General features: G+C 64.0%; 43 protein-coding genes and 1 tRNA gene (1 of these 44 running past the window's edge). 25 read left to right on the top strand and 19 right to left on the bottom strand.

Annotated elements, in window-relative coordinates:
- The 3 genes in view from L540_RS16260 to L540_RS16250 are tightly spaced (at most 5 nt apart) and all read left to right on the top strand, a layout consistent with a single transcriptional unit that may run on beyond the window.
- Positions 1-517 carry the 3' portion of an ABC transporter substrate-binding protein gene (locus L540_RS16260; protein ID WP_043210919.1) on the top strand. The gene continues 524 nt to the left of window position 1, outside the view, so 517 of the gene's 1,041 nt are visible here — the last part of the coding sequence; its start codon lies beyond the left edge, outside the window; the stop codon is at positions 515-517.
- Positions 510-1,319 (top strand): ABC transporter ATP-binding protein, encoded by an 810-nt coding sequence (locus L540_RS16255; RefSeq protein ID WP_043210922.1) that lies wholly within the window; start codon positions 510-512, stop codon positions 1,317-1,319. Before L540_RS16260 ends, L540_RS16255 begins: the two co-directional genes overlap by 8 nt.
- Before the next feature lie 5 nt (positions 1,320-1,324).
- Positions 1,325-2,119, top strand: coding sequence for an ABC transporter permease (locus L540_RS16250; RefSeq protein WP_043210924.1), 795 nt, complete (start codon positions 1,325-1,327; stop codon positions 2,117-2,119).
- 39 nt (positions 2,120-2,158) lie between these two features.
- On the opposite strand, the gene tal is transcribed toward L540_RS16250, so the two are convergent.
- Positions 2,159-3,115, bottom strand: a complete 957-nt coding sequence (gene tal / locus L540_RS16245) for a transaldolase (protein WP_043211187.1) — start codon at positions 3,113-3,115, stop codon at positions 2,159-2,161.
- Between the two features lie 229 nt (positions 3,116-3,344).
- Between tal and carA the strand changes: the two genes are divergently transcribed.
- The 4 genes from carA (at position 3,345) to L540_RS16225 (ending at position 9,538) form a co-directional block, all read left to right on the top strand.
- A complete protein-coding gene (gene carA / locus L540_RS16240; RefSeq protein WP_043210927.1) occupies positions 3,345-4,499 on the top strand; it encodes a glutamine-hydrolyzing carbamoyl-phosphate synthase small subunit in 1,155 nt (384 codons plus the stop codon).
- 10 nt (positions 4,500-4,509) lie between these two features.
- Complete coding sequence (carB, locus tag L540_RS16235; protein WP_043210929.1) at positions 4,510-7,749, top strand: carbamoyl-phosphate synthase large subunit; 3,240 nt, start codon at positions 4,510-4,512, stop codon at positions 7,747-7,749.
- 65 nt (positions 7,750-7,814) lie between these two features.
- A complete protein-coding gene (gene lpxO / locus L540_RS16230; protein WP_043210930.1) occupies positions 7,815-8,711 on the top strand; it encodes a lipid A hydroxylase LpxO in 897 nt (298 codons plus the stop codon).
- A gap of 68 nt (positions 8,712-8,779) precedes the next feature.
- Positions 8,780-9,538 carry an SDR family oxidoreductase gene (locus L540_RS16225; protein ID WP_043210933.1) on the top strand — a complete coding sequence of 253 codons (759 nt, stop codon included), beginning with the start codon at positions 8,780-8,782 and terminating at the stop codon, positions 9,536-9,538.
- A 5-nt stretch (positions 9,539-9,543) separates the two neighbouring features.
- On the opposite strand, the gene L540_RS16220 is transcribed toward L540_RS16225, so the two are convergent.
- The 6 genes from L540_RS16220 to L540_RS16195 all read right to left on the bottom strand — a co-directional run bounded on the left by L540_RS16220 (position 9,544) and on the right by L540_RS16195 (position 15,652).
- Positions 9,544-10,182 carry a histidine phosphatase family protein gene (locus L540_RS16220; protein WP_043210936.1) on the bottom strand — a complete coding sequence of 213 codons (639 nt, stop codon included), beginning with the start codon at positions 10,180-10,182 and terminating at the stop codon, positions 9,544-9,546.
- On the bottom strand, positions 10,175-11,083 hold the full coding sequence (locus L540_RS16215; protein ID WP_043210938.1) for a LysR family transcriptional regulator: 909 nt from the start codon (positions 11,081-11,083) through the stop codon (positions 10,175-10,177). The genes L540_RS16220 and L540_RS16215 overlap by 8 nt, the downstream gene beginning before the upstream one ends.
- Positions 11,084-11,096: 13 nt before the next feature.
- Positions 11,097-12,182, bottom strand: coding sequence for an ABC transporter ATP-binding protein (locus L540_RS16210; RefSeq protein ID WP_043210940.1), 1,086 nt, complete (start codon positions 12,180-12,182; stop codon positions 11,097-11,099).
- Positions 12,183-12,185: 3 nt separating this feature from the next.
- Complete coding sequence (locus tag L540_RS16205) at positions 12,186-13,877, bottom strand: ABC transporter permease (RefSeq protein WP_043210942.1); 1,692 nt, start codon at positions 13,875-13,877, stop codon at positions 12,186-12,188.
- A gap of 68 nt (positions 13,878-13,945) precedes the next feature.
- A complete protein-coding gene (locus L540_RS16200) occupies positions 13,946-15,268 on the bottom strand; it encodes an ABC transporter substrate-binding protein (RefSeq protein WP_043210944.1) in 1,323 nt (440 codons plus the stop codon).
- 102 nt (positions 15,269-15,370) lie between these two features.
- Entirely contained in the window at positions 15,371-15,652 is a 282-nt protein-coding gene (locus L540_RS16195; RefSeq protein WP_043210946.1) for a hypothetical protein, read from the bottom strand.
- A 133-nt stretch (positions 15,653-15,785) separates the two neighbouring features.
- Between L540_RS16195 and L540_RS16190 the strand changes: the two genes are divergently transcribed.
- The 3 genes from L540_RS16190 (at position 15,786) to greA (ending at position 18,556) form a co-directional block, all read left to right on the top strand.
- Positions 15,786-17,102, top strand: coding sequence for a solute carrier family 23 protein (locus L540_RS16190; protein WP_043210947.1), 1,317 nt, complete (start codon positions 15,786-15,788; stop codon positions 17,100-17,102).
- 185 nt (positions 17,103-17,287) lie between these two features.
- Positions 17,288-17,773 carry a helix-turn-helix domain-containing protein gene (locus L540_RS16185; protein WP_082149667.1) on the top strand — a complete coding sequence of 162 codons (486 nt, stop codon included), beginning with the start codon at positions 17,288-17,290 and terminating at the stop codon, positions 17,771-17,773.
- Positions 17,774-18,079: 306 nt separating this feature from the next.
- Entirely contained in the window at positions 18,080-18,556 is a 477-nt protein-coding gene (gene greA / locus L540_RS16180) for a transcription elongation factor GreA (RefSeq protein WP_043210949.1), read from the top strand.
- Between the two features lie 241 nt (positions 18,557-18,797).
- Here greA and L540_RS16175 read toward each other — a convergent pair whose 3' ends face one another.
- A complete protein-coding gene (locus tag L540_RS16175; protein WP_043210952.1) occupies positions 18,798-19,403 on the bottom strand; it encodes a YhbY family RNA-binding protein in 606 nt (201 codons plus the stop codon).
- Between the two features lie 18 nt (positions 19,404-19,421).
- On the opposite strand from L540_RS16175, the gene L540_RS16170 reads away from it, so the two are divergent.
- The 5 genes from L540_RS16170 to L540_RS16150 all read left to right on the top strand — a co-directional run bounded on the left by L540_RS16170 (position 19,422) and on the right by L540_RS16150 (position 25,371).
- A complete protein-coding gene (locus L540_RS16170; RefSeq protein WP_043210954.1) occupies positions 19,422-20,093 on the top strand; it encodes an RlmE family RNA methyltransferase in 672 nt (223 codons plus the stop codon).
- A 174-nt stretch (positions 20,094-20,267) separates the two neighbouring features.
- The gene (gene ftsH, locus L540_RS16165) at positions 20,268-22,154 is read left to right on the top strand and encodes an ATP-dependent zinc metalloprotease FtsH (protein WP_043210955.1); all 1,887 of its coding nucleotides are present in this window, start codon (positions 20,268-20,270) and stop codon (positions 22,152-22,154) included.
- Between the two features lie 27 nt (positions 22,155-22,181).
- Positions 22,182-23,024, top strand: a complete 843-nt coding sequence (gene folP, locus L540_RS16160; RefSeq protein WP_043210957.1) for a dihydropteroate synthase — start codon at positions 22,182-22,184, stop codon at positions 23,022-23,024.
- Entirely contained in the window at positions 23,021-24,364 is a 1,344-nt protein-coding gene (glmM, locus tag L540_RS16155; protein WP_043210959.1) for a phosphoglucosamine mutase, read from the top strand. Before folP ends, glmM begins: the two co-directional genes overlap by 4 nt.
- 191 nt (positions 24,365-24,555) lie before the next feature.
- Positions 24,556-25,371: a GNAT family N-acetyltransferase gene (locus L540_RS16150; protein WP_043210961.1), complete on the top strand. Its 816-nt coding sequence runs from the start codon at positions 24,556-24,558 to the stop codon at positions 25,369-25,371.
- A 65-nt stretch (positions 25,372-25,436) separates the two neighbouring features.
- On the opposite strand, the gene ppx is transcribed toward L540_RS16150, so the two are convergent.
- Positions 25,437-26,918: an exopolyphosphatase gene (gene ppx, locus L540_RS16145; protein WP_043210964.1), complete on the bottom strand. Its 1,482-nt coding sequence runs from the start codon at positions 26,916-26,918 to the stop codon at positions 25,437-25,439.
- Positions 26,919-27,116: 198 nt separating this feature from the next.
- Here ppx and ppk1 point away from each other — a divergent pair, with 198 nt between their 5' ends.
- The 5 genes from ppk1 (at position 27,117) to pstB (ending at position 33,277) form a co-directional block, all read left to right on the top strand.
- The gene (gene ppk1, locus L540_RS16140; protein ID WP_043210967.1) at positions 27,117-29,195 is read left to right on the top strand and encodes a polyphosphate kinase 1; all 2,079 of its coding nucleotides are present in this window, start codon (positions 27,117-27,119) and stop codon (positions 29,193-29,195) included.
- Between the two features lie 224 nt (positions 29,196-29,419).
- A complete protein-coding gene (pstS, locus tag L540_RS16135; protein ID WP_043210969.1) occupies positions 29,420-30,457 on the top strand; it encodes a phosphate ABC transporter substrate-binding protein PstS in 1,038 nt (345 codons plus the stop codon).
- Between the two features lie 130 nt (positions 30,458-30,587).
- Positions 30,588-31,601: a phosphate ABC transporter permease subunit PstC gene (gene pstC, locus L540_RS16130; protein WP_043210971.1), complete on the top strand. Its 1,014-nt coding sequence runs from the start codon at positions 30,588-30,590 to the stop codon at positions 31,599-31,601.
- A 14-nt stretch (positions 31,602-31,615) separates the two neighbouring features.
- Entirely contained in the window at positions 31,616-32,473 is an 858-nt protein-coding gene (pstA, locus tag L540_RS21810) for a phosphate ABC transporter permease PstA (RefSeq protein WP_082384655.1), read from the top strand.
- A 27-nt stretch (positions 32,474-32,500) separates the two neighbouring features.
- Positions 32,501-33,277, top strand: a complete 777-nt coding sequence (gene pstB, locus L540_RS21805) for a phosphate ABC transporter ATP-binding protein PstB (protein ID WP_029577452.1) — start codon at positions 32,501-32,503, stop codon at positions 33,275-33,277.
- A 26-nt stretch (positions 33,278-33,303) separates the two neighbouring features.
- Here the strand turns inward: pstB and L540_RS16115 are convergent, their stop codons facing one another.
- The 8 genes from L540_RS16115 to L540_RS16080 all read right to left on the bottom strand — a co-directional run bounded on the left by L540_RS16115 (position 33,304) and on the right by L540_RS16080 (position 42,807).
- Positions 33,304-34,254: a tripartite tricarboxylate transporter substrate binding protein gene (locus tag L540_RS16115; protein WP_053073232.1), complete on the bottom strand. Its 951-nt coding sequence runs from the start codon at positions 34,252-34,254 to the stop codon at positions 33,304-33,306.
- On the bottom strand, positions 34,251-35,711 hold the full coding sequence (locus L540_RS16110; protein WP_053073231.1) for an MmgE/PrpD family protein: 1,461 nt from the start codon (positions 35,709-35,711) through the stop codon (positions 34,251-34,253). Before L540_RS16110 ends, L540_RS16115 begins: the two co-directional genes overlap by 4 nt.
- Positions 35,708-37,441 (bottom strand): 3-isopropylmalate dehydratase small subunit, encoded by a 1,734-nt coding sequence (leuD, locus tag L540_RS16105; protein ID WP_082149665.1) that lies wholly within the window; start codon positions 37,439-37,441, stop codon positions 35,708-35,710. The genes L540_RS16110 and leuD overlap by 4 nt, the downstream gene beginning before the upstream one ends.
- Entirely contained in the window at positions 37,442-38,842 is a 1,401-nt protein-coding gene (locus L540_RS16100; RefSeq protein WP_043210973.1) for a 3-isopropylmalate dehydratase large subunit, read from the bottom strand. It lies immediately after the preceding gene.
- Positions 38,817-39,740, bottom strand: coding sequence for an isocitrate lyase/PEP mutase family protein (locus L540_RS16095; RefSeq protein ID WP_068945290.1), 924 nt, complete (start codon positions 39,738-39,740; stop codon positions 38,817-38,819). The genes L540_RS16100 and L540_RS16095 overlap by 26 nt, the downstream gene beginning before the upstream one ends.
- Positions 39,741-39,772: 32 nt before the next feature.
- The gene (locus L540_RS16090) at positions 39,773-40,777 is read right to left on the bottom strand and encodes a Bug family tripartite tricarboxylate transporter substrate binding protein (protein WP_043210975.1); all 1,005 of its coding nucleotides are present in this window, start codon (positions 40,775-40,777) and stop codon (positions 39,773-39,775) included.
- Between the two features lie 273 nt (positions 40,778-41,050).
- Positions 41,051-41,719 (bottom strand): GntR family transcriptional regulator, encoded by a 669-nt coding sequence (locus tag L540_RS16085; protein WP_048026522.1) that lies wholly within the window; start codon positions 41,717-41,719, stop codon positions 41,051-41,053.
- A gap of 2 nt (positions 41,720-41,721) precedes the next feature.
- Positions 41,722-42,807, bottom strand: coding sequence for a permease (locus L540_RS16080; RefSeq protein ID WP_043210978.1), 1,086 nt, complete (start codon positions 42,805-42,807; stop codon positions 41,722-41,724).
- Positions 42,808-43,072: 265 nt separating this feature from the next.
- Between L540_RS16080 and L540_RS16075 the strand changes: the two genes are divergently transcribed.
- Together L540_RS16075 and L540_RS16070 are read left to right on the top strand one after the other, a co-directional pair.
- Positions 43,073-43,149 (top strand) — tRNA-Pro (locus tag L540_RS16075).
- Positions 43,150-45,557: 2,408 nt separating this feature from the next.
- Positions 45,558-48,488 (top strand): DEAD/DEAH box helicase, encoded by a 2,931-nt coding sequence (locus tag L540_RS16070; protein ID WP_043210981.1) that lies wholly within the window; start codon positions 45,558-45,560, stop codon positions 48,486-48,488.
- 223 nt (positions 48,489-48,711) lie between these two features.
- Here L540_RS16070 and dsr1 read toward each other — a convergent pair whose 3' ends face one another.
- Positions 48,712-52,545: an anti-phage defense-associated sirtuin Dsr1 gene (gene dsr1, locus L540_RS16065; RefSeq protein WP_043210984.1), complete on the bottom strand. Its 3,834-nt coding sequence runs from the start codon at positions 52,543-52,545 to the stop codon at positions 48,712-48,714.
- 688 nt (positions 52,546-53,233) lie between these two features.
- Here dsr1 and L540_RS16060 point away from each other — a divergent pair.
- From L540_RS16060 to L540_RS16050, 3 genes are all read left to right on the top strand, one after another.
- Entirely contained in the window at positions 53,234-54,655 is a 1,422-nt protein-coding gene (locus L540_RS16060; RefSeq protein WP_131726051.1) for a hypothetical protein, read from the top strand.
- Between the two features lie 431 nt (positions 54,656-55,086).
- Positions 55,087-55,497, top strand: a complete 411-nt coding sequence (locus L540_RS16055) for a RidA family protein (RefSeq protein ID WP_043210988.1) — start codon at positions 55,087-55,089, stop codon at positions 55,495-55,497.
- Between the two features lie 20 nt (positions 55,498-55,517).
- Positions 55,518-56,207, top strand: a complete 690-nt coding sequence (locus L540_RS16050; RefSeq protein ID WP_043210990.1) for a Crp/Fnr family transcriptional regulator — start codon at positions 55,518-55,520, stop codon at positions 56,205-56,207.
- 133 nt (positions 56,208-56,340) lie between these two features.
- On the opposite strand, the gene L540_RS16045 is transcribed toward L540_RS16050, so the two are convergent.
- Positions 56,341-57,570: an MFS transporter gene (locus tag L540_RS16045; RefSeq protein ID WP_043211205.1), complete on the bottom strand. Its 1,230-nt coding sequence runs from the start codon at positions 57,568-57,570 to the stop codon at positions 56,341-56,343.
- Positions 57,571-57,671 lie beyond the last annotated feature (101 nt).

Genomic DNA, 57,671 nt, shown 5'->3' with positions numbered 1-57,671 from the left:
CGGCGCCGGCGCCGTGACGGCCCTGCGCAGCGGCCAGATCGACGCCATGTCCAATACCGATCCGGTGGTGTCCATGCTCACGTCGGGCGGCGATATGCAGATCATCGTCGACACCCGCACCCTGAAGGACACCCAGGAAATCTTCGGCGGCAATATGCCGGCCGGCAGCCTCTACGCGCCGCAGGCCTTCATCGACGCCAACCCGAACACGGTGCAGGCCTTGACCAACGCCATCGTGCGCGCCGACAAGTGGATACAGAAGGCCGGCGCCGAAGAAATCGCCAAGGCCGTGCCGGCCAGCTATCTGCTGGGCGATCCGGCGGTCTACAAGGCGGCCATCGCGGCCAGCCTGGAAGGCCTGTCGCCCGACGGCGTCATCCCCGAGGATGGCGCGGCCACCGCGGCCAAGGCGCTGGCCGCCTACGCCGGCGAAATCGACCTGGCCAAGATCGACACCGCCAAGGTCTGGACCAACGACTTCACCCGCCGGGCCAACGAGAAGTATCCCAATGGCTGAAGCTGCACTCTCGCTTGAAAGCATCACTTGCACCTTCGTCTCGCGCGATGACCGCAAGCAGCGCTATACCGCGGTGGCCGATACCACGCTGGCGGTCGCCCCTGGCGAATTCGTCTCCGTGGTCGGCCCCACGGGCTGCGGCAAGTCCACCCTGCTCAACGTCGGCGCGGGCTTGCTCGCGCCCTCGTCGGGGCAGGTGAAGGTATTCGGGCAGCCCCTGGCCGGCATCAATGCCCGCGCCGGCTATATGTTCCAGGGCGAGGCGCTCCTGCCCTGGCGCAATGCGCTGGACAACGTCATGGCCGGCCTGGAGTTCGCCGGCATGCCGCGCGGCCAGGCCGAAGCCCAGGCGCGCGAGTGGCTGCGCCGCGTCGGCCTGGGAGGATTCGAACACCGTTATCCGCACCAGATGTCCGGCGGCATGCGCAAGCGCGTCATGCTGGCCCAGACCCTGATCCGCGATCCGGACATCATCCTGATGGACGAGCCTTTCTCCGCCCTGGACATCCAGACCCGGCAGCTCATGGAAAACGAGGTGCTGGATCTCTGGATGGCGCGGCGCAAGGCGGTGCTGTTCATCACGCACGATCTGGACGAGGCCATCGCCATGAGCGACCGCGTGGTGGTGCTGTCGGCCGGGCCGGGCACGCACCCCATCGGCGAGTTCGTCATCGACCTGCCCCGTCCGCGCGACGTGGCCGAAGTGCGCATGCATCCCCGCTTCGTGGAACTGCACGCGGCCATCTGGGGCGTGTTGCGCGAAGAAGTCCTGAAAGGCTATGCCCAGCAGAAGCGGGCCTGAAAACCATGTCCAAGTTGATCAAACCCGGTTCGGCCAGCCTGCGTTTCTGGCAGTTGCTGCTGCTGGTCATTATCCTGCTCGTCTGGCATCTGGCCTCGCGCGACAGCAAGGCGGCCTTCTTTTTCGGCGAACCCCTTAAGGTCGCCGAACGCATCTGGTCCTGGTTCGTGACGGACGGCGATATCTACAAGCATCTCTGGGTCACGCTGTCCGAGACCGTGCTGGCTTTCGTGATCGGCACCGTCGCCGGCCTGGGCTGCGGCCTGTGGCTGGGCTTGTCGCCCGCGGCCAGCGCCATCCTCGATCCTTATATCAAGGCGGCCAACTCCATGCCGCGCGTCATCCTGGCGCCCATCTTCGGCATGTGGTTCGGCCTGGGCATCTGGTCCAAGGTGGCGCTGGCCGTGACGCTGGTGTTCTTCATCGTGTTCTTCAACGTCTACCAGGGCGTGCGCGAGGTCAGCCCGACCTTGCTGGACAATGCCCGCATGCTGGGCGCGCGGCGCCGCCAGCTGCTGCGCCATGTCTATCTGCCCTCGGCCACCAGCTGGGTCTTCTCCAGCCTGCACACCTCGGTGGGCCTGGCCTTCGTGGGCGCGGTGGTGGGCGAATACCTGGGGTCGGCCAGCGGCGTGGGTTATCTCATCCTGCAAGCCGAGGGCACGTTCGACGTCAACACGGTGTTCGCCGGCATCGTCGTGCTGACGGCCTTCGCCCTGGTGCTCGATTACCTGGTGGGCCTGGGCGAAAAACGCCTCATGAAATGGCAGCCGCGCTCGGGCGAGACCGAAAAGCTCTAAGCGGCCGCGGTCCGGGGCCGCGGGCCCCGGACGCCGCCGTCAGGCGGCAGCCTGGCTGATCAACACATCCAGCTTGCGCGCGTCGGCCACGAACAGCCGTATCCCTTCCGACAGCTTCTCGCTCGCCATGGCGTCCTCGTTGAGCAGGGTGCGGAAGGCGATCTCGCCGCCCGGCACCCGTTCGGGCGCGGGGCGGTCTTCGGCGGGCAAGACCAGCCGCGCCGGCACATCCCCCTCGGTGGCGTCGAGCTGGGCCAGCAGCTCCGGGCTGATGGTCAGCAGGTCGCAGCCGGCCAGCGCCAGGATCTGGCCGACATTGCGAAAGCTCGCGCCCATGACTTCCGTGGTGATGCCGTAGGCCTTGTAGTAATCGAAAATCCGGGCCACGGATTGCACGCCCGGGTCGTTGGCGCCGGATTGCGCCGCCTCGTCCCACTGGGCGCCGGCCGCTTTCTTGTGCCAGTCATAGATGCGGCCGACAAAGGGCGAGATCAGCTGCACGCCGGCCTCGGCGCAGGCCGCGGCCTGCACCAGCGAAAAAAGCAAGGTCAGATTGCAGTGGATGCCTTCTTCCTGCAGCAGGCGGGCCGCCTGTATGCCTTCCCAGGTCGAGGCGATCTTGATCAGCACGCGCTCGCGCGGCACGCCGGCCGCTTCGTACAGGGCGATGATGCCGCGCGCCCGCTCCACGGTGGCGCGGGTGTCGAAGGACAGGCGGGCGTCGACCTCGGTGGAGACGCGGCCGGGCACGATCTCCAGGATCTGGCGGCCGAAAGCCACCAGCAGGCGGTCGGTGATCTCGCTGGGCGCGGCGCCGCGATGCTCGCGGGCCGTGCGGTCGAGCAAGGGGCGGTAGGCGTCTTTCTGCACCGCCTTTAGAATCAGGGACGGATTTGTGGTGGCGTCGGTCGGGCGCAGCGCGCGCATGGTCTCGAAGTCGCCGGTGTCGGCGACAACAATGGTGTGGCGGCGCAGGGCTTCAAGCTGAGAGGACATGGACATCGCGGGTCAGGGGTTGATCTTGCCCCTAGGGTAGCATCCGCCGCTTGCCGGGTGTCCGTTGCAGGAAAAGGGGGCCTGATGTCGGGCGGGCGCCCGGGGCAGCAAGGCCGGAACGATGGTTTTCGCCATGATTGGCGCGGTTTTTCACCGAAAAGAGCCGGAAATCAGCCGTTCGAGGTATAATCTGAAAGTTTGATTATCGATTCTGAAACCGGGGTTTACTGTGCTGCCGCAACTTTTTCCCGAGGGGATCAACCGCTTCCCTCCTGCAATTCTGGCTTTGGCGGACGGTACCATTTTTCGGGGCGTATCGATAGGCGCTCCGGGTCATACGGTAGCCGAGCTGGTGTTCAACACCGCCATGACGGGCTACCAGGAAATCCTCACCGACCCGAGCTACAGTGGTCAGACCGTGACCCTGACCTATCCTCATATTGGCAATACCGGCGTCAATGCTGAAGACGTCGAGGCCAATCGTGTCTACGCCTCTGGTCTTGTGGTGCGCGACTGTCCCGCGCGAGTGTCCAATTTCCGTGCCACCCAATCCCTGCCCGATTACCTGACGGCGCAAGGCGTGGTCGCCATCGCGGGTGTCGATACCCGCAAGCTGACCCGCATCCTGCGCGAAAAGGGCGCGCAAGGCAGCTGCATCCTCGTGGGCGAGGATGCCGAACGCGCCGTCGAGCTGGCGCGCTCCTTCCCCGGCATGTCCGGGCAGGACCTGGCCAAGGTCGTCTCCCAGAAAGAAACCACCTCCTGGACCCAGGGCACCTGGCAACTGGGCGAGGGCTACACCCAGCCGGCGCAAGACCGCTTCCACGTCGTGGCCTATGACTTCGGCGTCAAGCACAACATCCTGCGCCTGATCGCCGACCGCGGCTGCCGCATCACGCTGGTGCCGGCGCAGACGCCCGCCGAAGACGTCCTCAAGCTCAATCCGGACGGCGTCTTCCTGGCCAACGGCCCGGGGGATCCCGAGCCCTGCGACTACGCCATCGCCGCCACGCGCACCTTCCTGGAGCGCAAGCTGCCGGTGTTCGGCATCTGCCTGGGCCACCAGATCATGGGCCTGGCCGTCGGCGGCAAGACCGTCAAGATGAAGACCGGCCACCATGGCGCCAACCATCCGGTGCAGGACCTGCAATCCAAGCGCGTCTTCATCACCAGCCAGAACCACGGCTTCGCGGTCGACGCCGCCAGCCTGCCGGCCAATGCCCGCGTCACGCACGTGTCGCTGTTCGACGGCACGCTGCAAGGCTTCGAGCTGACCGACCGCCCGGCTTTTTGCTTCCAGGGCCACCCCGAAGCCAGCCCGGGCCCGCACGACATCATCGTGCTGTTCGACAAGTTCATCAGCCTGATGGCCGGCCAGAAATAAAGATTCCACCATGCCCAAGCGTACAGACATAAAAAGCATCCTCATCATTGGCGCCGGCCCGATCATCATCGGACAGGCTTGCGAGTTCGATTATTCGGGCGCGCAGGCTTGCAAGGCGCTCAAGGCCGAGGGCTACCGCACCATCCTGGTCAACAGCAACCCTGCGACCATCATGACCGACCCGGAAACGGCCGATGTGACCTACATCGAGCCCATCACCTGGCAGGCGGTCGAAAAGATCATCGAGCGCGAGCGTCCCGACGCCCTGCTGCCCACCATGGGCGGCCAGACCGCCCTGAACTGCGCGCTGGACCTGGCGCACAACGGCGTGCTGGCCAAGTACGGCGTCGAGCTGATCGGCGCCAACGAGCACGCGATCGAAAAGGCCGAAGACCGCCAGAAGTTCAAGCAGGCCATGACGGACATCGGCCTGGCCTCGGCCAAGTCGGGCGTGGCGCACAGCATGGACGAGGCCTGGGAAGTCCAGCGCCGCATCGCCACCGAAATCGGCACCTCGGGTTTCCCGGTCGTCATCCGCCCCAGCTTCACGCTGGGCGGCACCGGCGGGGGCATCGCCTACAACGCCGAAGAGTTCGAGACCATCTGCCGCCGCGGCCTGGAAGCCTCGCCCACCAATGAGCTGCTGATCGAAGAGTCGCTGCTGGGCTGGAAGGAATTCGAAATGGAAGTGGTCCGCGACAAGGCGGACAACTGCATCATCGTCTGCTCGATCGAGAACCTCGATCCCATGGGCGTGCACACCGGCGACTCGATCACGGTCGCGCCGGCGCAGACGCTGACGGACAAGGAATACCAGATCATGCGCGACGCCTCCATCGCGGTGCTGCGCGAGATCGGCGTGGACACGGGCGGCTCGAACGTGCAGTTCGCGGTCAATCCCAAGAACGGCCGCATGATCGTCATCGAAATGAACCCGCGCGTCTCGCGCTCCTCGGCGCTGGCCTCCAAGGCCACGGGTTTCCCCATCGCCAAGGTCGCGGCCCGCCTGGCCGTGGGCTATACGCTGGACGAGCTGCGCAACGAGATCACCGGCGGCGCCACCCCGGCGTCCTTCGAGCCGACCATCGACTACGTCGTCACCAAGGTGCCGCGTTTCGCCTTCGAAAAATTCCCGCAGGCCGATGCCCGCCTGACCACGCAGATGAAATCCGTCGGCGAAGTCATGGCCATGGGTCGCACCTTCCAGGAGTCGTTCCAGAAAGCCCTGCGCGGCCTGGAAGTCGGCGTGGACGGCCTGAACCAGAAAACCACCGACCGCGAAAAACTGCAGGTCGAGCTGGGCGAGCCCGGCCCCGAGCGCATCTGGTATGTGGGCGACGCCTTCGCCCAGGGCTTCACGCTCGACGAGGTGCACAGCCTCACCCACATCGATCCCTGGTTCCTGGCCCAGATCAAGGAAATCGTCGATATCGAGCTGGCGCTCGAGCAAAAGACGCTGTCCGACCTGGACTACGCCACGCTGTTTGAACTCAAGCGCCGCGGTTTCTCCGACCGCCGCCTGGCCTTCCTGCTGGATTCTTCCGAGTCCGAGGTCCGCAAGCTGCGTCACCAGCTCAACGTCCGTCCGGTCTACAAGCGCGTGGACACCTGCGCGGCCGAGTTCGCCTCCCGCACCGCCTATATGTACTCCACCTACGAGGAAGAGTGCGAGGCGCAGCCCACCGACCGCAAGAAGATCATCGTGCTGGGCGGCGGCCCCAACCGCATCGGCCAGGGCATCGAGTTCGACTATTGCTGCGTGCATGCCTCGCTGGCCCTGCGCGAAGACGGTTTCGAGACCATCATGGTCAACTGCAATCCGGAAACCGTCTCCACCGACTACGACACCTCCGACCGCCTGTATTTCGAGCCGCTGACGCTCGAAGACGTGCTGGAGATCGTGCACAAGGAAAACCCGGTCGGCATGATCGTGCAGTATGGCGGCCAGACGCCGCTGAAGCTGGCGCGCGCCCTGGAAGCCAATGGCGTGCCCATCATCGGCACCAGCCCCGAGTCCATCGACGTGGCCGAAGACCGCGAGCGCTTCCAGAAGCTGCTGAACAAGCTGGGCCTGCGCCAGCCGCCCAACCGCACCGCCCGCACCGAAGCCGAGGCCCTGGCGCACGCCGCCGAGATCGGCTATCCGCTGGTCGTGCGTCCCAGTTATGTGCTGGGCGGCCGCGCCATGGAAATCGTCCACGAACAGCAAGACCTCGAGCGCTATATGCGCGAGGCGGTCAAGGTGAGCAATGACTCGCCCGTGCTGCTGGACCGCTTCCTGAACAACGCGACCGAAGTCGACGTGGACTGCCTGGCCGACGGCGAGACGGTCTTCATCGGCGGCGTGATGGAACACATCGAGCAGGCCGGCGTGCATTCGGGCGATTCGGCCTGCAGCCTGCCGCCTTACTCGCTGTCGGCCGACATCGTGGCCGAGATCAAGCGCCAGACCAGCACCATGGCCCGCGCCCTGAACGTCAGCGGCCTGATGAACGTGCAGTTCGCCGTCCAGGGCGGCGACGTCTACGTGCTCGAAGTCAACCCGCGCGCCTCGCGCACGGTGCCCTATGTGTCCAAGGCCACCGGCCTGCAGCTGGCCAAGATCGCCGCGCGCGCCATGGCCGGCCGCAAACTGGCCGAGCAGGGCGTCACCACGGAAGTCGTGCCGTCCTACTTCGCCGTCAAGGAAGCCGTCTTCCCCTTCGTGAAGTTCCCGGGCGTGGACACCATCCTGGGCCCCGAGATGAAGTCCACCGGCGAAGTCATGGGCGTCGGCCGCAGCTTCGGCGAAGCCTTCGTGAAGTCGCAGCTGGCCGCCGGCGTGCGCCTGCCCGAATCGGGCACGGTGTTCATCAGCGTGAAGAACCAGGACAAGCCGCGCGCCGTCGAGGTGGCCCGCGGTCTGCATAACCTGGGCTTCAAGCTGGTCGCCACGCGCGGCACGGCGGCCGAGATCGAGGCGGCGGGCATCCCGGTCCAGGTGGTCAACAAGGTCACCGAAGGCCGCCCGCACATCGTGGACATGGTCAAGAACGGCGAGGTCTCGCTGGTGATCAACACCGTCGAAGAGCGCCGCAACGCCATCGCCGACTCGCGCACCATCCGCACGCAGGCGCTGGCCAACCGCATCACCTTCTACACCACCATCGCGGGCGCCCGCGCGGCGGTCGAAGGCATGCAATTCCTGCGCCAAGGCCTGGGCTTCCAGGTCTATCCGTTGCAGGAGCTGCACGCTTCTTTGCATCAATAAGTCCCTGTCGGGACAGTGTCCAAACAGGATCCGGAGCCATTCTCCGGATCCTGGGGGGATCCAGCATGAAATGGTTTATTCTTGCCCTGTTCATCGTCACCGCCATGGTCGTGCATTACCGCGGCCGTGTGCGGCACCGGTTCTCGCGCCAGGTCCTGGATCATTCCACCTTCACGGCGCCGATCAATGTCTTCATGTATGCCTTTTCGGGCGTGCCCAACCAGCCCTACCTTGACCTGAAGCATTTTCCCCAGGTCAAGGCGCTGATGGACCGCTGGGAGGACATCCGGGCCGAGGCCGAGCAGCTGTTCGGCGAGGGCCATATCAAGGCCTCCGACAAGTACAACGATGCCGGCTTCAACTCTTTCTTCAAGAGCGGCTGGAAACGTTTCTACCTCAAGTGGTATGACACCGACCATCCCTCGGCCCGGGCCCTGTGCCCGGTGACGACGGAGCTGGTCCGCAATATCCCTGGCATGAAGGCCGCCATGTTCACGGCGCTGCCCCCGGGCAGCCGCCTGCCGCGCCATCGCGATCCCTATGCCGGCTCGCTGCGTTTCCACATGGGTTTGATCACGCCCAACAGCCCGGACTGTTATATCAACGTCGATGGCCAGGACTACTACTGGCGCGACGGCGAGGCCGTGGTGTTCGACGAGACCTTTATCCATTACGCCGAAAACAAGACCGAGCAGAACCGCATCATCCTGTTCTGTGATCTCGAGCGCCCCATGAAGTACCGGTGGGCGCGCGCGGTCAACAATTTCTTCGGCGCCATCCTGCTGCGCGCGGCCGCCTCGCCCAACCAGGAAGGCGACCGCACCGGCGGCATCAACCGGATTTTCGGCGGGGTGTATGCCGTCCGCCGTTTCGGCAAGCGCATCAAGAAAAAGAACAAGACGCTTTACTATGTCTTGAAGTGGCTGCTTGTTCTCGGTATCTTCGCGCTGATCTTTCTTTGATCGGCCGAACCGGCGAACCACATCCAGCGCCCGCTTTGCCGCGGGCGTTGTCATATCTGGAGTCAGCGATGCATGTTTTTATCACCGGCGCGAGTTCCGGCCTGGGCCTGGCCCTGGCCGAGCAATATGCCCGGCATGGCGCGCGCCTGGGGCTGGTGGGGCGCCGCAAGCAGGCCCTGGATGCGCTGGCCGCCCGCCTGCCTGGTGAACACCATGTCTACGCGCTCGACGTCCGCGACCGCGCCGCACTGCATGCCGCCGCGCGGGATTTCCTGGCGCATTGCGGCGGCGTGGACGTCGTCATCGCCAGCGCCGGCATCAGCGCCGGGACGCTCACCGAAGCGGACGAGGATTTCGCGGTCTTCAAGGCCATTTTCGACACCAATGTGATGGCGACCGTGGCCACTTTCGAGCCCTTTATCGAGGGCATGAAGCGGCAGGGCGGCGGGCGCCTGGTCGGTATCGCCAGCGTGGCCGGCATCCGCGGCCTGCCCGGGGCGGGCGCCTACAGCGCCTCCAAGTCGGCCGTCATCACCTATTGCGAAAGCCTGCGCCTGGAGCTGGCCGCCAGCGGCATCAAGGTGGTGACGATCGCGCCGGGCTATATCGATACGCCCATGACGCGGCACAACCCCTATGGCATGCCTTTCCTGATGCCGGCGGGAGCGTTCGCCCGCCAGGCCAGGCGGGCGATCGAGCGCGGTGTGTCCTATCGGGTCATCCCCTGGCAGATGGGCGTGGTGAGCCGCCTGATGCGGCTGATCCCCAATGCCCTTTATGACCGTCTGGCGCGCAATGCGCCGCGCAAACCCCGCGCCGGCGCCTGAAGCGCTCAGGGCTGGATGTCGTTGCCGACCTCGTCGGCCACATGGGCGACATCGCCCCAGTCCAGGATGCGCCAGGCGCGGTCTTCGACGGCGATGCGGTTGATGCTCACATTGAGCAGGCTGGCATAGCGCGGGGCGTTCAGGGGCACGCCGCTGGCCTGGCGCCAGATGATATCCAGCGCCCCGCCATGGGTGAAGGCCAGCAGGCGCTGGCCTTCATGGCGCTGCGCGATGTCTTCGACGGCGGCCACGACGCGGGCATGGAACTGCCCCAGGGTTTCGCCGCCATCGAGCGCGCGCCCGGGTTCGCGGCTTTTCCAGGCGGCCGCGGCCGCCGGCGCCAGTTCGTCGATGCGCTCCAGGTCCAGGCCTTCGAGCACGCCGAAGCCGCGTTCGCGGATGCCGGGTTCGGGCCGCACGCGCAGGCCCAGGGCCTGGCCGACCGGCTCGGCCGTGGCCAGGGCGCGCTGCAGATCGCTGCTATAGAGCGCGTCGAAGGCCAGGGTCTCGCCGCGCAGCCGGTCGGCCAGGGCGCGGGCTTGCGCCAGGCCGGCGGCATTGAGCGGGATGTCTTGCCAGCCCTGCAGGCGGCGTTGGCGGTTCCAGTCGGTTTCGCCGTGTCGGATGAACCAGATTTCAGTCATGTGTTGCGATGGCGGGAGCGCCGGGTTTCCAGATTTTCTGCACCAGCGAGCTTAACGCGACCAGCAAGGCTTCGCCAGCGCGCTCCGGCGATTGGATAAAGCCCAGCGTGGCGTCGGCGCGGGCCTGCCCCCAGACGATGAAATCGTCCGCCGCCGCGCCGGCCAGCGCGGTCTCTTCGCGCAGCAGGGCGCAGCCGGCGCCAGCGCGCACCATGGCGTCCAGGTTGGCCTGGTCATCGTTCTGCATGACCACGCGCGGCGCCAGGCCGTGGCGCTCGAACATATCGCGCAGCAGCAGATGGGTATGGCTGCCGGCCGGCCCGTCCAGCCAGGGCAGCTGGGCAATGTCGCGCCAGCCGGCCCGGGTCAGGGCGTCGCGCATGGGTTTGGGCACCGCGATGCGGTAGCGCACGCTGCGCAGCGGCCGCCACTGCACCGCCCGCGGCGGATTGGCCACGATGAGCAGGGCGGCGGCCAGCCGTCCGCCCTGCACCTGTTCCACCAGGGCGTCGGCGGCCAGCACATGGGTCTTGAGCTCGACCAGGGGCAGGCTTTGCATCAGGGTCGACGCCAGGTCGCCCAGGCGCAGAAAGTCCGGGCGTTCGCTGGGCACGCCCAGGTCGAGCGCGCCTTGCAGGGCGCCTTGCAGCTGCTGCGCTTCGGACTTGAGCTGGGCGCCCAGGACCAAGAGCGCCTCGGCCGTGGGCAGCAGCGCCTCGCCCGAGCGGGCCAGCACCATGCGGCCGGCGCTGCGCTCGAACAGCGCCACGCCCAAGCTTTGCTCCAGCGCCTTGATCTGGGCGCTGACGGCCGGCTGGGTGAGGGACAAGGCTTCGGCCGCGCGCGTCAGGTGGCCCAGCCGGGCCACCGTGACAAAGGCGCGGATCTGATAGATTTCCATGACCGCCGGGCGCTCAGGCGGCCAGCAGGCGGATCTGGCTGGGTTCCAGGCCCACCGATACCGGCGCGCCGATGGGGAAGGCAGACAGGCCTGCCATATGCGTCTGGTCGGCGGTCAGGCGCTGTTCGCCCACCGAGAGCTGATAGCGCGTGAATTCTCCGAGGAATTCGCTGGCCTCGACCACGGCGGGCAGCCAGACATAGCGCGCATCGCCCATGCCGTCGGCCATTTCGATCTGCACGGTATGCGGCCGGAAGCTGGCGGCCAGCCTGGCCGACTCGGGCACCTCGCCGGTGACCGGCAGCTGCAGCTCGCCCACGCCGTCGACGGCCAGCAGCACGCTATCGCTTCGGCGTTCGCGCACCTCGCCCTCTAGGACATTCATGGTTCCCACGAAATCGGCCACGAAACGGTTGACGGGATAGTCGAACAAGGTGGTCGGCGTGCCGATCTGCTGCACCACGCCGCGCTCCAGCACGGCCATGCGGTCGGCCGTGGTCATGGCCTCCTCTTGGTCATGGGTGACGAAGATGGTGGTGATGCCCAGCCGGCGCTGCAGGGCCAGCAGGTCCTGGCGCATCTGCACGCGCAGCTTCTTGTCCAGGTTGGACAGCGGCTCGTCCAGCAGCAGCACCTGCGGCTCGATGACGATGGTGCGGGCCAGGGCCACGCGCTGCTGCTGGCCGCCGGAGAGCTGGTTGGGGCGGCGCTTGGCGAACTGCGACAGCCCCACCAGCTCCAGCGCGTCCTGCACGCGCTCCTGGATCTGCGCGCGCGGCAGCTTGCGCTCGACCAGGCCGAAGGCCACGTTGTCCCAGACGGTCATGTGCGGCCAGAGCGCGTAGTTCTGGAACACCATGCCGATATTGCGCTTCCAGGGCGGGGTGCCGCTGATGTCCTTGCCGTCGATGAGCAGCTGGCCGTGGCTATGCTGGTTGAAGCCGGCGATCAGGCGCAACAGGGTGGACTTGCCCGATCCCGAGGGCCCCAGCAGGGCGAAGAACTCGCCAGGCTCGATGTGGATGTTGATGTCTTTCAGGACTTCGTTCTTGCCATAGGAGAGCCGGATATTGCGGCACTCGACGCTGATTTTCTTCATGGTTCATTCCTGCGCCGGACGCTGGCGGGCCGACGCCCGCTCGACCAGCAGATGAGAAACATAAGTGCCTATGCCCACGGCCACGACGGCCAGCACGCCCAGCGCGGCGCCGGGGCCGCGGCCGGCAGCGCTCTGCATATAGAGATAGATGCCGTAGCTCATGGGCGCCTGGCTGTCGCGCGTGACCAGCATGATGGTGGCCGACAGCTCGACGGCGGCGGTCACGAAGCTGGTGACGAAGCCGGCCAGCATGCCGCCCGCCATCAGCGGCACGACGACGCGGCGCAGGGTGCGCAGCCGGCTGGCGCCCAGCGACTCGGCGGCCTCTTCGAGCGAGACATTGATCTGCTGCAGCGAGGCCACGCAGGCGCGCAGCGCATAGGGCAGGCGCCGCACCGAATAGGCGATCATGATGAGCACCCAGGACGAGGTGAGCAGCACGCCGCCGACTTCCACGCCCCGGAAGGTGCGCAGATAGCCGATGGCCAGGACGATGCCCGGAATGGCCAGCGCGGCCGAGGCCAGGAAGTCCAGCCATTGGCGCGCCGGCAGCCGGGTGCGCAGCATGAGGTAGGCGATGGCCGTGCCCAGGATGACGTCCACGCCGGCGGCCAGCCCGCAGTACAGCAAGGTGTTGGCGATCATGCCCTGCGACTCGGAGAACACGGCGCTATAGTGCGCCAGCGTATAGCCGTCAGGCAAGGGGGCATAGCTCCACACGCTGGCCAGCGACAGCAGCAGCACGCCCAGATGCGGCGAGAGCACCAGGGCCAGCACCAGGATGATCCAGCCATAGGCCAGCACCGATTCGGCGGGACGCAGCTTGCGCTTCTGTATCGAGCTGCCGCCCTTTTGCAGCGTGGAGTAATCCTTGCCGCCCAGCATGCGGGCCGACAGCCAGAGCGCCAGGATGGAGAAGGCGATCATGATGACGCTGATCACATAGCCCAGCGGATCCTCCAGGCCGACCTGGGTGATGCGCAGATAGGCCTGCGGCGCCAGCATATTGGTGGTGCCCAGCACCAGCGGCGTGCCCAGATCGTCGAACACCTTGACGAAGACCAGCGAGGCGCCGGCGACATAGCCGGGCAGGGCGAGCGGGAAGATCACGCGGCGAAACAGCCGGAAGCCGCGCGAGCCCAGGTTGAAGGCCGCCTCCTCCATCGAGCCGTCGATATTGCGCAGCGCCACCACCAGATTCATCAGGATGAAGGGAAAGTAATGCAGCGACTCGACGAAGATGACGCCGTTGAGCCCTTCCATGAAGGGGATGGTGAAGCCGAACCAATCGTCCAGCAGCAGGTTCACCGAACCGGAGCGGCCGAACAGCAGCTGCATGGCGACCGCGCCGACAAAAGGCGGCATGATCAGGGGCAGCACGCCCAGCGTCTGGATGAGCAGCGCGCCGCGGAAATCGAAGCGCACGGTGAAATAGGCCAGCGGTACGGCGATCAGCGAGGCCAGCAGCGCCGACCAGCCCGCGACATAGAGGCTGTTGAAAAAAGCCTCCTGCATCAGCGGCTGCGCGAAGAACGCGCCGAAATGGCCGAGCGTGAAGCTGCCGTCCGCGTTCACGAAGGCAGTATAGAAAACCGTGCCGACCGGAAAAATCAGGAAGAGCACCAGAAAGGCCAGCACCAGCAACGCGGCCAGCAGCGGCCCCGCGGGCAAGCGGGATCGACCCGTGAGCATCATGAGGGTTCCTGCACAATGAAGAAAAAGGCGCCGGCTCGTCCGAGCCGGCGCATGCCCCTGCGGGGCGATTACAGCGCGGCGGCTTCGCGGGCCAGTTTCACGGCCTGCTCGTAGTTGGCGCGCGCCTTGCCATTCCATTCACCTTCGAGCTGGGTGATCTTCTGGTTGACGGCCGCATCTTTCTTGTTGCCGGCAAAGACCTTGAGGAACTCGGGGTCGGACGCGGCCTTGCCGTCGACCACGGGCGACCAGGTCAGCTTGCGCGCCTGGGCCAGCAGTTCGGCGGCCTTGCCTTCGCCGGCGCGCTTGCCCAGCTTGGCTTCGGCGTCGTAGATGGCCTTGGTCGCGGCCTGCAGCTCCTTCAGGCGGAAGGTGATGGTCTGGTCATACACGCTTTGCACCACGTAGTAGCGCGTCTGCGAGAGGTCGGCGTCGAAGTGCACCTTGCTGCGCCGGGCGATGTCGGCCGGATCGGGATAGCCTTCGGGGATCTTGCCCTTCATGGCGGCGTAAGGCAGCACCGGCAGGCGCGAGATCTTGGGTTCGAGCAGCAGTTCCTGGCCAGCCTGGCTCAGGGTGAAGGCGATGAACTTCTTGCCTTCATCGGTGTTCTTGGCCCCTTCGATCAGCGCGATATTGGCCGGCACGATGGCCGTCTCGGTCGGATAGACAAACTCCACCGGGAACTTGGAATACTTGCTCGACAGGCCGAAGAAGTCGATGACCGGGCCGGCGCCGAATTGGCCGTTGTTCACGCCATCGGGCACGCCGAAGGAGCGCTCGGTGACCGCGCTGCTGTTGCCCGACATGCGCAGGATGGTCTGCCAGCCCTGGTCCCAGCCCTCGCCCTGCAGAATCGTCTCGACGGTCAGGTGCATGGTGCCCGAGCGCGACGGGGCGGTGATGCCCACGTGGCCGAACCATTGCGGGGCCAGCAGGTCTTTCCATTCCACCGGGGCGGGCAGCTTGTTGGCCTTGATGTAGCGGGTGTTGTACATGATGCCGTAGCCGGCCAGGGCCTGCCCCATGTAGCGCCCGGAAGGGTCGTTGATCGGGTAGCTGCCGATCTTGTCCGGCACGGCCTTGTTCAGCACATCGGGCGCCTGCGCCAGCAGCTTGTCGCGCGCCAGGACCTCGAAGGCGTCGGGCGCGCTGGCCCAGAACACTTCGGGACGCTGGCCCGCCGGCGTCTCGCGCACGAAGGCGATGCCCGAGACGGTGTTTTTGTTGAGGATCTCGAGCGTGATGCCGGGATGGGCTTTCTCGAAGGCGGTCTTGTAGACCTGGGTCAGATCCTTGGGGAAGGACGTGATCACGGTCACGGTGCCGGCAAGGGCAGGGGTGGCGGCGGCCAGCAGGGCGGCCGCCAGTGCGGTGCGCACGGCGTTCATGGTCTGTCTCCTCTGTGTTTTTCTGTGCCACAGACCATAGACGCGCATGGCGCGCGCGTCCAATCAGAAATTTTGATGTGCCCGATCAGCAGGCGCCGCGGGTCAGGCTTGCAGCGACTTGAGCTGCTCCTGCAGGATCTTCTGGATCTGGCCCTGCAAGGCGGCCGCCTGGGTGTTCAGGGCCTGCAGTTGCTGGGCCTTCTGGTCGGCCGCGGCAGGGCTCTTGCGCACGCGCTCCATCTGTTGCAGCACCAGGCGCAGCTGCTGCTGCAGCTCGCGCAGCGTCTGCTGCACGGCGCTTGCGCTCTTGCGGCTGGAGGCCGAGGGCGCGCCGCGCGACAGGATGGCGGCATGGGCGCTGGCGCCGACTGAAGAAATCGCCACGGGTCGTCCTTGGGCTGAAGGTGAGGGTTACTCCTAGTACGGCCGTCGGAGAAGAAAACTTAAACCTGGTTGCCCCTGGCCTGACCGTGCCCTTACACTTCGCCCCGGATCCCTACACCCTGTCCCGATTCCCATGCCCAATTCCTATTTTCCGCGCTGGCGCCTGGCCGACGATACCCAGCCCGGCGCCCTGATCGCGCCCGATGAGCGGCTGTCCTGGCCCAAGAACATCGCCATGGGCGCGCAGCACGTGGTGGCCATGTTCGGTTCGACCGTGCTGGCGCCGCTGCTCATGGGCTTCGATCCCAACGTCGCCATCCTGATGTCGGGCGTCGGCACGCTGATCTTCTTCCTCTTCGTCGGCGGGCGGGTGCCCAGCTACCTGGGATCGAGCTTCGCCTTCATCGGCGGCGTGATCGCCGTGACCGGCTATGCCGGATCGGGGCCCAATCCCAATATCGGCGTGGCGCTGGGCGCCATCATCGCCTGCGGCCTGGCCTATACCCTGATCGGCCTGCTGGTCTGGGCGGCCAATGCCCGCGGCGGGGCCGGCGCCAACTGGGTGGAGGCCCTGATGCCGCCGGTGGTCACCGGCGCGGTGGTGGCCGTCATCGGCCTGAACCTGGCGCCCATCGCCGCCAAGGGGGCCATGGGCGCTTCCGGCTTCGATGCGTCCATGGCCATCGTCACCATACTGTGCGTGGGAGGCATTGCCGTGTTCACGCGCGGCATGGTCCAGCGCCTCCTGATCCTGGTGGGGCTGATCCTGTCTTGCCTTATCTACGCCGTGCTGGCCAACGGCCTGGGCCTGGGCAAGCCCATGGACTTTTCCGGCGTGGCCGCGGCCCCGTGGTTCGGCCTGCCGCGGTTCGCCGCGCCGGTCTTCAAGGCGCAGGCCATGGGGCTGATCGTGCCGGTGGCCATCATCCTGGTGGCCGAGAACCTGGGCCACCTCAAGGCCGTGAGCGCCATGACCGGCCGCGACATGGACCGCTACCTGGGCCGCGCCTTCGTGGGCGATGGCGTGGCGACCATGGTGTCGGGCGCGGTCGGCGGCACCGGCGTGACCACCTATGCCGAGAATATCGGCGTCATGGCCGTCACCCGCATCTATTCCACCCTGGTGTTCGTGCTGGCCGCGCTGATCGCCATCGTGCTGGGCTTTTCGCCCAAGTTCGGGGCCTTGATCCAGACCATCCCGGGCCCGGTCCTGGGCGGCATGTCGGTGGTCGTGTTCGGCCTGATCGCCATCGCGGGCGCGCGTATCTGGGTGGTCAACCAGGTCGATTTCAGCGAGAACCGCAACCTCATCGTGGCCGCGGTCACCCTGGTGCTGGGCGCGGGCGACTTCACCGTCAAGCTGGGCGACTTCACGCTGGGCGGGATAGGCACAGCCACCTTCGGCGCCATCATTCTGTACGCCATCCTGGGCCGCAAGCGGCGCGCTTGAGCGCCGCTGTGTCCTGCAAGCCGCGGTCCCGTCAGGGCCGCGTTTTTTTTTGCGCGATTCCCCCTGGGACGACTGGAATTCCGGACGACTTTTTGTTACTTAAGTGGAAGGCCTCGCCTATCGAGACCTCTGGCGCCCACGCGCCATCTCTATCGTGGGATCACCAAACGAGGTGTGGTGTCAACATGAACAACCACGAAGAATTCAGCAAGAGATTGGGCCGCTCGATTGCCGATCATCGGCGTCTTCGAGGGTTGACCCAGGAGCAGGTGGCCGAACGCCTCGGCGTGGAGCAGGAAACCATCTCCCGGTTCGAGCGCGGCGCGACCCTGCCGCCCTTGAACCGGCTGCTGGATCTGACCGAGGTGCTGGGCGTATCGCTGGACGCGGTGCTGGCCGGCGGGCCGGCGCGGCAGACCGATCAGGCCAGCGATATCGCCGCCCGGCTGTCGCAGCTCTGCGAGGAGGACAGGGAATGGGTGCGGCGCTGGGTGGTGGATCTCTGCCAGCGTCTGGCCCGGCACCGGGCCGGTCTGCCCGCCCTGGAGGGTCAGCCGCCGGCGACGGCGGCCGCGGCGTCCGCCTGTATCCCCCCGCATGCGGCGGTTCATGTCGATAACGTCGGTTTTTTCTCCGAAACTGGCACCCAACTGGCGCCAAACAGCCGATAAATCCGGGTCGTTCCCAGGGGGCTTGCTTTTCCCTGGGAGTTTGACCACAATGACAACTTGACTGCCCCGGTTCCGACCCGAGCCGGGGTTTTGTTTTGGCTTTGAGCCACGCTTTCCGTCTGGAGCGTGCCGCGGTCCGGTTTGCTGTTTTTTGGCCGGCCGCCAACATTCTGGAAGATCACACGCCAAACTGCCCCGGGGCGACCCCGCCAGGGCGGCGATGGCGTACGGTCTTTTGGCAGCGTGGCTTGGGCTTTCACCGAAACGCCTCTTTGGGGCGTTTTCTACTTTTGCTGGGATAACGACATGTCTGCCATTCCTTTGACAGTGCGCGGGGCCGAGCGCTTGCAACAAGAGCTGCACCGGCTGAAAACCATCGAACGTCCGGCGGTGATCAATGCGATCGCCGAGGCCCGGGCCCAGGGTGATCTGTCGGAAAATGCCGAATATGATGCCGCCCGCGAGCGCCAGGGTTTTATTGAGGGACGTATTGCTGAACTCGAAGCGACGCTGTCCAACGCGCATTTGATCGATCCGACCGCCCTGGATGCGGAAGGCCGCGCCGTGTTTGGCGCAACCGTCGAAATCGAAGACCTGGATTCGGGCGACCGCCTGACGTACCAGATCGTCGGCGACGTGGAGGCTGATATCAAGTCCAACCTGATTTCGGTGTCCAGCCCGGTGGCCCGTGCCTTGATCGGCCGGTCCGAGGGCGACGTAGTGGAAGTGAAAGCGCCCTCGGGCGTGCGCGAGTACGAAGTCATTGGCGTGCGCTACCTCTAAGCGCCAAACCGCCCCCCTTCGTGGACTTCACCGGTCTATGCATCGCCCGCGACCGGTTTATCGTCCCGAGTCCAGGGGGGCGCGGTTTTATCCGGATTTTGCGCGCCGCGCGGCCGGCATGGCCGGCGAGGCGCAAGCCCCTCGACGGGGCGATGCTTGTCCTGGGGCGCCTGGGACAAACAAAAAAGGAGCCTGGCGGCTCCTTTGAAATCGGAAGCCGGAAGGCTCCCGGCAAGACAGATTATTTGCTTTTGATCACGCGCGCGCGCTGCAGGCCGCCCCGGGCGCTGCCGCTGCGGGCGCCGGCGCGCAGCGACAGGGCGCTGCCGGCGCGGCGCGGGATCCCGTGGCCGGCGGCGTCCTTGGGCTTGCGCGTGGAGGGACGCATCGGGCGGCCTTTTTCGTTCAGGGGCGCCGAGCGCGGCGCGGCCGTCTTGGGCGTCTCGCCCTCGGCGGGCTTGCGCGGGCGGCCCTTGGCCAAGGTCTTGCCTTCGGCGGCGAGCTTCTTGGGCGTGTGCGGCTCGCTGGCGCGGCGCTTGCCCGAGGCCTCGGCGGCTTGCGCCGGCGTCGTGGCCGAGGGACGGAACAGGATCAGGATCTTGCCCAGGTGGTGCACCGGGGCGCAGGAAAGCGTGTCGCAGATGCTGGCCAGCATGGCCTCGCGCGTATCGCGGTCCTCGCCGCCGGCCCGCACCTTGATCAGCTCGTGCGAGGTGAGGGCGCGGTCGATTTCCTTCAGGACGGCGTCGGTCAGGCCCGCGTCGCCGATAAGGACGACAGGCTTCAGGGGGTGGGCGGCGGAACGAAGATCGCTACGCTCGCGTGAGGTGAGTTCTAATATAGGCATGCGTGGAATTGTACGGTAATGGCCAAAAAGAAATTCTCCAAAGATTGGATTCATCAGCACATCAACGACCCTTATGTGAAGCTGGCGCAACAGAAGGGCTACCGGGCGCGCGCCGCCTTCAAGCTGATCGAAATCCTCGAAACTGAAAAACTGCTCAAAAAGGGCGATGTGGTGGTCGACCTGGGTTCGGCGCCCGGCAGCTGGTCGCAGGTCGCGCGCGAGCGCCTGGCCGGCGCCGGCGGGGTGATCGACGGGCGCATCATCGCCCTGGACCTGCTGCCCATGGAGCCCATCGCCGGGGTGGAATTCTTCCAGGGCGACTTCCGGGACGACGAGGTGCTGCGCGAACTCGAAGAACGGGTGGGAAATCACGCCGTGGACCTTGTAATTTCGGATATGGCCCCCAACCTGTCCGGGGTGGGGGTGGCCGATTCGGCCCGGATCCAGCATGTCTGTGACCTGGCCCTGGAATTTGCCTGCGCGCATCTCAAGCCCAACGGCGTCCTGATCGTCAAGGCGTTTCACGGCAGCGGGTTCTCGCAGATCGTCCAGTCCTTCAAGCAGCGTTTCAAGCGGGTGGTCGAGCGCAAGCCCAAGGCTTCGCGCGACAAATCCTCTGAAACTTTCCTCGTGGCGCGTGATCTCAAGGACCCCGTGGTGAGGGATTCGAAAAACAATACAACCGAATAACACAAAGGGGGTAACACCCCTGAACAGCCCGGGCGTAACAGGCCGCGGGGCGCCAACCGGCGCAATCTGCCTTGTCAGGGTAGAATGGGCTATTGACTTTATATTGCAGGCCGGGCGCTGTTGCGCGCGGGAGCGCCGGGTCTGCCGGTCGGAATCGAGAGCAGGAGATCGACCTTGAACAATTCGTTTTCTAAAGTTGCGGTCTGGATGGTGATCGCGCTGGTGCTGTTCACGGTATTCAAGCAGTTCGACGGACGTGCACAGAGCCAGGACGGCGTCACCTACACCCAGTTCATGGATGATGCCAAGGCAGGCCGCATCCGCAAGGTCGACGTCCAGGGCGATGTGCTCTATGTCACGCCGGATACCGGGCGTTCGTATACGCTCACCTCGCCGGGCGACCTCTGGATGGTTTCGGACCTGCTGAAGTACGGCGTGCAGGTTTCCGGCAAGGCGCGCGAAGAGCCGTCGCTGCTGATGAGCATTTTCGTGTCCTGGTTCCCGATGCTGCTGCTGATCGGCGTCTGGGTGTTTTTCATGCGCCAGATGCAGGGCGGCGGACGGGGCGGCGCGTTCAGCTTCGGCAAATCGCGCGCCCGCATGCTCGACGAAAACACCAACCAGATCACCTTCGCCGATGTCGCCGGCTGCGACGAAGCCAAGGAGGACGTCCAGGAGCTGGTCGACTTCCTGCGCGACCCCAGCAAGTTCCAGAAGCTGGGCGGCCGCATCCCGCGCGGCGTGCTGATGGTCGGCTCGCCCGGCACCGGCAAGACGCTGCTGGCCAAGGCCATCGCCGGCGAGGCCAAGGTGCCCTTCTTCAGCATTTCCGGCTCGGATTTCGTTGAAATGTTCGTCGGCGTGGGCGCGGCCCGTGTCCGCGACATGTTCGAAAACGCCAAGAAGCACGCGCCCTGCATCATCTTCATCGACGAAATCGACGCGGTCGGCCGCCAGCGCGGCGCCGGCCTGGGCGGCGGCAACGACGAACGCGAACAGACCCTGAACCAGATGCTGGTCGAAATGGACGGCTTCGAGTCGGGCCAGGGCGTCATCGTCATCGCCGCGACCAACCGTCCCGATGTGCTGGATCCCGCGCTGCTGCGTCCGGGCCGCTTCGACCGCCAGGTCGTGGTGCCGCTGCCCGATATCCGCGGCCGCGAGCAGATCCTCAAGGTCCATATGCGCAAGGTGCCGCTGTCGCCCAATGTGGACGCCACCATCCTGGCGCGCGGCACCCCCGGTTTCTCGGGCGCCGACCTGGCCAACCTGGTCAATGAAGCCGCGCTGTTCGCCGCCCGCCGCAATGGCCGCACGGTGGATATGTCGGACTTCGAAAAGGCCAAGGACAAGATCATCATGGGCGCCGAGCGCCGCTCCATCGTCATGCCCGAGGAAGAGCGCCGCAACACCGCCTACCATGAGTCCGGCCACGCCATCGTGGCGCGCATGCTGCCCAAGACCGACCCGGTCCACAAGGTCACCATCATCCCGCGCGGCCGCGCGCTGGGCGTGACCATGCAGCTGCCGGAAAGCGATCGCTACAGCATGGACAAGGACCGCCTGCTGAACACCATCGCGGTGCTGTTCGGCGGCCGTATCGCCGAGGAGGTCTTCATGAACCAGATGACCACCGGCGCTTCCAACGACTTCGAGCGCGCCACCGCCATCGCCCGCGACATCGTCACCCGCTACGGCATGACCGACGAGCTGGGCCCCATGGTCTATGCCGAAAACGAAGGCGAGGTCTTCCTGGGCCGCAGCGTCACCAAGACCACCCACGTCTCCGAGGCGACCATGCAAAAGGTCGACAACGAGATCCGCCGCATCATCGATGAGCAATACGGCGTGGCCCGCAAGATCCTGGAAGACAACCGCGACAAGGTCGAGGCCATGACGCGCGCGCTGCTCGAATGGGAAACCATCGACGCCGACCAGATCAACGACATCGTTGAAGGCCGTCCGCCGCGTCCGCCCAAGACCCCCCAGGGTCCGTCGGATTCGCCGGACACGCCGGCCAGCGGCGTGGCCGCCGGGGGCAACACGGCCGCCGCGGTGTAAGCCACGGCCGTTCCCTGAAGTTTCTACATGGCCAATTCTTTTCTGTGCGGGCGCTTCGAGCTGGATCTCGAGCGCCCGCTTGTCATGGGCATCGTTAATGTCACGCCGGACTCGTTTTCGGACGGCGGCGAGCACGATGATCCCGACGCCGCGGTCGCGCACGCGCGCAAGCTGATCGCCGAAGGCGCTCATATCCTCGACCTGGGCGGCGAGTCCACGCGCCCGGGAGCGCCTCCCGTGCCGGCCGAAGAAGAGATGAGGCGGCTGCTGCCGGTCATCGAGGCCTTGCGCGATTGCGGCGTGCCGCTGTCCATCGACACCTTCAAACCCGAGGTCATGCGCGCCGTGCTCGACGCCGGCGCCGACATGATCAACGACATCTATGGTTTTCGGCAGCCTGGCGCCATCGAGGCGGTGGCGCCGTCGCGCTGCGGCCTGTGCGTCATGCACATGAAGGGCGATCCGGGCAATATGCAGGAAGCGCCCGAGTACACCGATCTCATGGGCGAGATCGGCGTGTTCCTGGGCGCGCGCGCGCAACGCCTGCGCGCGGCCTGGGTCGATCCGCGCCGCATCGTGCTGGACCCGGGCTTCGGCTTCGGCAAGACCATGGACCAGAATTTCCAGTTGCTGCGCAGGCTGGCCAGCCTGCGCGTCTCCAGTTATCCGCTGCTGATCGGCGTGTCTCGCAAATCCATGATAGGGGCCGCCACCGGGCGCCCTGTGGGCGAGCGCCTGCCTGGCAGCATTGCCGCCGCCCTGGCCTGCGTGGCCCGTGGTGCGTCCATCGTGCGCGTGCACGATGTGGCGGCCACGGTCGATGCCCTGAAGGTCTGGCAGGCGGCCGAACAAGGAGCCATCCTCACATGAGTCAACGCAAGTATTTCGGCACCGATGGGGTGCGTGGTGAAGTCGGCGGTCCGGTGATCAACGCGGCCTTCGCGTTGCGCCTGGGCTATGCCGCCGGCCGGGTGCTGGTGCGCCGCAATGCCAGCCGCCTCGGGGGACGCCCCCAGGTGCTGATCGGCAAGGACACCCGCATCTCGGGCTATATGCTCGAATCGGCGCTGGAAGCCGGCCTGTCGGCCGCGGGCATCGATGTGCTGCTGGCCGGCCCCATTCCCACGCCGGGCGTGGCCTATCTCACGCGCACCCTGCGCCTGGTGGCCGGCATCGTCATCAGCGCCTCGCACAATCCCTATCAGGACAATGGCATCAAGTTCTTCTCGGCCGAGGGCACCAAGCTGCCCGACGAGGTCGAGGCCGAGATCGAGGCCGCCCTGGACGAGGAGCTGGGCTGCGTCCGTTCCGAAGAGCTGGGCCGCGCGCGGCGCATGGCGGATTCGCAGGGCCGCTACATCGAATTCTGCAAAAGCACGGTGCCGCACACGCTGGACCTGCATGGCATGAAGCTGGTGATCGACGCCGCCCACGGCGCGGCCTACAACATCGCCCCGCATGTGTTCCGCGAAGTGGGCGCCGAGGTGCATGCCATCGGCGTGTCGCCGGATGGCTTCAACATCAACAAGGGCGTGGGCGCCTTGCATCCCGAGTCGCTGGCCGCCGAGGTCAAGGCGCGCGGCGCGCACTATGGCATCGCCCTCGATGGCGATGCCGACCGCCTGCAGATGGTCGATGCCAGCGGCCGTATCTACAACGGCGACGAACTGCTCTACGCCATCGTGCGCGACCGCATGAAGCGCGGCAAGGTCGAAGGGGTGGTGGGCACGCTGATGACCAACTACGGCTTCGAGCTCGCCATGCAGCGCCTGGGCGTGGCCTTCGAGCGCGCCAACGTGGGCGACCGCTATGTGCTCGAACAGCTGCTGGCCCGTGGCTGGCAGTATGGCGGTGAAAGCTCGGGCCATCTCCTGTGCCTGGACTGCCACACCACGGGCGATGGCACCATTGCCGCGCTGCAGGTGCTGGCCGCGCTGCAGGGCAACAAGACCAGCCTGGCCGAGTGGGTGTCGGATCTGCGCATGTATCCGCAGGTCATGATCAATGTGCCGCTCAAGCCCGGCATGGACTGGAAGACCCACGCCGGGCTGGCGTCGGCGCGCAAGGCGGTCGAGGCCGAATTGGCGGGACGAGGCCGGGTGCTGATCCGGGCGTCGGGCACGGAACCCAAGCTGCGCCTGATGGTCGAAGCCGAAGATGAAGCGCTGGCCCGGGCCAGCGCCGAGAAACTGGCCGCCAGCCTGGTCTGAGCCCGCGGCAACGCTCCCGACAAACGGCCCGCCCCGCGCGGGCCGTTGTTCATTGTTGTAACCATATGAGAACAGGCCGTTTTCTGCGCAGTTTTCCCGGGCGGCGTAAACTTCACAGTCAAGTAACATTTTCGTCAGACTACTGACATGACGCGCGTCCACACTTGCAGCAAATTTAGGAGCCCCGCGCAATGCTTGAACTAGCCCGCTTGGATAAAGTGACCGATGGCAGCGGCACTTGGGCCGGCAGCGGCCACCGCACCTTGGCCGTGGGCCTGGCTCGCACGCCCGAGGAGGTCGAGCAGATCCAGCGTCTGCGCTACCGGGTCTTCACGCAGGACATGGGGGCGGTCTTTCCCGATGCCCATGACGGCATAGAGCAGGACAGGTTCGATCCCTGGTGCGAGCACCTCATGGTGACGGAGCTGGACACCGGCCGCGTGGTGGGCACCTACCGCATCCTCACCCCTGAGAAAGCCCGCGAGGCCGGCGGCTATTATTCCGAGTCGGAATTCGATCTCAGCGGCCTGGGCGCCCTGCGCAACGAGGTGGTGGAGCTGGGGCGCTCCTGCACCGACGCCGACTACCGCAGCGGCGCGGTCATCATGCTGCTGTGGTCGGGGCTGGCTGAATTTTTGCGCCGCGGAGGTTACCGTTACGCGCTGGGCTGCGCCAGCGTCAGCCTGCGCGACGACGGGGTGACCGCCGCCGAAGTGTGGCGCACGGTGTCCAAGAACCTGCCGCGCGAAGGCGAGCCGCGCGTCACGCCGCTGCACCGCTATCCGATGGAGCGCCTGGACAGCACGCTGCCGGCGCGCGTGCCGCCGCTCATCAAGGGCTATCTGAAGCTGGGCGCCCGGGTTTGCGGCGAACCCGCCTGGGACCCGGATTTCAATGCCGCCGATTTCCCGGTCCTCATGGACATCGAAATGATGGATGAGCGCTACAAGCGCCACTTCGGGCTGGCCGAACCGCCGGCCGAACTGCGCCCCACGGGGACGCGCTGAACATGCGCCGGGTATTGCGCCGCTGGAAAATCCGCTTTGTGCGGTGCGCGACCCGGCCAGTCAGACTAGCGCTCAAGCAGCTCGAACGCGAAACCTACCTTGCGCCATTCTGAGACTTCGCCCTGAAGCGTGAAGTCCGTCAGCGGGTGGCTGTCGAGCCATTCGCGGGGGATGTCGACCTGGATATGGCTGCCCTCGATCTTCAGCTTGAAGGGCAGGGGAGTGTCCTCGCGCCGGCGCAGCAGCAGCACCGCCATGCGCAGGCACAGGATGGCGATCCACTGGCCGCGGCTGCGCACCAGGGACTCGGCCTTGCTCAGCTTGCCCTGGCTGGCCAGGGCAAGCATGGCCATGAGCTGTTGGTCGGCGCGCGAAAAACCCGGCATATCAGCATTCTCGAGCACATAGGCGCTGTGCTTGTGATACGCATTGTGCGCGATGGACAGGCCGACCTCGTGCAGGTCGGCCGTCCAGCCGACCGCGTTGCGCAGCTCGGCGCGCTCGCCGCCTTGCGGCATGAGCTCGTCGAACAAGGCCAGCGCCGTCTGGCGCACGCGGCGGGCCTGGTTGAGGTCGACGTGATAGCGCCGCATGAATTGGCGCACGGACTCGTCGCGCTTGTCGTGCTGGTCGTCGCGGCCGATCAGGTCGTACAGCACGCCCAGGCGCAGCGCGCCGTCGCCGGTGTACATGGTCTCGATGCCCAGCTCGTCGAACAGGGCGCTCATGATGGCCAGGCCGCCCGGCAGCACGTCGGCGCGCTCCAGCTTGATGCCGGGCAGCTCCGAGGGGATGACCTTGCCCGAGCGGACGATGCGATCTTTGAGCTTGGCCATGCCGGCGGCCGTGATGGCCTTGGCGAAGCCGCATTCGGTCAGGATGGCGAACAAGGCCTTGGCCGTGCCCGAGGAGCCGTAGGCTTCCTTCCAGCCCATCTTGCGGTATTGCTTGGCGATGACTTCGATTTCGCGGCGCGCGGCGATCTCGGCCTGCTTCATGGCGCTGCCGTCGACCCGGCCGTCGGGGAAGAACTGGCGGCTGTAGCTGACGCAGCCCATGTAGAGCGAAGACATCAGGTTGGGGTCCAGGCCCTTGCCGATGATGACTTCGGTGGAGCCGCCGCCGATGTCGATGATCAGGCGCTTGTTGGGCGAGGGCGGCAGGCTGTGGGCCACGCCGGTGAAGATCAGGCGGGCTTCTTCGCGCCCGGCGATGACCTCGATGGGAAAGCCCAGCGCCGCCTCGGCGCGCGGCAGGAAGTCAGGGGTGTTGCGCGCGACCCGGAAGGTGTTGGTCGCCACCGCCCGCACCCGGTTGGGGTGGAAGCTGCGCAGGCGCTCGCCGAAGCGCTCGAGCACGCCGACGGCGCGATCTATGGCCTCGCGGCCCAGGATCTTGTCCTGGCCCAGGCCCGCGGCCAGGCGCACGGTCTCTTTCAGGCGGTCGATCTGGTAGATCTGCGCCACGCCATCCTGCTGGACAACGCGGCCGATGGATAGGCGGAAACTATTGGACCCCAGGTCCACGGCGGCCAGAAGATGATCCATGTGCTCGCAGCTATGACGGTAATCGCCTCGATTATAGAGACCCGATATGACAATGCTGGCAGAGCGGTCGTTTTCTTCCACGCAACACGGGCTGTCATGTGTCCCGATTTTGACGTGCCCTATGGTATTGCCCTGCGTCATGGAACCGTCACGATTTTGCAGTAAAACCAAAGGCTGTTGAATTGCATGGAAACCGGTATGTCCATCCGTTCGGTCGGCGAACCCCTGCTGCTTAACCGCGAGCTGTCCCTGCTCAAGTTCAATGAGCGGGTGCTGGCGATGGCCGAGAATCCCAATACGCCCTTGCTGGAGCGCCTGCGCTATGTGTGCATCGTGAGCTCCAACCTGGATGAGTTCTTTGAAATCCGCATCTCCAGCCTGAAAGAGCAGCAGCGCCAGAGTCCTGGCGTGGTGGGGCCGGACGGCCGCACGCCGGACCAGGCCTTCGAAGAAGTGCAGCGGGCCGTGCACGCCCTGGTGGCGCGCCAATACGATCTGCTCAATGAGCAGATCCTGCCCCGACTGGACCAGGAGGGCATCGCCCTGCACCATGCCTCGGAATGGAACGCGGCGCAGCAGGCCTGGGCCCATGATGTCTTCACCCGCGACGTGATGCCGCTGCTCACGCCCATCGGCCTGGATCCGGCGCATCCCTTTCCGCGTGTCTACAACAAAAGCCTGAATTTCATCGTCGCCCTCTCGGGCGCCGACGCCTTCGGCCGCCAGGCCTCGATCGCCGTCGTGCAGGCGCCGCGCGCCCTGCCGCGCCTGATCAAGATGCCGTCCGAGCTATCCGGCCAGCCCGAAGGCTATATCCTGCTGACCTCGCTGCTGCGCGCCTTCGTGGGCGAGCTCTTTCCCGGCCTGCAGATGCTGGGCTGTTACCAGTGGCGCGTCACGCGCAACAGCGATCTCTTCGTGGACGAGGAAGAAGTCACCAATCTGCGCCACGCCCTGCAGGGCGAGCTGTCGCAACGCAATTTCGGCGCCGCCGTGCGCCTGGAAATCGACAAGCTCACGCCGCCCGAGCTGGAGATCTTTCTGCAGCGCGAGTTCTCGCTCACGGCCGCCGACACCTATCGCGTCAGCGGCCCGGTCAACCTCTCGCGGCTGATGCAGCTGTGCAATGCGGCCACCCGCCCCGGGCAGCTGTTTCCGCCCTACCAGGCGCCGGTGCCCGCGCCCTTTGACCGGGTGGGCGACAAGCCGGCGGAACTCTTCGCCGCCGTGGCCGAGCGCGACCGCCTGCTGCATCACCCCTATCAGTCCTTCCAGCCGGTGATCGACTTCCTGACCGCCGCCGCCCTGGATCCGGACGTCATGGCCATCAAGCAGACCATTTACCGGACCGGCGAGGACTCCGAACTGATGAAAATCCTGCTGGCGGCCGCCCGCGCCGGCAAGGAAGTCACGGTGGTGGTGGAGCTGATGGCCCGCTTCGACGAGCAGACCAATATCAACTGGGCCGCGCGCCTGGAAGAGGTGGGCGCGCATGTCGTCTACGGCGTGGTGGCGCACAAGACCCACGCCAAGATGGCGCTGGTGCTGCGCCGTGAGCGCGGCCGCCTGCGCCGCTACGCCCACCTGGGGACGGGCAACTATCATCCGCGCACGGCCCGCCTCTATACCGACTTCGGCCTGCTGACCGCCGACCCGCGCCTGTGCGAAGACATGGACAAGGTCTTCGGCCAGCTGACCGGCCTGGGCGCGCGGCGCGAACTCAAGGCGCTGCTGCAATCGCCCTTCACGCTGCACCAGGGCATGGTGGACCTGATCCGCGCCGAAGCCCGCGCCGCCAAGGCCGGACGCCGCGCCCGCATTATGGCCAAGATGAACTCGCTGCTCGAAGAACAGGTGATCGAGGAGCTCTACAAGGCCAGCCAGGCCGGCGTGAAGATCGACCTCATCGTGCGCGGCGTGTGCGCCTTGCGCGCCGGCGTGCCCGGCCTGTCCGAGAACATCCGCGTGCGCTCGGTGGTGGGGCGCTTCCTGGAGCATTCCCGGGTGTTCTATTTTTATGCCGACGGCGACGAGACCACCTATCTGTCCTCGGCCGACTGGATGGACCGAAATTTCTTCCGCCGCGTCGAGGTGGCCTTCCCGGTCTACGACAAGGCCCTGAAAAAGCGCGTCATCGCCGAAGCCTTCACCTATGCCTTGCGTGACAACCAACTGGCCTGGCAGCAGCGCGCCGATGGCGATTACGCGCGCGTGCAGAACCGGCGCCCGGCGTTCAATGTGCATCAATACCTGATGGCCAAGCTGGGCCATCCCTGAGCGCCCGGGGCAACAGCGGCGAGGAGACAGGGCAGGGGCGCGCAAGCGCCCCTTTGCCATTCCGGGTCGGGGCCGGCGTATTTGGGGCGTGACCCCAAAAGTGACGGCCGGGGGATTATGACTGTCACGGTCCTGTCATTTTGGGTGCTTAAGATTCGCCCTGTCAGCCAAGAACGGGCAGCGAGCCCGCAGGTCTTTCCCCAAGAGCACAGAAGGAACCCGCAATGTTCAAACGTGTCTTCAAGCAAGTTTCCGTCGGCGTGGCCCTGAGCGCCGCCGTCTTTGCCGCGCAGGCCGCCGACATCACCGGCGCCGGCGCCTCCTTCCCCTATCCGATCTACGCCAAGTGGGCCTCCGACTACAAGGCCGCCACGGGCAATATCGTCAACTATCAATCCATCGGCTCGGGCGGCGGCCAGCAGCAGATCAAGGCCAAGACCGTCGATTTCGGCGCTTCGGATGATCCCCTGAAGGCCGAAGACCTGGAGAAGAACGGTCTGCTGCAGTTCCCGGCCGTGATCGGCGGCACCGTGGCCGTGGTGAACATCGACGGCGTGGCCCCGGGCCAGCTCAAGCTGTCGGGCAAGGTCCTGGCCGACATCTACCAGGGCAAGATCAAGAAGTGGGACGACGCCGCCATCACGGCGCTGAATCCCGATGTCAAGCTGCCCTCGGCCGACATCGTCGTCGTGCACCGCTCGGACGGCTCGGGCACCACCTTCGGCTGGACCAACTATCTGTCCAAGGTCTCGGCCGACTGGAAGAGCAGCGTGGGCGAAGGCAAGGCCGTCAAGTGGCCCACCGGCCAGGGCGGCAAGGGCAACGAAGGCGTCGCCGCCTACGTCGGCCAGCTGAAGAACGCCATCGGCTATGTCGAATACGCCTATGCCAAGCAGAACAAACTGGCCTGGACCCAGCTGCAGAACAAGGACGGCAAGTTCGTCCAGCCCGAGCAGAAGGCCTTCGCCGCCGCGGCCGCCAACGCCGACTGGAAGAGCGCGCCCGGCATGGGCGTGGTGCTGACCGACGAGCCGGGCGCCGATTCCTGGCCCGTGACCGCCGCCACCTTCATCCTGGTCCACCAGACCCAGGACAAGCCGGCCCAGGGCAAGGCCGTCCTGGCGTTCTTCGACTGGGCCTTCAAGAATGGCGCCAAGTCGGCCGAGGCCCTGGACTATGTGCCCCTGCCCGACGCCGTGACCCAGGAAATCCGCAGCGCCTGGAAGTCGGTCAAGGGCGCCGACGGCAAGGCGGTCTACTGATCCTGCAGGCCCCCGGGCGCGGGGGCGCTCGCCCGCCGGGCGGGCCCCGCCGGGGCCTTCCCGCGCCGCGCCCGGCCTTGCCGTTTCTGTCCTCTCTTCCCCGTTGTGGCGTCACAAGGAAAGTCCCTCCATGAGCGCGGTAATGGATAATAGTGTGCCGCTGCCGACCGGCAAGGCGGACATCACCACCGGCACGCCTTCGCCTATGAAGCAAAACAACAACGCGCTGATGGATGCGCTTTTCAAGAACCTGACCCGCCTGTTCGCCTTCCTGGTCTTCATCCTGTTGGCGGCGATCATGGTGTCGCTTATCTACGGCAGCCGCGAGTCGCTCGCCAAGTACGGCCTGTCCTTCCTGTGGCTCAATGACTGGGATCCGGTCCAGCAGAACTACGGCGCCGTCGTGCCCATCATCGGCACGCTGCTGACCTCCTTCATCGCGCTGGCCATCGCCATCCCGGTGTCCTTCGGGATCGCCATCTTCCTGACCGAACTGTCGCCGACCTGGCTGCGCCGCCCGCTGGGCACCGCCATCGAAATGCTGGCCGCGATTCCGTCCATCATCTACGGCATGTGGGGCTTGTTCGTCTTCGTGCCGGTGTTCCAGCAGTATGTGCAGCCGCTGCTGATCGCCACGCTGGGCAATGTGCCCGTGATCGGCGGCCTGTTCGCCGGCCCGCCCTTTGGTATCGGCATCTTCACCGCGGGCCTGATCCTGTCCATCATGATCATCCCCTTCATCGCGGCGGTCATGCGCGACGTCTTCGAGCTCGTGCCCGCCATGCTCAAGGAGTCCGCCTACGGGCTGGGCAGCACCACCTGGGAAGTCATGTGGAAAGTCGTGCTGCCCTACACCAAGTCGGGCGTCATCGGCGGCATCATGCTGGGCCTGGGGCGCGCCCTGGGCGAGACGATGGCCGTGACCTTCGTCATCGGCAATGCCTTCCGCTGGTCGGGATCGCTGTTTTCGCCGGGCAACTCGATCGCCTCGGCCCTGGCCAATGAGTTCAACGAAGCGGGCGGCATCCAGAAATCGGCGCTGCTGGAACTGGGCCTGATCCTGTTCCTCATCACCACCGTCGTCCTGGCGCTGTCCAAGATGCTGCTGGTCCGCCTGTCGGCCGCCGAAGGCGCCAAGACCTGACCGCGGGAATCCTCATGCCTCAATCCTTGCTCAACATGAACAACGGCGTCTACCGGCGCCGCCGCGTGATCAACCGCTGCATGCTCGCCGTGTCGCTGGGGGCGCTGCTGTTCGGCCTGTTCTGGCTGTTCTGGATCATCCTGACCTTGCTGGCCAAGGGCGCGCCCGCGCTGTCCTATACGCTGTTCACGGAAATCACGCCGCCTCCGGGCCAGGGCGGCGGCCTGATCAACGCCATCGTCGGCAGCCTGCTGATGGCCGGCGTGGGCACCCTGATCGGCACCCCCGTGGGCATCCTGGCCGGCACCTACCTGGCCGAATATGGCCAGCGCGGCTGGCTGGCCCCGGCCACCCGCTTCCTGAACGACGTGCTGCTGTCGGCGCCGTCCATCATCATCGGCCTGTTCATATACGCCGTCTATGTGGCCCAGGTCGGCCACTACTCCGGCTGGGCCGGCGCCCTGGCCCTGTCCATCCTGGTGATCCCGGTCGTGGTGCGCACCACCGACAACATGCTGCTGCTGGTGCCCAACAGCCTGCGCGAAGCCACCGCCGCCCTGGGCTGCCCCAAGTGGCGCATGATCACCATGGTCTGCTATCGCGCCGCCCGCAGCGGCATCATCACCGGCGTGCTGCTGGCCGTCGCCCGCATCGCCGGCGAAACCGCGCCGCTGCTCTTTACCGCGCTGTCCAATCAATTCATGTCCTGGAACATGAATGCGCCGATGGCCAACCTGCCCGTGGTCATCTACCAATATGCCGCCAGCCCCTTCCGGGACTGGAACAACCTTGCCTGGGCCGGCGCGACGCTGATCACCTTGCTGGTGCTGGGGATCAACATCCTCGCCCGCAATATGTTCCGCAAGTCGTAGATCCGCGCATCGGCACAAGGAAAAAACATGGAAAACACCGCACAAGCCGCGAAGGCCAAGATCGAGGTCAAGAACCTCAACTTCTACTACGGCAAGTTCCACGCGATCCGCAACGTCAACATGTCGATACGCGAGAACAAGGTCACGGCCTTCATCGGCCCTTCGGGCTGCGGCAAGTCCACGCTGCTGCGCACCTTCAACCGCATGTTCGAACTCTATCCCGGCCAGCGCGCCGAGGGCGAGATCATGCTCGACGGCGAAAACCTGCTGACCTCCAAGACCGATATCTCGCTGATCCGCGCCAAGGTCGGCATGGTCTTCCAGAAGCCCACGCCTTTTCCCATGAGCATCTACGACAACATCGCCTTCGGCGTGCGTCTGTTCGAGCGGCTGTCCAAGGGAGAGATGGACGAGCGCGTCGAATGGGCCCTATCCAAGGCGGCGCTCTGGAACGAGGTCAAGGACAAGCTGCACCAGAGCGGCAACAGCCTGTCGGGTGGCCAGCAACAGCGCCTGTGCATCGCGCGCGGCGTGGCCATCAAGCCCGAAGTGCTGCTGCTGGACGAGCCCTGCTCGGCCCTGGACCCCATCTCCACGGCCAAGATAGAAGAGCTCATCGCCGAACTCAAGCACGAGTACACCGTCGTCATCGTGACTCACAACATGCAGCAGGCGGCCCGCTGCTCCGACTACACGGCCTATATGTACCTGGGCGAACTGATGGAATTCGGCGCCACCGACCAGATCTTCGTCAAGCCGGCGCGCAAGGAAACCGAGGATTACATCACCGGCCGTTTCGGCTGATCCCGCCGCCCCGGCCAAACCGGGACTCAGGGCGCCGTCCAGTACTTCTCCAGCAAGGATTCGAGCCGTTGGCTTTCCTGGGTCACGTCGCGCGCGAAGTCCTCAGGCGTGCTGAAGACCGGCTCGCCGCCATCGTGCCGGATCTGCGCCAGCAGGTCGGCGTCCTGGGAGGCCACGCGCACCGCGGCGGAGAGTTCGTCCACGACCGGCTGCGGCGTTTGCTTCGCGACCAGCAGTCCGTACCAGGTTTCGCCATGAACGTCGTAGCCGGCCTCGGCCAGGGTGGGCGTGTCCGGAACCTGGCTGGAGCGGCGGTCGGAGCCTACCGCCAGCAACTGGAACAGGCCGCCCTGGATCTGCCCCAGGCTGGAGGTCACGGCCGGCACGGCCATGGCGATGTGGCCGCCGGCAACGTCGGTCATCATGGGCGCGGTGCCCTTGTAGGGAATGTTGATCGCGTTCGGTATGCCCGCCACGTCCATCAACTGCTTGCCGATCAACTGCGCATAGGCGCTGCCGGAGCCCCAGGAGCAGTCGGCGCGGCCTGCCTTGCACAGCGCCACATAGTCGGCCAGTGTCTTGACCCCTAGCTTGGGGGAGACGCCGAACGCCAACGGGGAGGTCTGGATCTTGGAGATGTAGCGGAAGTCCTCGACGGCATTGACCCGGGCCCGCGGCATGGTTTTCTTCCAGAGCATCATCTGGCTGATCTGGAACAGCAGGGTGTAGCCGTCGGCGGGCGCGCGCAACACCCGCTCCGATCCCAACAGGCCTTCGGCGCCCGGAACGTTCTCGACAATGACGGGGGTCTTCCAGCGCTGCGAGAAGTTGCGCGCCAGTTTGCGCGCGACGGTATCGGTGCCGCCGCCCGCCGGATAGGGGACGATGATGGTGACCGGCTTGTCGGGATAGGCGGCGCTGGCGGGGGCGGCGGTCAACGCGAGCAGGCTCAGCGCGATCGGGGCGAGGATTTTCAAGGCAGTCTCCGGTGTGTGAATTGTTGGTGTGTATCGTTGGCATCGATCGTTGGCATCGATGGCCTGCGCGGCGGCTCCCGCAGGCGCGCATCGAGCGCCCGCATGAAGCCGCGGCAGTCTTGCTCAGGCAGGTCGCGGCAGAGTCCCAGCAAGGCCGCGCCCCCGACATCGAAGCCGCCCCACACGAGGCAATCGTCCAGCTTGGCGCACAGGGCTTGTTCGCTCAACGGCTGTTCGTGCGAGCCATTGAGGACCCGCACTTGCCGCGTCAGCCGGCGGCCGTCGCGCAGGCCCAGCGTGACGCGGGCCCAGCGAGGGTTGATCGGACCCGCTGCTTCCTCGGATGTGACCAAGGCCTGCAGGCGCTGGATGGCGGGGCGTTGCACGGCCTCGTCGGTGAAGCTGGATAGCCGTACGTGCCCATCCAGGATCGCCGCCGCCATGGCATAAGGCAGGCTGAACTTGCCTTGCAAGCCGGTGGCGGGGCGGGGATGGATCAAGGGCAGCAGGGCGGCATGGCTGGTTTCGACATGAATGGCCACGACGTCCTCGGCGGCCACGCCATGTGCTTGGCGCAGCGCCAGCACGGCGTCCAGCGCCCGGTGCGTGGCGTAGCACATCGGATACTGCTTGACGTCCAGCCCGCTGCGCTCGAGTTCCAGCGCCCCGTCTGTCCAGGGGGCGAGCGCGGCGTCCGGCGCGCCGGCATAGAGCGCCAAATAGCCTTGCGGATGCTCCAGGGCCTGCGTGCCGGCTTGCAGTCCCGCCGCCGCCAGGCAGGCGGCACGCAAACCGGCGGCGCCTGCCTGCCCCGCCTGGAACGCCTTGGCCTGGCTGCCGACATTGGCGCGCGCGCCGGCGGCCTGGGCCAGGGCCAGGCCCAGGGCATGGCGAGTGCGCGGCTGATCCAGTCCCAGCAGGTGCGCGCAGGCGATGGCCGCCCCGAGGATGCCTATGCTGGCGGTGGTGTGCCAGCCATGCTCGTATTGACGGGATGCGAAAGCCCGCGAGAGCTGGCCGAGGGCCTGCATGCCGACGGCAAAGGCCGAGCAGGCGTGCCGGCCGCTCAGGCCGCGCGCCTCGCCCAGGGCCAGGATGGCGGGCCACAGGACGACGCTGGGATGACCGCGCATGGGCACGGTCACGTCGTCATAGTCGAGGACATGGCCGGCCAGGCCATTGGCCCAGGCGGCGATCTCCGGCGCGGCGCGATAGGGCGCGCCCCATAGCGTGGACGAGGCCGTTGCGCCGCCTGGCGCGAGCAGGCCGGCCTCCTCCAGGTAACGGTGGGCCGCGATCGTGGCCGCCTCGGCGCGGGCCGCCAGGCCCACGGCCACGGTGTCGGCCAGCGAACGGGCGCAGCATTCGGCCTGGGCCGGCGTGAGCGCCAGCGGCGGGCGGGCCGCGTAGCTGGCCAGGATGGCCGTGGCGCTGGCGGCGCGGTCCGGCGCGCTCATAGGGCCTCCCGGCGCACGTAGGCGGTGCCGGCGATCAGGCGGCGCGCGGTCCGGCCGAAACCGAGGCGTTCGTAGCGCGGCTGTTCCGCGTCGGCTCCCTGGCCGTCTTGCGCCAGGCGCACGGCCACCTCCATGACGCCCAGCGGATGGCCGATGCGCAGGCGGTGTCTGTCGCCGCCGCCCGCCGCTTCGTGCGCCAGCGTGCCGGCGATCGCGGACATGGCGGCCGTGCACATGGAGCCGGTGCCGGCCATGCTCTCATGGCACTTGTTATAGAAAATCAGGCGCGCCCGCAGGTCCATGGCGTCGAGCGGAACATGGCGGCCCTCGCTGTCCGCATAAGCCGAGGGCGGCGCGACGATGACGACAAGCGGCAAGGCGGGCGACTCCGATTCCGCCTTGCTCCAGTCCGCGCAGAGCCCGATGCGTTGCGCCGCCTTGCCGCGCAGTTCGCGCAGCGTCTCGAGCAGGACGTCATTGGCGTTGATGGCGTCGGGCAGTTCGCTGCCGTCCAGGCCAAGATCGGCCGCGCGCAGGAAGACACAGGGATTGGCGACGTCTCCCAGGGTCGCCGTCAGGCGGCGTCCATCCTCCAGCTGGAAGGTATCGACCGGACTGCCGGTGGGCAACACGCGGCCTGTCTTGGCGCCGGTGGTGACGCGATAGTCCATGAAGATCTCCGCGCCCTGGCCCGGGACCCCCGGAATGGCGAAATCGCCTTCCACGCGGACGCGCCCGTTGCGCGTGGGTACATGGGCGATCAGGAGCTTGCGGGTATTGGTGTTGTGGATGCGGACCTCCGTGATGCCGTCGCGCGCCGGCACCAGGCCCGCCGCGATGGCGTAAGGGCCGACGGCCGCGGAGATATTGCCGCAGTTGCTGGTGTAGACGACGATGCCGCGGCCCGGCGGCACGATGCCATAGGTGTAGTCGACATCGGCGTCGGGCCGGCTGCTCCTGCCGACGATGGCCAGCTTGGCCGTCACCAGGCGCGAGCCGCCCAGGCCGTCGATCTGCAGCAGGTCGTCGCTGCCCATGACGGCCTTGAGCAGCGCGTCCCGCCGGGGACCGGGCGGCGGCAGGTCCTCTGCATTGAAGAAGGCCCCCTTGCTGGTGCCGCCTCGCATCAGCGTGCACGGCACGCCGATTTCCTCGTCCGGCCAGCGCCAGGGATGCTGGGCCTGGTCCCGCGCCTGCCATTGCCGGATATCCGCCGCGCTGAGCAAGGTCTGCTGGATGTCGTCCAGTCCTTCGAGCAGCGCCGCCCGCCGCAGCGGATCGACGGTGAAGGCCACCGAGGACCCGTCGGGCGCGGTAATGCGCTGCGCGCGCAGGTCGACCCGGAAGCCGGGCCCGGCCTGCGCGGCCAGGCGGTGGACCTGCTCCTCCGGCAGCACGATGGGCAGCAGGCCGTTCTGGAAGCAGTTGTTGAAGAAAATGTCGCCAAACCCGGCAGCGATGACACAGCGCACACCCCGCGCGGACAAAGCCCAGACCGCGCCCTCGCGCGATGAGCCGCAGCCGAAATTGCGGCCCGCCAACAGGATGGGGCTGGGCTCGCCGGCCATGAACGGGTAGTCGGGCGTGCCTTGCAGGGATTCGAAGACCACTTCGCCCAGGGCGTCCCGGGACAAGGTGCTCAGGCGCTCGATGCGGATGATGACGTCGGTGTCGACGTTGTCGCGCATGAGCGCGGCGGCGCGTCCTTCGACGGTGGAGTAGGGCTGCATTCAGAGGCTCCCGGCGGCGGTGATGACGCCCGCCAGCGCCGAGGCGGCGACCGTGGCGGGGCTGGCAAGATGGGTGCGCACCCGCGGACCCTGGCGGCCGACGAAATTGCGGTTGGTGGTGGAGACGACCCGCTCCTGCGGCGCGGCGACTTCGCCGTTGGCGGCGACGCACATGCTGCAGCCCGGCTCGCGCCATTCGAAGCCGGCGGCGCGGAAGACCTGGTCCAGTCCCTGCGCCTCGGCGGCGCGCTTGACCGCTTCGGAGCCCGGCACGACCCAGGCCTGCACATGGGCCGCCACATGCTTGCCCCGCAGCACGCGCGCGGCGGCTTCGAGGTCGGAGAGGCGGCCGTTGGCGCAGGATCCTATGAAGGCCCGGTCGATCCGCTGGCCGGCGATGGGCGTGCCCGCGGCCAGGCCCATGTAGTCCAGGGCGTGTTGCCGGGCGAGCCGGTCGTCGGCATCGGCGCAGGCGGCGGGGTCGGGAATCCGCCCGTCGATGGGCATGACGTGTTCCGGGCTGGTGCCCCAGGTAATGGTAGGCGAGAGCGCCGTGATATCCAGGGTCTCGTCGCGGTCGAAGACCGCGCCGGCATCGCCGCGCAGCGCCAGCCAGGCCTCGGCGGCGGCGGGCCATTGCAGGGGCGAAGGGGCATGGGGCCGGCCGCGCAGGAAATCCAGGCAGCGATTGTCCGGCGCGATCATGCCGATGCGCGCGCCCATTTCGATGGAAAGATTGCACATCGTCATGCGCTCGTCCATCTCCATTGCCTCGATGACCGGGCCGGCATACTCGATGGCGTGTCCCGTGCCAGCGCCGGTGCCGAGCTCGCCGATGGCGTGCAGGATGATGTCTTTGGCCGTCACGCCTTCGGCGCGCGTGCCGACCAGGCGCAGCCGCATGGTCTTCGGCTTGCGCAGGCGCAGCGTCTGCGTGGCGAGCGCGTGCGCGAGCTCGGAGGTGCCCACGCCGAAGGCCAGCGCGCCCAGTGCGCCGTTGGTGCAGGTATGGCTGTCGCCGCATATCGCCGTCAGGCCGGGCTGGATGAGCCCCAGTTCCGGCCCCATGACATGGACGATCCCGTGGCCGGCATGTCCGATGTCGAAGAAGCGGATGCCGGCCTCGTCGCAGCGGGCGCGCAGGTCCTGCCACAGGCGCCCGCCGGGCGGATAGCTGTGCGGGCCGCGTCCCGGCGCCGACGACACCGCGTGGTCCGGCGTGGCATAGGCAAGTGCGGGCTGGGCCACGGGCAGCCCGCGTCCGCGCAGCGCATTCAGGCTGGCGGTGCCGGACAGGTCGTGCAGCAGGACCCGGTCGATGTGCAGCAGCGCCCAGCCGCCGTCCAGGACCTTGACGACATGCTGCTCCCAGACCTTATCGAACAATGTTTTCGCGTGCATTTCCGGCGTGCTCCGTATCGAGATGCGCGGCGGCCTCCGGCGGCTCGCGAAAGCGTGTGCGCAGGGCATTCCATTCGTCCGCGCCGAAGCGCCGCGCGCGTTCCTGCAGCTTCGGGCCGGACTCGGCGTCAGGCGCCACGCCAGTGCGCTGGAGGTCGCCCAGCGCCTGGTCGCATGCCTGCACCACCGCCACCAGCAGCAGGCTGGGAAGAATAGTCAGCTTGTAGCCGAAGCCGCGCAGCTGTTCGAGGGTGACGTCCGGCGACTTGCCGCCCTTGACCAGGTTGAACAGGCAGGGCCCCCGCACCGCCTGGGGCACCAAGGCGATTTCCTCCAGGGTCTGCGCGGCTTCCACGAACACCATGTCGGCGCCGGCGGCGAGGGCCGCGTTGGCGCGCCACAAGGCTTCGTCCAGGCTGGCCACGGCGCGCGCGTCGGTGCGGGCAATGATGGTGAAGTCCGGGTTGCGCCGCGCGGCGACCGCCGCGCGTATCTTGGCCAGATAGTCCTCGCGCGACACAAGTTCCTTGCCGTCCAGGTGCCCGCAGCGCTTGGGCGACACCTGGTCTTCGATGTGCAGGGCGGCGACCCCGCGCATTTCGTACTCCTGGACGGTGCGCGTGACATTCAGCTCGTTGCCGTAGCCGGTATCGGCATCGGCGATGACGGGGATGCGCGCGGCGCGCGCGATGAGGCCGGCGTTGTCGGCCATCTCGCTCATGGTCAGCAGGCCGAAATCGGGATAGCCCTTGGACGCCGACGTGCCGGCGCCGGTCATGTAGACGGCCTCGAAGCCCGCCTGTTCGGTCAGGCGCGCGGTGATGCCGTCGAAAGCCCCGGGCGCGACGATCATGCCGTTCGCGTGGATCATGGCGCGTAGGCGGCTGGCTTGGTTCATGCGGGATACTCCTGCGGTGGTCAATCGGGAATTCATTGCTCGCTGATCCCCGCGTCCCGGACCGCCCGCGCCCAGCGCTGCGTTTCGGCTTGCAGGAAGCGCGCGAAATCCTCGGACGTCATGGGCGTGGGCTCGCTGCCGGCGGCGCGCACGATGCGGATGACGTCGGGGTCTTCCGCGGCCAGGGCCAGGGCGCCGTTGATCTTGCGGACGATCTCCGGCGGCATGCCTGGCGGCCCCATGACGGCGCTCCAGGAGCCGACCTCGAAGCCCGGCGCGGCGGTTTCGGCCAGCGTAGGCGCCTCGGGCAGTTCCGCATAGCGCTTGCCGCTGGACACCGCCAGCGCGCGCAGCTTGCCGTTGCGGATCTGGGGCAGCAGCAGATTGCCGGCGTCCATCATGACCTGGATGCGTCCGCCCAGCAGGTCGTTGAGCGCGGCGGGCGATCCCTTATAAGGCACGTGGACGATGTCCAGCGCGGCTTCGTGCTTGAGCATTTCCATGGCCAGATGCGCCGTGATGCCGATGCCGCCGGAACCGTAGCTGAGTTTGCCGGGGTGCGCCCGGATGTCGTCGAACAGCTGGTCCAGCGTCCGGTAGGGCGAATCGACAGGCACGACCAGGTAGAGGCGGCCCAGGGCGCCCAGGCCCAGCGGCGTCATGCCGTGGACGGGGTCGTAGCTGAGCTTGCGGTAGACGGCGGGATTGATGGCCAGCTGGCCCGAGGTGCCGAAAAGAACCGTATAGCCGTCGGGCGCGGCCTGGGCGACGGTCTGCGCGCCCAGGATGCCATTGGCGCCGGGTTTGTTGTCGACGTAGACGGATTGCTTCAGCGTCTTCGCCATGGCGGCGGCATAGGCGCGCGCCGTCACGTCCACGGTCTGGCCGGGGGGATAGCCCACCACGATGCGTATGGAATGGTTGGGATAGGCGTCCTCCTGCGCCTGAACGGCGGCGCCGAAGTACAGCGCGGCGAGGCAGAGGAGGGCGCCCGCGTAGCGGCTGCGCGCCGTTCGCCGGCAGGGGGGCATGCTCATGGCTTGTCTCGTCCTTGGAATTGTACTTAAAAGTGTAGGACAAAAATGTAGGACAAACAAGGCCGGTTTTCTTGATGGCTTTGACTTTTACCGTGGGATAGGCAGGGATTTTCTTTTGTTTACCGAAGAACAATCCGAGTCCAATGAGGGCTAATGAGGATTTCTACCGTAGCCATGGGGGCAGCCGCCATCGCGCCGGCCGCGAGCAGGTAGGGACGCGCGCGGGCCGCCGGCCAGGCGCCGGGCAGCGTCATGCCAACGGGGACGGTGGAATCAGCCGTCGGGAAAGAGGTCGGCGAAGCCCATCAGACGGTCCGCGGCGTGGCCCAGGTGGGTGTGCATGTGCTTGCCGGCGGCCTTGGGATCATTGGCCAGGATGGCCTTGGCGATGGCCATGTGCTCGCGGCGCGAGCGCTTGAGATAAGCCGCGTCCAGCGAACCACGAATCTGATAACGCACCAGCGGCAGCAAGAGCTGCTGGATCAGGGCTTCGAGTTGCGGGTTGTCGCTGAGCCTGAGGATCGCGTTGTGGAACTCGCGGTTCTCTTCGGAGAAGGGGCGTTGGGTATCGTGCTTGCCCGCCGCGATCCGCCGCAGGGTGGCCGCTTCGTCGAGATGCGCGTCGGCGCGGAAGTGCTCCGCCGCCAGGCTGGCCGCCAGCCCTTCCAGCGACTGCCGGATACGGAAGACATTGAGGATTTCGCGCGAGGTGAATCGTTTCACGAGCGCGCCCCGATTCGGCACGAAATCGACCACGCCTTCGGTGGCCAATCGCCGCAAGGCCTCGCGGACGGGGCCGCGGCTGACGCCATATTCGCGCGTGAGATCGGCCTCGATGAGACGCTGGCCCGGCGCGTAACGTCCTTCCTGGACGGCTTGGCGCAGCCGGTCGAACAACTGGTCGACGGTCGTGCCGCTGCGGCGCTGGACGGTGGCCGTCATCGTCAGAATCCCAAGGCGATGGCCAGTCCCGCGGCGGCCAGGGCCACGACCAGCACGCCCGCGACCAGGGTGGCCAGTTCGGCGGGCCGGAAGGAGCGGGCGACCATGGCCAGGGAGGGCAGGCTGACCGGCGGCAGCGTCATCAGCAGGGCGGCGGCGGGCCCGGCGGCGATGCCCAGCGACAGCATGGCTTGCACGATGGGCACCTCGCCGGCAGTGGGAATGACGAATAACAGCCCCGCCACCGCCAGGCCGACGATCCACAGCAGCTCATTGCCGATGCCGGCGTCGACGTGGGGGAAGAGCCAGGCGCGGGCCGCGCCCAGCAGCAGCACCAGGACGATGTATTCCGGAATCAGGCGCAGCGCCATGCGCGCGAACAGGCGCAGCCAGCGCGCGAAGGGATGCGCATCGTCTTCGCCGTCCTTGCCGTTCAAGGCGCCCGCCTGCATGGCCCGGGCCTGTGCTTCATCGAAGCCGCGGGTCTCGCCGCGGCTCATGCGGTTGATCAGCCAGCCCAGGCCGAACACCATGACGATGCCCAGCGCCAGGCGCAGCCCGGTCCAATTCCAGCCTAGGACGAAGCCCATGAAAACCAGCGTGGCGGGATTGAGCATGGTATTGCCCAGCCAGAAGGCGACGGCGCTGCCGGGCGCGGCCTGGCAGCGCCGCAAGCCGGCCACCACCGGCGCGGCGCAACACGTGCACATCATGCCGGGCACGGACAGCAGGCCGCCGGCGACGACGCTGCCCAGCCCCGTGCCGCCCAGGGCCCGCACGATCCAGCGGCGCGGCAGCAGCGCCTGCACGGCCGAACCCAGCAAGAGGCCCAGCACCATGGCCTGCCAGATGGCCTTGCCGTAGGCCAGGGCATAGTTCAGGGCGGCCGCCAGCGAAGGCGCCGGCGGCGCGGCCTCGGCGCCCATCAGGATGGACGCGCCGATGGAGTGGTTCTCGGCCGCAACGAAGGCGCGCTCGTAATAGGGCGACCATTTCACATAGAACAGGCCCGCGACGGCCAACAGGACGAAGACGGCAATACCCAGTCCGGGATGGACGGTGCGGCGTTGGTCGGAGGTAGTGGTCATGGTGGAAAATCGGGGGGGCAGTAGGGTTAATCCGCCCGAAGCATGAGCCGGCCGGATGTCCGCTGGCATTGTAAACATGTCGCCATCTCGCGGCGGCGAGATGGCGGCTTTGCAGGGGCGGGCGCTCCGCCCCTTGGCCCTGTGCCTCCATCCGGCCCTTGCGCGCCAAAGTCCCCACAGGTCTGGCCCTCCGGAAGTTGGGCGGGCAGAAACCGGGCCGATTCCGGCCGGCGGGCCGCCGGCTTCTGTTATAGTCCTGATCCTTCGGGGCGTAGCGCAGCCTGGTAGCGCATCTGCTTTGGGAGCAGAGGGTCGTGAGTTCGAATCCCACCGCCCCGACCAATAAAATCAAAGGGTTAGCTCAATGTCGTTGAGCTAACCCTTTTTCTTTGCTCGGCATATGGGACAACATATGGGACAACGAACTTGCAGTTGGCGGTGAGCAAGTTCAGGCGGCATCAAGGCAAGGATGTGCACTCGGTGGCAATAGCCCATCTCGGGACTTGCCGGGTCTCTGCTTGATTGGGGGGGGGCGGGCAGCTCGCCGCACTTTAGGCTCATCAGGCCAATTGGGTGGGTTCTGGGGACTGTTGCGCTTGGGGCAGGCCAAACCCCTTCATCTGAGGCTGTGTGTGCTGGGGCAGCAAAGCGACAGTTCCGAGCTCAGGTCGCAGAGCATCGGCGGCACCACGCGACAGTTGAATCGTTACGACCCCTCGGCCCTTCCATCCTCGCGGCGTTATTCGTTAGCGGAGCAAATGCCGAGCTGTGCTGTGGACCGGTCTTCCGCGGTTGCACTTTTAAAGCGTCGCGGCCTGTACTCTGCATGTGCTGTGTGCATTGCACTGAGACCATACTGCACACCTCAGTGTAAAATGCGCTCTGAGCTGCGCTGAGAGAAATCAAAGTCGACGGTCTATCCGACCCGAACGGCGGAGACTTGGCCTAGTACGGGAATGAGGGGATAGGGCATCCTTTAACCTAGTACTGATACGAGGGGTGCCCTTTCGACAATGGAAGTAGGAGTTGCCAGCGCAATGTCTGAATGGCTGCGACAGGAACACGGAGTCTTTCAGGCGGCTAACAGATTATTTCGCTGAGTCGACCCCGGGCTGGCCGCGATCCCGCGTATGAGGCGCTGAAACTTGTCCGCAGGTCCGTAGTTCACCCCGCCGCAACCGTCCGCACTTGTGAATCGTGGGGGGGCTTGGTGGATCCTGCTGCACCGAAGGAGGGTGGGGCGCGATTAATGCTCAGAAACACGGACCGTGGGTCGCAGCAAAAAGGTCGGCAATGGCTGGACCAAGCGCGGTTCATGTCGCGGAGGAGTTAGTGGCTTGAATTGCCGACAGGATATTTGAGTATCTCGGCCTGGCAAATAGTTCCCAGTCAAAAGAGTCAGGCTCGTGGCGTTGCAAAAATAACTCCCACCTTGAGACGCCGGCGCCGGACAGTTGCCACCCTAGTCACGCACGTCTGGAACATCATCAACCGTCGATCGTTCCAGCTTCACTGACGGTGGGCGAGGGGCGGGGCGGCTGTCCAGTTGTGGACCATCGAACAGATCCGGAGTGCTTGGCTGGCGTAGAGATCAAGTGTTGACGCCATCAGTCAAAGCCCTTTTCAAAAACCCTATCAAAATCCCTATCAAATATTCCGAATGCGCGGGGAAGCTTGGCGCCCCGGTGGGCATCGATTCTTGCCATGGACAAAAGGGAAGGCTGGCTCGGCGGTCTCACGTTCTAGCGAGCGAAGTCGTTGGATTGTGCAATACAGGACTCTGGCCACACCCTCCGACTTGCCCACTTTCTTTTGCACGGCGCCAACCGTCTTCTACACCCTGCAAGGCAAAAACTCGGAGATTCGACTCGCGTTTCAGAAACAGAGCGCGAGACGGCGCAGAACGCGCTCTGGGCTGCAATGACTCTAAAGTGGCTGCTACCCCGTCACCCGAGGTGTTTCGACCGCTCATGCGGCCTGTGGACGCGTCTAAGCACCATCACTGCATCTACGAGGGCGTTCCATCTGGAATTGGTCCGGCCTGTTGTGGCTTATCAGGTCAGACAGCGGCGCAGACGCTGTTGACACTGGCGTAGCCAGTAAAAGATTTGGGATTGGGAATGGGATTGGGATTGGTAGCTTTGCATCCGGTTTGCACTGGGTTCGAAAATAAAACCTGGCCATAACCTGCTGGGTTTCCGCTACAGGCCCCAGTTTCCCTCGCTTCGTGGGGATTTCTCCTATGAGGATGGCCATGGATCCTGTGTCAGCGGCGCTCATGGACCTCAAGATCTGAGCAACTGTGCAGGGGCACAGCGCGCTTCTTTACGCCGTGTTTCAGAACCAAATTGGTCGAGTGCCGCTCTAGGTTTTGATGTGGGAACCGGCGGTTAACCAAGTAGGAACCCAGCAGGATCCCAACGGGTTTCCTGTTACGAACGATGTTGCGTTGCGCTGCGGATTCTCAGTTCATATCCGGCGGTGATTGCTATCATCAGGCGTACCGATAGGGCTGTGTTTGTGGAGAAAAGCGTATGGACTTGGGTACTACGGTGATGCTCGGAGTACTTGTAGCTGTTATCGCATTCGGCCTTTGGGTCGCGAATAACATCGCTCGTTCCGAAGGGCGCAACAAAGAAGACCGTCAGACCTGAAGCGGCAATAATTCGGAGTAGGTCTCAAAAATTAGGCTGGCTTGTTATGTTCTTTGAAGTAACAATTGGTCATCTAGTTCATTCCGGGAGGGGGACGTGGCCGATTTCTTCATTGAACATAGCCACATGCTGGCTTTGAAGCCCATTAGCAGTCCGAACTCGGGTTTTAGGCCAGGCCAGTTGGGCGCTCTTCATTCTGTGGCGGCCCACTTTTCGGTCTACGACGAGCCGGCCATAGTTTCTTTGCCGACTGGATATGGGAAGACTGCCGTGATCATGGCGCTTCCTTTTTTGTTGGGCTCAAACCGTGTGCTGGTGGTGGAACCCACGGATGTGCTGAGACGACAGACCTCGGCCCACTTCGGTGAACTGTCGACGCTACGCAAGCTCAAGGTCTTACCGGCGGAGGCAGGAAATCCTCATGTACATCCACAGAAGGGCAGGCCATTGAGCGCCGATGAATGGCTTGCCTTTCGAACTTTCGATGTGGTCGTGTCCACGCCAGCGAGCACATCGCCGGTCCTGGAGCCCGTAAGTCCCGCAGATCTATTCGATTTGATTATCTTTGACGAGGCGCACCATGCTCCAGCAGACACTTGGAGTGCGTATCTCGGTCACTACTCCTGCGCCAGGTTTGTCTTCTTGACGGCTACTCCATTCAGGCGCGATAAAAAGGCAATTCCGGGTCGTCTGGCATATAGCTATCCAGTTTCCAAGGCGTCTCGCGAACAAGCGTTTGGAAGCGTCTCCTTTCGTCCAGCGCCTGTGCATAACGATCACGATGAGGACGAGGTGGACCTTGCCATTGCAAGGGTGGCGATTGCACAGCTGCGGGAAGATCAGGCGCAAGGATTCGACCATCGACTGTTTGCGCGAGCATCCTCGATATCCGCTGCTAGGAAGCTGACGGGGATTTACGCCGGGCTGGGGGCGAGGGTAGAAGCGATCGACAGCGGAATTTCCAAACGGAGGCAGGAGCAACTGGAGGTCTCCTTGCTCCAGGGGGAGCTGGAGGGAATAGTCTGCGTTGACATGTTCGGGGAGGGCTATGACTTTCCAAAGCTGAAGATCGCAGCACTCCATGCGCCGCACCGCTCCCTGGTTCCAACGATACAGTTCATAGGGCGGTTCGCGCGAACAAACGATGAACGCACGGGAAACGCTACTTTGGTGTCGACTGTGAGTCGTCTGCAAGATGCCACTGCACGGCTCTTTCAAGAGGGAGTGGACATCGCTTCCCTTATCGACGAAGAGGCGAGGCGACAGCTCGCCGAAGGGGCTGCCGATGAATCGATCTTGGAGATCTTGAAGCCGAAGAGGCAGACAGTCTCTGACTACGATGCCGTGTCGCCAATGTCATTTGAGCTATATGCCCATGCTCGAATCTTTCAGTGCGACGAGGCCCCGGACTTCACTTTGTTTGAGGCATTGATAGGGCGACGGCTTCACTTGGCTAAGCAGTGGATCTCGGATGATGGATTGATCACACTGCTTTTGACCGTCGACAATGAGCCGCCGAACTGGGCGACTGCTGACGTACTTGTAAATGTACGACACGACGTTTTCCTGCTGGCCTACAACGCTGCTACGCGATTGTGCTTCATTGGCTCCACTCGTAGAACAGATCGCTTATATATCGCACTAATGCAGGTCGTGGCCAAGGATCACCATAGGCCTTTGAGCTTCGAGGAGACCATCCGTGCGCGCGCCGGCCTCACGGATATGCGCTTCTACGCTGTTGGCTTGCGTAACACGGCCGTAAATTCGCAAGCAGAATCCTATCGCATGCTAACTGGACCTCGTGCTGAGCGAGCGGTCACGCCGGGCGATGGGCGCGCCTACGTACAAGGACATTACTTTGGGAGTGGATTGGAAGATGGCGAGCGTGAAACCATCGGAGCAAGCAGTAACTCGCGTATATGGAGCAATCAACGTCTTTCCGTATCGCAATACCTTGAGTGGATATCGAAGCTGAACAATCGCTTGAATGGCGACGAAACGCTAGCAGAGTCTCAGCTAGATCTCGTCCAGCATTCGCGGACGTTGCGGCGAATCCCAGATGTTGTTATTGGTGGAAGTTGGTCGCGCAATGCCTACAAGCAGGCGCATCGGTTGAGATATCGACGTGTTGGGCAGCAGCAGTGGCTCTATCGCCAAATCACTGATCTAGAGCTCTCGTCATTCGCCTCAGGACCTGATGGCCTGGATTTCGAAATCGTCTCGGACTCAGATGCGGTGCCCTACCGCATGTCTTTAGCCGGGGGCGCATTGTTTCGACAGCACGGCGCTGGTTGGGAAGTTGAAATATCTAGCACGCACGATGACTGGTTGGATTTTGACCAGTGGCTTTCTATGCACCCTCCAATCTTTTACGCAGCCGACAAGTCATCGTTCGAAGGGATGAACTGCTACCCGCCTCCGAAGCTGGCCAGCAATCGGCTTCTTGATGAGGACGTCGAGAACCCTGGGTGGGCTGGCTGTGAGATCGGTAGAGAGTTTGACGCCGATAATCCCGAACGAATGACCGTCCACAGACATTTGGAATTGTGGATCAGGGCGAAGGAAAATCTCGAGGTCCTCGTTTATGACCACAGGACTGGGGAGGCCGCCGACTACATCGCGGTCACACGAGAAGAAGACGACAGAGTCCTCGTGAGTCTGTATCACTGCAAGGGAGCTGGGGGCGAACCAAATGGTGCCCGTGTTGACGACGTCTACGAAGTCACCTGCCAGCTACTAAAGTCAGTTGTTTATTGCGAATCCCGTGTGTTGGTCGAGCATGTGGAGCATCGGATAAATGAAAGGCGGCATAGGCGTCCGTCAGTCTTCAAGGTCGGCAATCTTGCAATGTTGCAAGAGATCTTGCTGAACCGGAGCGCGGACAAAGTCAGTTTCGCCATCTATGGCGTGCAGCCGGGGATTTCGAAAGGACAGATTGATGCCCACCTCGCTGATCTTATGGCCTTCAGTATTGACTACGTAAAAAGAGGGGGCGCGGCCGTTGGAAAGTGGTTGGTGAATGCGTAGCCGACACTTCCATCAGGTGGGGCCGCCTTTGTCACGGGAGCTTAAGGGCGCGGGCGCAACACTGAAGGGGTTTCTGAACATACTTGGACAACTGCTCGCAACGCGTCGAAGGTGGCCCAAATGCAACAAATGTACTGGGAGAGCTTTGCCGTGCTTCGCGGTGCCGATGACCAGGCGGACCAGCGGCTCTCCGCTTCGCACACTGAATAAAACTCGACCGTATTTACATGCTCCGGGCGCGAGAGAGCTCGCGGAGTTTTACATAGTTCGTGTTTTGAGAAATCTGCGGGGCGGAGTCAGCGATTTGGTCTAAGCACAGAGCTAATTTCTGCGGTATCCATTGGCGATCGTCCATTACGGCGCTTAGTAGCGCTAGCGCATCCATCGGGTAGCGACTACACAATTTTGAGCTGTAGAGCCTTTCCACGATGAAGTGCGAATGTTCAATACGCTGAAGCCAGGCAAGTACCTCAGCTAGTGCATCGGGGAAAGCGTCTCTGGCAGCAATCACGAGCCGTGTCAGTGACTCTGCTATTCGAGGGGTGGCGAACTCGCGCGATTTTGGCCAGATTTTTTGCCAAAAAGGCTTTGCTCGGTGTGCCCAATAGTCCTCACGCTGGTCTCCGGCGCCCTCGAGAGCCTGATAAAGAGCCTGCGCAGACTCTTCAAGTCCTTCTTGTGGTAGTACTCCAATCGCCCCGCGGAAATCCTCCTCGGTATATCCTTGGGTGGGACCCAGAGCTGCGTAGGTCAGTAGGGCTGCAAACTGTTGGCGGTGTTCGCCAAGCTCGTCATAATGGTGTGCAGTGGCCAAGAACTGCGACTTGAATGAAGCCAACAAAGGTTGGTACAGACGCGGAGACCAAAGGAATCCTTCCCAAACCGCCTTTGCTTCATCGGGCTCGTTCCACGCGAACAGCGGCAATAGGTGTTGTTCAGTCCAAAGACGGTCTACACGAAAAAAGGCAATTAGCTGCGATCCTAGTAGCACCCGCCCATGACGAAATCGGTCTATTCGAACATCACACAGAGCCGTGAACGTAGATTTAAGGTCGGGCGGAAGCAGGTCGTCGTCGCTCGGGTTTCGCTTAAACCAAACGTTCATTAAAGCTTGTGTGACGTGGCCAACAGGGTGGTTGATCGCTGCGCCCACGGGGTCGTAAGTTTCGACGCCGCGATGGACTACACGGTGGCCGATATCTGCTTTAAGCGGCAACGAAAGCACGCGATGGCTAAGGTCCATGAGGATGTCTTCGTGTAAGTCCAGAGACTTGGAAGAGGCCTCGATCCACCACGATGCGGCGTGGCCTACGTCTTGAAGGACAGCTTCAGGCATTGTGCGAACCAATGGAGCAGCATATCGCCATGCGCGGCGCACCACGCCATCTTCCGCCCAAACTTGCATGGCCTCACGCCATCGACTCGCAGGCCATACGTCGTCTTGCGCAAGATCCCACAATGCCAGCAGGCAGTGAAAGAAGCGTGTGCGGCAAACTTCGCGCCAAGTATCGTCATGGAATGGTGAATTTTCTGCAGGTGATCGTTTAAGCCATTCGACCAGATCGCTTCTTTTGCGCGGAGCTATGTCAACGTATCGGCCATCTTCGAAATCTGGATCGCCCGTTCCGCTCATCCAATGTGAGAACTCGTCGCGTTCGTTCGAGGCTAATTGCCAGTCTGGATAATCGCGAGACAATTTTTCCAGTCGCAACGCGGCACGCGCGCCCAACGCGAGTCCGGATGAGCTAAGTTTGGCGAGATGCAGCCAGATAGCGCGGTCCGCGATACTGCGCCAGTCATCTTTTTCCAGGCCGTCCCGATACATCTTGCGTGGTGGACCAGCTAGAATGACCTTTTCCAAGCGTGCTTGAGAGGCTTTGGGTAACCGGTTTCCCTGCAATACCAGCAGCCTATATACCTCGCGCCCTGTATCCGTGGACCATAGCCACCACGCCTCTTCCGACAGGAGCCAGCGCGCCCATTGTTCAGGCTGTATGCAATTATCTTTGCTTGCGGCAAAAAGTGCCAAGCGCTTAAAGGTGGGGTACGGTAAGTCGAACCAGCTTTGTGCGATAAGCGATGCGCGTGTGTTATCTAGCTCGCGAACCGCCTGCCACGAATCGCGCAACAATTCGATTAGGCTGACCCACTCTCGAAAACCTCGGTTCTGCCAATGTGGTTCGATTGATGGCAAATCCCAGTGAGATCGATCGCTACGTTCGTTGGCCTCGTTCAGCTCGCCCAGCAGGTCGAGTGCGTCACACAATAGTTGCTGGAAATCAGCAAGGAGTTGCGGCAACGCGGCCCCCCACGCTTCACTTTCAAGGTCGCGCAATGTGGACTGCACATGATCATTGGTCAGCGCGAGTTCCCACTCGACTAGCTGTCTGATTGGAGTAGGATCATCTGGGCCAGCCGCTTCTTCATCACGCCAGCGGAACGGCTGCCTAAGAATCACTTTGGGTGCGAGGAGTTCGCGCAATTCTAGGCGCAATGTGGTACTTAAACCCTCGCGCTTCAGGCGCCCTACCCAGCGATGAAGACTTGGCAAGGACCGCATAGTTTTAACTCGACCGCTGAGCAGCAGGCGCCACAATCTGCGCATGGAAGTTCGTGGAATTGATCTGGGAGCGTGCATGCGGATCGCGTCCAGCTCGGCTATTTTCCCTTCACGTTCCAATGAGGCAATGCGATCCAGCTCGTTATCTAGCATCAATGCCCAGCGGTCTCCAACTTGTCCTCCATGTTCTGCAATCCAAATGATCAACCGCGGGTCATCGAGGTGTCTGACTAGCCAGCGAGCCAAATGCGACATGATGCCGTCCCACTGGCTTCCGGCTACGGATACCGATGTCAATACCATGGGAGGGGCACAGTCGTAGGGGGCGGGCCGTCGCACTAAACTGAACCGCAATTTAGGATCAACATCGGTGCGGGCGGGAACGCCAAATCGGGAAAGGTCGCTGTGAGTGAAACACTCATGTGCGAACGGCCCTAATAACCAATCGAGTGATGGTGCCGGGTTGAAGTCGGCGAATTGCTTGGCCGGTAGGCCCGATTTGTCCGACAAAGCCCAGAGCATACGCCCCACAAAATCGTCCTGGCTTGTGCTGTCCTGGGGCCGTGCCAGCGCGTGTTTCACAATGATTGCCTCTTTGCCTTCTACCCCATCACGATAAGTGTCTGCCCAGGCGCGCATAGTTCCGTGCAGCGCCGAATGGTCGTTACTCCCTGTGGGAACGGTGTAGAGGATTGGTGTTACGCCTTTCGCCTCCCACTCTATGGTCTTCTTTCGCTCCTGCCCCGGCTGGCAATCGCCGAGAGCCCAGGCCTGCGGGGAGATCTCGCCCAGTATTCGATCGGCTGCCAATGCGTCCATCATGTAGCGCAACACTGGATCGTTGATGCTGTAGCCTACGAAGCAAACCACGAAATTTCGAAATAGTTCGCTCACGAAGCGAGCAGCCCAACGTTCCGTTAGGTATGCAAAGCCGAAGTCGCCGCTCGTAATGACTAGCCGGTTCAAGGATGTCTCGTCGGGCTTTTCCGGTAATAGGCCATGCAGGTAGACAATTCCGTCCCATCGGCTTTTTTTCGGAATCGGCAGCATAGGAGCCGCGTAAGATTGGAACTTTTGGTTCGTTCGTTTCGCGGCCGAATGAAAAACGCGGTCAAAGTTGGTGGTTACTAGGCGCAGTGCCCCATCACGACCCCGTGCTAACCGCAATAAGGCGATCTGTGTTTCGACGGCCCCCCTGAGACGAAGGTTGGGCTTGAGCGCCTGAGCCAGTGCTGTGCGGAGGGCTAAGCGCTGCCCGGGCAACCGCCGTTCCAGCAGATCGAGCGCTGCATCGAATTGCTTGCGGTCTAGTGCATCTCTTTCAATATCGGAGTGAACCGTCCCAGTTAGTTTATATATTCTCTCCACCAAGCCTTCGAAGCCAGGTAGTCCCGCGGGATAAGAAATGCCTGCCCCGCAGAAAAACACTACACGACCTTCTTCGTGTGCTTGCAAGAGAGCATCAGGGATATCGGGACCGTTGGTGACGAACTGCACTTATGCCTCTTCTAAAGGTGGACTGGGCCTGCATGGCTACAGGTCGTATTATCCGGCGTTCTTATAAATCTGGATGATGTGGCGACAATTCGGGGTGGCGACAACTCTTGCGTTTGGGGGCAGGAGTGCAATCGCGATTGCATCGGCCGGGTTTGTCATTGGTCGACACGATCATTTTGACCTATCCCAGAATCGTTAAATCGGGGAATAAAGATCTGATTTTCGTTGCGAGCAACGGAGTCGAACGTGGCGCAACTTATCCGTCGAGTCGTCTGCGCTTTTAACGGGCACGCGGGACATGTCGGCCTTAAGAATTCCTACCAGGCGAGATGCGCCAGTGAGAGATGGACGGCTTCTTCGATTAAGGCGTGGCCAGTGTTCGGGTATTTCCCTTTGCTAGGTGCCTGAGGAAAGCGCCGGTGCCGTTAGTTAAATTGTGAGGCACTAAGACTCAACGAACAATCCAGGAGGCGTTCTTCACTCTGGAAGTTTCCTCCGGTGGCACCGGTCAGGGCAGGTACGGTTGTATCTGTTAACCCCAAGTACCGTACATTCCTTCATGTATGTACGGTAACGCCGCGAAAGCAGTCAGCGCGGCAAAGAGGTGGGGATGCCACGGAAGAATGGCCCGGCCGGCCGGCTACACGGGGGCTGAGTTACGACTGCCAACCCGCGTCCGCGAGTTCTCTTGACCAGCTCGGCTTATCATGCTGTAACTGAAATCCCGGGAGCATTGATGACGGACTTCTGGCGCCAAGCAGTGCAGAACCCAATTTTTTTGGAAACAGAGGCAGCTCTGGAAGTGGGCCCCATGAGATTTCCGCATGAGCGAACCAGACTTGCGGAAGCATGTCTCCTGTTGAGTGCCATCCAAGCAGATCCTAAGCGACTGGTTGCGGTGCTCGCGCTTCAGCGTATGTTGATCCGCCGTATTGTGCAGTGCGAACGGCGCGTCTCGCGCTTGCGGCTCGCTCGGAGCAAAGGCAAGCGAATGATGGCATCAAGTCGACTACCAAGAGACGAGGCGAGGCTGCTCAGGGCGGGCATCGCGGCTATCGACAGCCGCATCAGAGAGATACGCCAGCTTATGTTCCTTTGGCGCTGTTTTGGGGATGGCATTGCATCGGTATATCAGTCGCAACAGGCGCTGAAACATCTACTCTATGACAGCGAGCACCGCATCAAACAAGATGCCGGAACAATCTCCGGGAAGGCAGGCTTTCGCCGGGAGTATCGGGCGCTGTGCCTAGGCATTCAAATGGGTGTGCCGGTCGTACTGTGCGATCTGACCAACATCATCCGACACGGCGATGTCTGTGCGCTTGCGGGGGAGGACCCGGTACCCGTGGAGTTCAAGTCATCCCGCGCGCGGGGGCCACGGGCCCAGCGGCAGTACAGCCAACTCCAGGAGCTTGGCGACTTCTACGCCAATGACGGGGCGTCGAGTTTTCGCGGACTTATTAATTTCAAGCGCATCGCCCTGGACCAGACCTCCACCCGTTATCACAATGATATCAACGCATGCGTGACGCGAGCTTTTGATGACGGCATGGCTAGTGTTGCGCCCGAACTTGGCTTGCGCTACATCGCTTGTCGGCCGGCGGCCGATCTAGAGGAGAAGCTGACCGCAGCGGTAGCGTCCTATTCCCAACCGCAAATGCTGGCGGTCCAGCTCACCCCCAGTCCCAATTGGCTGCCAGCTTATCCTTTCACGCTTTCTCTGTCTCCAACCAATTCCTGGCTTTTTATGCAAGGCCTGGTGACGATCGTAGTGCTTGTGGATATGGCCATCGTAAAGTCCCTTTTCGCCAGCAAGGGAATGCACGTTATTGTGCTGATGGACGGCGACCATGCTCTTCAAATGTGCTACGACCCGGCCGATCTCATGAAAGGTGTCTATCGGGTCAGCGAGCAGCGTTTTTTGCGCATCGCCTGCGAGTTCGAGTCCCTCACATCATTCGTGGATGAGAGCATGCGTCTGATCGACGGCGCCCGGGCCAAGTTGGATGAGATCGGTCCACACTCAGTAGGCCTCATTACCGCGCCGCCTGAAGACTGGGAGCACGCGCGAGACTGCTTCTCCTATCAGCCATCGCCACCGGACGCTTGAACTGAACGCATCCCCTATTTCGCATATCTAAATCGTCTGTGGAGTGCAATTCGCACGATCTATAGCACAATGTGCATTGGTCATTGGCCTTTCGTGGTCAATGTATGCCAGTCGTGAGAATTTCGGACAAATGTCATTCAACGACACAGAGCGGCAAGGATCATCGAAGAACCTAACTGGTCCGCGCTCCCTGTTCCACATGTCTTTAAGAGTGCAAAATCTTGAGGCGCGTCCGCACCCGGGCGCTAGGTATTCTCCATTGAAATGATAAGGATGCCCTTGTAGCACGACTGGGCCGCGCTGATCGACGGGACCCAAATGGATGGGAACCCTTGTATCGCCGTATACAGATTTTTCCGTGCTGATGCCCTAAATTTGCTGGGTTACCGGCGCCGCATGGTGCGGGTCGTATCACTTTGGAGAACCACTGTATGAGCACAATTCAACGCCTTCGTCTCCCGGAAGAAGACCCTACCTTTGGCGGTAATAAGGTGTTTGACCTCTTCCAGTACTCGCCGGCTGTGCGAGCGGGCGGCCTTGTCTTTATCGCCGGCCAGGTGGGAATCCGGCCCGATGGCACTATCCCCGACAGTGCGGAAGAACAGATCGAGTTGGCTTTTAAGCGTCTCGGCGCAATCTTGCAGCATGAAGGGCTTGGCTTCCAGGACTTGGTCGAGTTGGTGTCTTATCACGTGCGCATCGATGAGCAACTGGGATCCTTCCGCGAGATCAAGGAGCGCTTTATCAAAACGGATTTCCCCGCCTGGACTATCCTCGGCGTAGCCTCTCTCGCTCGCCCGAACCTGCTCATTGAGATCAAGGCGGTTGCTGCGGTGAGGTAGGCAGGCGACTATTCCAAACCATGGTGAAACGGTCTCGCTGCGTAGAAACGTGGCATCTCGAAGACGAGGCAATAGGCCCCCTCCTGCAAGCGATGAACCTTGGGGTTCGCCGCGTCTACAAGAAGGGTGAATATCTGTACTGCCAAGGTGAATACAACCATCACCTTTTCCTCATACTTCGCGGACACGTGCTCATTTCCTCGAATCGGGAGGACGGGACTGAGTTCACCATGGAAATGATGGGACGACGGGCTGTCTGTGGTGAGGCAGCTGCATTTGACGGTGAACGGTGTTTCACATCGGCTTACGCCGTCGACGAGGTCGAAGTTATCTCTTATTCCGCCGAGACGATAGTGTCTGCCTTTCGCGAAAGGCCTGACATCGCTGTTGCCCTCTTGCGCATCACATCTCGCAAACAGCGAATCATTGCGGTGCGCGCGCATTACTTGGCTTCCTTGAAGCCCGAGGCGAGAATTGCAGAATTACTGCATCGCCTGGCGGAGCAGTACGGCACCTGTGAACTGGACGGCGTGAGAATCGGTGTGTCGCTGACGCACAAGCAGATGGCATCGTTGACAGGTACTACACGCGTCACTGTCACCCGCGTCCTAAAGCGCCTGCGGGAACACGGAGACATCTTTTTCGCCGATCATCGAATCGTAGTTCCGGACATGGACCGCTTGATGCAGGCGTTTTCAAAGCGCCCTTGACGAGAGCGCACGGCCGGTCTATGTATCGCACGTAGTTCAGCACTGATAATTGACCCATTCAAGTCTCATGATTGGCTGCCGCGCTCTAGGATAAATCGAAGGCCGCGCCCGATTCGATCGCTAGTCCAATTACCTATGCCGGCACTGCGGTGGACCATCGCTTCTGTATCTCCATCGCCAAGGCAGCACCGATACCACAAAGGCTCGCGGTGACGATCCACGTGGCCTGCCAGCCCCCGGATACCGTTGCGATGGCTGCGACGGCTGGTGGCCCGAAGAACTGCCCGACGCAGGATAGCTGCTGCATCCAGCCGACGGTAGCTGAAACCATTTTGGTGGACGGAGAAAGTCGGATCGCCGCGTTGAAGAGACTGCTAGGAATCATACCGCCGACAGCAGAGAAGCAGACTATAGCGAAGAATCGCGCGGGAGCCGGTAAGAGCGGCGCCCCTTGAATCTCCATGTAGGCTAGGGCGCTGCCCACGCCCATGCCTAGGAAGCCGATTTGTAGGCAACGGCGAGGGGGCCAGCCACCCTGAAGCAGTCGTCCTGACGTGACGTTCCCGATTATGTTTACGGCGGCGACGACCGCGGTCAGCGCCCCGGCTAGTTCGGGACGAAGCCCGGCCTGGGAATAGACTGAGGGCAGAAATCCCAGAACGCTCATCCACTGGGCTGAATAGAGCATGAAGCTCGCCGCTAGGAGCCAAGGTCCTGCGCTTAGCAGTACGCCGCCCACCAAATCTTTCATCGCCTGGGAAGCGCCGGACAAAAGTTGTGGGGCGAGGCGAGTATCGGTGGGGACGATCCTGTGTACGGCGACGGAAACTGCTAGGCATAGGATGCCCAGGCCTGCCCACCAAATTTTCCACCCAGCCCATTGGATTACCCACGGGCCGACCAGAAGCGCCGTCGCGCTTCCGATAGGCACGTACGCGCTCCACCACCCCATGCGTGCGGGTAATGCATTTGGCGCAGTAAATCGCCGAATCAAACTAGGTGCCGGCATGGCAACCAGCAGCAGCCCGAAGCCTTCAAGAGCCCTTAAGGAAAGGAGCGCTGCGAACTCTGTAGTCACGCTTCCCACGATACTGGCTAGTCCCACGACAACCAGCCCGGCAATCATGCTCCGCTTGAGGCCCCACCGGTCAGCACTCAGGCCGACAACCATTCCCAGACACATTCCGGCGAGCTGTATCGCAGAGAGAAGAAATCCCGCCTGCACCAGCGATATTTGTAGTTGCTCCTGGAGCACGGCCACGGCAGGCGGTAGCTTTCCGATGTGCAGCGCCACGCTCACACCGGCTAATAGCACGACAAAAAAGGAGGAGGCGGGTGGTGAATTGCTCTGTTCTCTTTGCACGGGGCCGAGCTCTGCTAGGTGCGCATTCGGACTGAACGCGAAGCAAGGGTGCACCCCGCCGTCAAGTGGGGGCACCCAGACTGCGGGGGGGGGGGGGGGGG

Source organism: Bordetella pseudohinzii (assembly GCF_000657795.2).
GTDB lineage: Bacteria > Pseudomonadota > Gammaproteobacteria > Burkholderiales > Burkholderiaceae_B > Bordetella > Bordetella pseudohinzii.
The sequence above is the reverse complement of the archived record's forward strand: the minus strand, read 5'-3'. Positions and strand labels throughout refer to the sequence as shown.

Excerpts from the sequence above, each read along its gene's own strand:
- glmM (WP_043210959.1), top strand. The coding sequence starts at position 23,021 with ATGAGTCAACGCAAGTATTTCGGCACCGATGGGGTGCGTGGTGAAGTC.
- L540_RS16205 (WP_043210942.1), bottom strand. The coding sequence starts at position 13,877 with ATGATGCTCACGGGTCGATCCCGCTTGCCCGCGGGGCCGCTGCTGGCC.
- pstB (WP_029577452.1), top strand. The coding sequence starts at position 32,501 with ATGGAAAACACCGCACAAGCCGCGAAGGCCAAGATCGAGGTCAAGAAC.
- pstC (WP_043210971.1), top strand. The coding sequence starts at position 30,588 with ATGAGCGCGGTAATGGATAATAGTGTGCCGCTGCCGACCGGCAAGGCG.
- L540_RS16210 (WP_043210940.1), bottom strand. The coding sequence starts at position 12,182 with ATGAAGAAAATCAGCGTCGAGTGCCGCAATATCCGGCTCTCCTATGGC.
- L540_RS16170 (WP_043210954.1), top strand. The coding sequence starts at position 19,422 with ATGGCCAAAAAGAAATTCTCCAAAGATTGGATTCATCAGCACATCAAC.
- leuD (WP_082149665.1), bottom strand. The coding sequence starts at position 37,441 with ATGCAGCCCTACTCCACCGTCGAAGGACGCGCCGCCGCGCTCATGCGC.
- tal (WP_043211187.1), bottom strand. The coding sequence starts at position 3,115 with ATGTCCTCTCAGCTTGAAGCCCTGCGCCGCCACACCATTGTTGTCGCC.
- L540_RS16095 (WP_068945290.1), bottom strand. The coding sequence starts at position 39,740 with ATGAACCAAGCCAGCCGCCTACGCGCCATGATCCACGCGAACGGCATG.
- L540_RS16200 (WP_043210944.1), bottom strand. The coding sequence starts at position 15,268 with ATGAACGCCGTGCGCACCGCACTGGCGGCCGCCCTGCTGGCCGCCGCC.
- L540_RS16050 (WP_043210990.1), top strand. The coding sequence starts at position 55,518 with ATGGTGAAACGGTCTCGCTGCGTAGAAACGTGGCATCTCGAAGACGAG.
- L540_RS16255 (WP_043210922.1), top strand. The coding sequence starts at position 510 with ATGGCTGAAGCTGCACTCTCGCTTGAAAGCATCACTTGCACCTTCGTC.
- lpxO (WP_043210930.1), top strand. The coding sequence starts at position 7,815 with ATGAAATGGTTTATTCTTGCCCTGTTCATCGTCACCGCCATGGTCGTG.
- greA (WP_043210949.1), top strand. The coding sequence starts at position 18,080 with ATGTCTGCCATTCCTTTGACAGTGCGCGGGGCCGAGCGCTTGCAACAA.
- ppk1 (WP_043210967.1), top strand. The coding sequence starts at position 27,117 with ATGTCCATCCGTTCGGTCGGCGAACCCCTGCTGCTTAACCGCGAGCTG.
- pstA (WP_082384655.1), top strand. The coding sequence starts at position 31,616 with ATGCCTCAATCCTTGCTCAACATGAACAACGGCGTCTACCGGCGCCGC.
- L540_RS16100 (WP_043210973.1), bottom strand. The coding sequence starts at position 38,842 with ATGCACGCGAAAACATTGTTCGATAAGGTCTGGGAGCAGCATGTCGTC.
- folP (WP_043210957.1), top strand. The coding sequence starts at position 22,182 with ATGGCCAATTCTTTTCTGTGCGGGCGCTTCGAGCTGGATCTCGAGCGC.
- L540_RS16055 (WP_043210988.1), top strand. The coding sequence starts at position 55,087 with ATGAGCACAATTCAACGCCTTCGTCTCCCGGAAGAAGACCCTACCTTT.
- L540_RS16250 (WP_043210924.1), top strand. The coding sequence starts at position 1,325 with ATGTCCAAGTTGATCAAACCCGGTTCGGCCAGCCTGCGTTTCTGGCAG.
- L540_RS16085 (WP_048026522.1), bottom strand. The coding sequence starts at position 41,719 with ATGACGGCCACCGTCCAGCGCCGCAGCGGCACGACCGTCGACCAGTTG.
- ppx (WP_043210964.1), bottom strand. The coding sequence starts at position 26,918 with ATGGATCATCTTCTGGCCGCCGTGGACCTGGGGTCCAATAGTTTCCGC.
- L540_RS16215 (WP_043210938.1), bottom strand. The coding sequence starts at position 11,083 with ATGGAAATCTATCAGATCCGCGCCTTTGTCACGGTGGCCCGGCTGGGC.
- carB (WP_043210929.1), top strand. The coding sequence starts at position 4,510 with ATGCCCAAGCGTACAGACATAAAAAGCATCCTCATCATTGGCGCCGGC.
- L540_RS16225 (WP_043210933.1), top strand. The coding sequence starts at position 8,780 with ATGCATGTTTTTATCACCGGCGCGAGTTCCGGCCTGGGCCTGGCCCTG.
- L540_RS16110 (WP_053073231.1), bottom strand. The coding sequence starts at position 35,711 with ATGAGCGCGCCGGACCGCGCCGCCAGCGCCACGGCCATCCTGGCCAGC.
- L540_RS16090 (WP_043210975.1), bottom strand. The coding sequence starts at position 40,777 with ATGAGCATGCCCCCCTGCCGGCGAACGGCGCGCAGCCGCTACGCGGGC.
- L540_RS16185 (WP_082149667.1), top strand. The coding sequence starts at position 17,288 with ATGAACAACCACGAAGAATTCAGCAAGAGATTGGGCCGCTCGATTGCC.
- pstS (WP_043210969.1), top strand. The coding sequence starts at position 29,420 with ATGTTCAAACGTGTCTTCAAGCAAGTTTCCGTCGGCGTGGCCCTGAGC.
- L540_RS16175 (WP_043210952.1), bottom strand. The coding sequence starts at position 19,403 with ATGCCTATATTAGAACTCACCTCACGCGAGCGTAGCGATCTTCGTTCC.
- L540_RS16190 (WP_043210947.1), top strand. The coding sequence starts at position 15,786 with ATGCCCAATTCCTATTTTCCGCGCTGGCGCCTGGCCGACGATACCCAG.
- L540_RS16150 (WP_043210961.1), top strand. The coding sequence starts at position 24,556 with ATGCTTGAACTAGCCCGCTTGGATAAAGTGACCGATGGCAGCGGCACT.
- L540_RS16220 (WP_043210936.1), bottom strand. The coding sequence starts at position 10,182 with ATGACTGAAATCTGGTTCATCCGACACGGCGAAACCGACTGGAACCGC.
- L540_RS16080 (WP_043210978.1), bottom strand. The coding sequence starts at position 42,807 with ATGACCACTACCTCCGACCAACGCCGCACCGTCCATCCCGGACTGGGT.